We start from the raw sequence: 43911 nt of genomic DNA on the forward strand, positions 1-43911 counted from the left end.
CCTGATTTTGATGACCGTCTCATGTTGAATGCGGCTGGCTTATGGAACTTCTATTTAGATTTTGCTTGCAATGGACAGAAAAAGTAAAATCACCTCTGTGCTTTGCTTTTATTTCCCAACAAGTCTAATATGTACATTTCTCCAACGATTTTGGCGATCTTGATAGATATCTTGAACGATCGCGACTGAAAAAATCATCAGTAAAGCTGAAGCTATGCCGTAGTAGTAATGGGAAAAGAACCACTCGCTATCTTTGCGATAAATCTCTGGTTGCGAGCCAATCACAATCAGTCCCATACCTGCTAGGGTAGCAAAGATTCCACGCCCTAATTTCTTCGTAGCGCGATAGAGAAATACCATTGAAGCTATTGTGCCGAGAAACAATAGGGCAACTATGGCAACTCGAAATGGTTCTTTAGTTAGACTATCGTGAGCGATCATCTTTGAGACCATTGGAAACCCCATACCTAGAAGTGCTACTCCCACAACCGCACCCGTCAACCAGTATCCGATGGCAAGATGTTCTGAACCAACGGTCGGAGGAATTTTGCTCTTGACTCCACTTGCCGATTGCAACCGTCGCTGACGAGCTAACCAAGAACGATTGAGCGCAATACCAATTAATGGAAATACGATCGCGATCGCGATCGTCGGATGTAACAAAGCAAAAAAATATTTTAGTTCCATGGTAGGAGGCAATTAAATTTCCAGCTCAAACTGTAATACCAATTCCCAAAATGGCGTTGCCATTTTGGGAATCTCAAAACCTTACTGGGTTTGGTGTTTAATTTACGAAAGTATTGTCACACTTTCGTGAATTGGTATAACATCCTAACGGATTTCATTTTGTCATACGCAAAATGAAACCCGTTATAAGTTTAAATAAAATTATTTAACTGCGTTATTTAACTGCGCTGGGATCGAAATTAAGGATCAAGCTTTATTAATCAGCATTGAATACTGCGCGATCGCGTCCTTGTTTTTTCGCCAAATATAATCCTTTATCCGCCGACTCGATGAGAATTTTGGCAGATAATTTCTTGGTAGGCTGGATTGTCGATATACCAATGCTGACCGTAACGCGATCGCTGATAAACGAAGCTTCGTGCTTGATACTTAAACTTGAGACGGTATGACAGACCTTCTCAGCAATAAAGGCTGCTCCTTCCTTGAGGGTATTGGGTAAAATTACCGCAAATTCCTCACCGCCATATCGGGCTGCTAAGTCTGCTGGACGACGAATACAGGATTCGATCGCCTTGGCAACGGCGCGTAAACAGTCATCTCCCGCAGGATGTCCGTAGCGATCATTATAACGCTTAAAAAAATCGACATCACATATAAGTAACGACATCGGTAGCCCTTCTCTAGCTAAACGCTGCCATTCTACTTCTAGTTTTTGATCGAAGGTACGTCGATTAGCAATTTGAGTTAACCCATCAATAGTTACTTCGCGGGCAAGTGACAAAGCACGTTCGTAGAGCAGTGCTTCGATCGTGTCACTATGGCGGGTAGTAGTATCAAGGATGATTTCTAGATCGTTTTTCTCACTGGAAAGGCGATCTAATAGCAATCTTAGAGCCGTCTCCGTCCTTTGGCGATCGATAATTTCTGTTTGCAGACGGTGATTTGCCTCCGATAATTGTTCTTCTTGGATGGTTTTACTAACTAAGCGATCCCTTAGAATAATGTTTTGCGCTTTTAATTCTTGGATTTCCTGCTTTAGACTCGCAACTGTAGCCAAGAAAAGTCCTTCAGTACTGACTAAGTCACTTTTTTCTGTTTCCATACTTTTCTTACGATTAGCTGTAGCAATTTTAAAACGGCTTCAAGAAATTGCCAAATTTACGACAATATTCACATTAGCTACGAAATAAACGAGAGTATTGAGTCTCATGGTTAGCACAGGCGAGGCTTGCCCCCCATCCACACCATTCTAATTCATTATCCAAACGATGTAGCGATAATTGGGAGCTGTTCAACATATCCCCACTAAGCTGAAATATAACTTGCTGTCCCGTAGTCTGACCAAATGGAACGGAACGGACTGCGGCGCTAACTAAATTGGATAGCCAGCTATAAATATAGCCCAAGCTCGTATTGTCAGAATCGATATCCAGACTGGCGGCGACAATGCCAAAGGCGATCGCATAGTTACAACCCTTTCCCTGTGGATTATCTTTGGTTGTAGGGAGCAAGGTGTGGATAGATGTGTATATTGGATTTTGGCGATCGGTAAGCTGCCACCATAATTTCATGAGGGACTGTCCCATCTGCCAACTCGCCAACCTGACTTCTTCGGCTTCTCTCGTTGCCGATAGCCAGTCATTCCAGTAGATTAATGTGGATATGTTATGAGATTTAATGGCTTGGTGGGCGCGAAGAGCGATCGCCGTTTCGTTGGGAATAAATCCAAATTGCAATTCCCTTCTCAGCCAATTGCAAAGATCGGACTCTGTTTGAATAATCTTTTGACTACAAAGATATTCGAGTCCTTCCGAATAGCTGTAAGCCCCAACTGGCAAAGCAGGGCTAGTGATTTGTAGTAATCGTAGTAATTGCAGCGATGCGGGATTAATGATCATGGTGATGATGGTAAGCGCCAGACTCAGGTTGAAAAGGCTGATTTTCTTTGGCTATAGTTAATCCCATTTGGATCACCATATCTTCTAAAACTGGATCGGGAGATAGGCGTAGGTATGTTTCGGTAATTTCTAGAGCAATGTGGCGATTACCTAAATGATAGGCTGCTCTTAAAAACTCAAGAGGGTGATGCGCCGTAACCGTAATGACAGGTTCGGGCTTTGCCATGACATAGACAATCGCCCGATCGTTCTCGTCAGCAAGGATATCTCCTTCTCTCAGAACTGTCCCTCTCTGAAGTTGTAAATTAATCTCTTCTCCTTCCAATGTTGTAAATCGGTGACGGCTACGAGTTCTATCCTCAGCAATGAGCGCAAGGGTTAAAAGAGATTCGCGATTCACCAATTTCTTGGCTTCATGGGATAGACGTTTAGTAATAATATGCATAAACTAATTGCAGGGAGGGATCAACAGTATTAATTATTAATAATGCCAAGCAGGTAAACGTAGTTAATAATTATTTGCGAGTAATTATTTGCGAGTAATTATTTGCGAGTAACTTTTTTGATTTTTGCATTCCTCGCGATGCTAAGTAGCTAGGCATAAGTAAACTTAAAACCTAGAAGAGCATACCGCCCACTGCGCGGGCGGTATGCTCTCTGGTTTTGGTTTTTAATTATGCCTAGCTACCTATAAGCTTACACCAAACCTGTAAAGATAAAGATACTATGGTTATTGCTATTCATTGCTTCGTAAGGATAAATCTCTATGTCTCCATTTCGGGTTGGTGTTGCGGGACCTGTCGGCTCTGGGAAAACTGCTCTGGTTGATTCTCTCTGTAAATCAATGCGATCGCATTTCCAAATTGCCGTAGTCACAAACGATATTTACACCCAAGAAGATGCTCAGTTTCTCGTCCGCAGCCAAGCCCTAGACCGCGATCGCATTATGGGAGTAGAGACAGGTGGTTGTCCCCATACAGCCATTCGCGAAGATGCCTCCATGAATCTTGCGGCGATCGAGCAATTAGAACTTCGCTTTGAAGATCTCGATTTAATCTTTGTCGAGAGTGGTGGAGACAATCTTGCCTCCACCTTTAGTCCCGAACTCGTGGATTTAACCCTTTACGTAATCGATGTAGCCGCAGGGGATAAAATCCCCCGTAAAGGAGGACCAGGGATTACTAAATCTGATTTATTAGTAATTAACAAAATCGATCTCGCTCCGTACGTTGGAGCTGATCTCGCGATTATGGAAAGGGATACTCTAAAAATGCGAGGAGATAAACCCTTTGTATTCAGCAATCTCAAGACTCAAGTTGGGTTGACGGAAATCGTCGGATTTATTGTAAATCGAATGTAATTTAGCTTTAATTTACTTAGCTTTGAGGGATTGACAGCTAGTTACTCCAACCAGATTGAATCACCACAGCGAATCGTTCCTGTTTGTATTACTGACATCCGAATACCTGCGATCGTTTTGTTTTGTTTGGTGGTCGTCCGCAAGATATTTAAGTCATTGGGAAGATCGCCTTGTGCTAATGTCGTTACTACACAACGAGGGCAGGCAGTATCAATACTCAAGCAAACGCGATCGCCAATTAGCAATTTACCGCCGACCCAATCATCTTCCACAAAAGCAGGTTCAGAAGATGGGGGCTCGATCAAAATATTGGGGCGAAATCGGCAGGGATTGAATTTCCCCTCAGGATAAAGGGTTTGCAGCTTATCTAGAGTTGCAGTCGTAATGGCATGGATTGGACAGGAATCAAAAAAAGTGCCTGAGGGCATAAACAATTGGGTAATAGTTTCCCGATTTAAGGCTCCTTCAATATCTGGCCAATATTGATCCAAACTGGGAGATTCGGGAACAACCGAAAGTAATTTTACGTCACGCCCCACAGCTTGAGAGAGAATGCTGTCAATATCACGATCATCGCTGGTCGCCGAACTACCATCAGGCAAAGTAATTGTGACCCTCGCCATCGCTTCTTGACTGTTTTGAGCAGTCATTTCCCCTAATTCGGCATGAAAGCCTAAAAGTTTTGCCCATTTCTTCGGGTTCTTCGCACTGGCAATGCGGCTAGTTTCACGATCCCACAAGGCAAATGAGCGATCGCCCAAAATGCCTGTAGGGATAACTTCTACTGTCTCAAGTTGTTCGCCTAGCATTGACTTAACAGGATAACGCCAAAGAGAAGTAACTACACCAACTAATGTCCGAGCCATAATTTCCCTTCCTTCTCAATTAGCCCATAGATATTCCGAACAGTCAAACAAGTTAAAAATACTAATTCATACCAAGTTAAGAAATGGCTATGCCATTTCTTAACTTGAAAACTTTTATACCAATTCCCAAAATGGCAACGCCATTTTGGGAATCTCAAACCCTTAGTGTTGTCACACTTTCGTGAATTGGTGTTAGGAATTAGCTAGAGAGAGAGTACTGCCCGCTACGTGGGCGTTACTCTCTCCTTTAGCTATTATTAAATGGCAAGATACTGATGGACTAGATCGTCGCTCAGATCGGCAGTTGCTCCATTGGCGACAACTGCACCTTTTTCCATAATGAAAAATTTCTGAGCGAGTTGTCGTGCAAAGTCTACTTTCTGCTCGACTACAATGAGGGTGATACCCTTTTCGCGATTAATCCTCTTTAAAGTATCCTCAATTTCCTGAACAATCGAAGGCTGAATTCCTTCCGTTGGCTCGTCAAGAAGCATAATCTTGGGATTGCTCATCAGACCGCGTGCGATCGCTAATTGCTGTTGTTGTCCACCGCTCAATAAACCGCCCTGCCGAGTGAGATGTTGCTTGAGCATTGGGAAAAACTCAAAGATCTCATCGGGAATCTTACGATACTTCTTTTGTCCAGCGGACATGCCAAGTTTGAGATTATCTAAAACCGATAGGTAGGGAATAATTTCTCTCCCTTGGGGAATGTAGGAAATACCATAGCGGGCGCGTTTAAACGTTGGCACTTTGGTAATGTTATCCGCGTCAAAAACGATATTTCCAGACATTACTTTATTCAGTCCGATGACACTACGAAGCAGTGTCGTCTTTCCCACACCATTACGCCCGAGCAGACAAGCGATATCACCTTGCTCGATCTGCATATTCACTCCAAACAACACAGGGGTTTGTCCGTAAGAAACCGTCACATCAGTTAGTTCAAGCAGCATCGATTTGTTCGCGTCCTAAATATACTTCAATTACTTTGGGATTTGATTGCACTTCACTGACCGATCCTTCAGTCAATTTTTCTCCTTGATGGAGTACCACAATGCGCTGAGCAATCTGCTTGACAAATTCCATGTCATGCTCGATAACCACGACAGAATGATTCTGAGAAATCGTTTTAATGATTTCTCCAGTCAAATGTGTTTCATCTGGGGTCATTCCCGCAGTGGGCTCATCTAGTAGTACTACGGAAGGATCCTGTGCAATGACCATCCCAATTTCTACCCACTGTTTCTGTCCGTGGGAAAGCGAGGACACCTTTGAATATCCCTTTTCCAAAAGCCCAACGCGATCGAGAACGGTGATGATTTTATCTCTCTTCGCTGCGGTTAATTTGGACCTGATCGAAGAAAAGACTCCATGGGATCCTTTTAAAGCTAATAAGATATTGTCAAATACGGTTAACTCATTGTAGACATTAGGATTTTGAAATTTACGTCCGATGCCCATCCTTGCTACTTCAAAAGCACTCCGATTCGTAATATCTTTACCGTGATAAAATACATGTCCCGAAGCTACTGGAGACTTACCAACGATGGCATCGAGTAAGGTGCTTTTTCCAGCCCCATTCGGCCCGATGATCGTCACAATTTCATTTTCACCGACATCTAAGTTGACTCCCTTTAAAGCTTTGAATCCCGAAAAAACTACCTTTAGGTCTTTTATTGATAAAATTGCTCCTTCAGTGTGGGTAACTGGAGCGGAATCAATTGATGCGGATGTGGTTGTGTTCATATGAACTCTTTTTAATTATTAAATTAATGATTAAGTGTACGCAATCGCAATATTGTTTATGCTTTCGATCTACAGCCATGCAGCGAGACATACTTAAGATCCTACCTTCAAAAAACTCAAAATCTAGCTCGATCTCTCTAACTGATTGTTTTTCTTACCAAGGAGTTTTTGGGGAATCAAGCTCATTAGACCATCGGGAAGAAATAAAACAACAACCATCAAAATTACGCCGACAATCAATTGCCAATCTTGAGTAATTCGATCTACGGAGTTTTGAATTTGTCCCAATAAAATTGCCGCAATGATTGGACCAAAAAGTGTACCTCGACCACCGACAGCTACCCAAATTACGACTTGAGTTCCAAAGGCAACATTGAGATAGACAGGGGAAATAAAGTTATTTAAGGGGACAAACAATCCGCCAGCGATACCAGCAATTGCTGCGGAAAGTGTCCAGATAAATATCTTGAAACTAGCAACATCATAGCCGAGGAAAGAAATTCTCTTTTCGTTCTCTTTAATCGATCGCAGAATCAATCCAAAGTTAGATTGGGTTAACCACCAACTAGCTGCCATAACTAAAGTGGCGAATAGGAGAATGATAAAATATAACCCGATAGGCGGGACTTCTGCCCCAAAAAGTATGAGTTTAGAGACATCCGTAATGCCATTGGTTCCCCCCGTATAGGCTTGTTGACTAACAAAGAAGGTCGTCAATGCTGAGGAGATCGCTAGGGTGATTACGGTGATATAAACACCACTCACTTTAGAACGAAAAATGAACGAGCCGATCGCGTAGGCAAATCCAGCAGGAATAACTACAGTGGCAATGACAGCGATCGGGAAATACTGCAATGGTGCAATGAACCAAGGCAATTCCTTTAATCCATTCCAGACCATGAAGTCAGGAAGCGTACCGCCATAGTTGTTAGCTGTGGCAGATAGATTTAACTTCAGGTAATATGCCATTGCATATCCGCCTAAAGTAAAAAATACGCCATGGGCAAAACTGAGGATTCCTGTAAATCCCCAGATTAGGTCTAAAGAAACACCTAGAGTTCCAAACAGTAACAACTTTGCCATCAAGTTAGTTTGGAAAGTGCCAGCCACAAAGGGAAAAATCACAAAAATTAGCAAGACTATGGCACTAGTAATGAGCCATCTTTTGGGAACAAAATTTGCTTGTCGTATGCGACCTACTACTTCAGCCATCTCTAAGCCTCCATTGAAATTTTGAAAATTGACGCTATATTTACGGAAATATGTACTGAAATATTTGCTGAAATAAACATCAAGCTTTTATTAGAAGTGTCGCAGATGATGATTGTAATAAAAACCTAATAATTATTCAGACAATTTAGCTACGCTTTTGAACTGTAAATAAACCTTCGGGGCGGTAGCGAATCAAGATAATTACCGCTGCTAAAACAATTACCCTTGCAGTCGGGTCGTTAATTAGATAGGCGATCGCAGCGTTGGACTCACCGATTAGAACTGCCCCAGCTAAGACCCCAACTAGCTTATCAACACCACCAGTAACTACCGTCATCCAAGCGTCAACTAGATAATCCTGTCCCATCGGTGGAGCAACGCTCTTAAGCGATGAAATAACCGTGCCTGCAATTCCTGCTAGCCCGCAACCATAGGCAAAGGTGATCATATCCACAAGACTTGTATTTACACCGAGGCACTTCGCCATATCTCGGTTCTGGGTCACAGCTCTAACTTCTCGTCCCAGAGTCGTACCGTAAAGTAAGAAAGCGGTCATTCCGAGGAGGAATAAAGCCATAAAGATAATGAACAAGCGATAGTAGGAAATCTCGATCGCCTGTCCTCCGATTTGAAATGGAGTCCAGTTACCACGAATGTAGGGAGGAGCTTTAACATACTTCAATTGGGCGGTGAAGATGAGCTTGATGACCCCTTGCAGGACGATACTTAACCCCCAAGTCGCCAGCAATGTCTCTACGGCTCGCCCGTAAAGTCGTCGGACAATAGTTAACTCGATAATTGCACCGACAAACGCCGTAAACAAAAAAGAGAAGGGAATTGTCATCAACAAGTCCATTTTGAAATTACTTTGCAATACGAACGTTGTATAGGCTCCCAACATGATGAATTCACCATGGGCAAGGTTAATGATGCGCATTACCCCAAAGGTGATGGCTAGTCCTAACCCCGTCAATAGCAAAATCCCGATAATACCGACTCCATTTAAAAGTTGATTGGTGACAGCGATCGGATCGATCGATTTTGCGGGTGGGGTTGATTGCGCTAAGTGAATCAGCGAGGATAGTACATTAAATGAAAAAACGTTCATGGGATTCTTAAATTAGAGCTTAGAGTAGTATCGTTCGCTATTTTTCGCGATTGCAAGTTGACTTATTAAGTCAATAATCTCTGACCCCTTGCGAAGTCAGAGATTATTGACTCAAGTTAGAAATCTAGGCTTCTTTCAGAAATTCAGCTGGAATATCTTTCTTCGTCTCAACGTTCGGGCTGCTGCGATCATCGGGAGTTTTATGGACACAAAGACGACCCTTGTAGAGTGCTTGGCTCCAAGGAATTGGCTTAACAGCAGCCTTGGTGGAAAATACGATTTCTGCCTGACCATCAGACTTCCACTTGCCAATTCTGGAATAGAGGTAGGTGTGATAGTTGTCGGGGTCAGATTTTACCGTGCCCTGAGGAGCCTTGAAGACCTGCCCTCTGGTAGCTTCGCGGAGGTTAGCAGTATTAAATTCTTTCCCTTCCTTAGCCAGCTTTTCCATTGCTTGAGCCATGAAGAAGGTTTGGATATAGGCTGCTTCCATAACTCCATTGGTAACGCGATCCTTACCGAACTTAGCCTTGAACTGCTCTACGAATGCCTTGTTCTCAGGAGTGTCAACGGTTTGGAAGTAGTTGAAGCTACTGTAATGACCTTCAGCAAATTCTGGTCCCATGGCTTGAATTTCTTCTTCTGTGGTAGGGAAAGCCATGATCGGAATGTCTTTGGAGGTGATCCCAGCATCCTTGAGCTGCTTATAGAATGCAGGGATACTGTCTCCTACCAGATTGCTCAAGATGAAGTTTGGTTTGGCTTGCTTGATCTTGTTGATGATCGTGATAAATTCGGTTGTACCAAGCGCCGCATATTCATCTCCTACAACTTCACCGCCACCATTGACTAGCTCAGCTTTAGCGATCCGATTGCTTTCTTTCGGATAAATGTAATCAGATCCGATGAAGAAACCTTTCTTTCCAAAATTCTTGATACAGTATGGAATTGAATCGGTAATTTGTTGGTTAGGTGCTGCACCAGTGTAGAAAACATTGGAGCTACATTCGTTTCCTTCATAATAGACAGGGTAGTAAAGAATGCTGTTCTTTTCTTCAAAGACTGGTAACACTGACTTGCGGCTCGCAGATGTATAACAGCCGAGAACGCATACCACCTTGTCCTCATCAATCAAACGCTTGGACATTTGGTTGTACAAATCCCAGTTGGAGTCGGGGTTTACCACAACCTTTTCGATCATTTGACCGTTAATTCCTTTCTTACCAGCCCAAGGACCAGTACCCTCATTGATTTGGTCGATCGCAAGGAAGGTGGCATCCTGTAATGATTTTTCAACAATGGCGATTGTACCTGTAGTGGAGTACATGACACCAACCTTGATGCCTTTTTTACCATCCGCCGCAGGCGATGCTGAAGAAGTAGCACCACTTGATGAGGTGGTAGTAGTCTTCGTGGTATCACCACCGCCTTGACCACAGGCAACCATAATACTGCTAGCAGCGGCAAAAGATCCGTACTTAATAAAGCGGCGGCGCGTGAGCCCACCTTCGTTTGAGCTATTCAATTTCATTGCCTGAAACTCTCCTTAATTGTTTTAAAACTCACACCAAACAATAGCTGACTGCTAAATTAATGTCCGACCATCCAAGGACGACTGCCTGAGTGATACTGGACATTTGATGTTTTTGGCTCTCGATCAACCTTGACCATCTTTGGTTCTGAACTTACTGCTTTTGCCACCTGAGATCTTGAAAGAGTCATAGGTGGAGAAAAGACTCGCCTTCCTTGCTCATTACATTCTGGGCAGTGAGCAGGAGAACTCGATTCAGCCATTGAACGCCATACATCAAACACACCACATTCTTCGCAGCGAAATTCATAAAGAGGCATATTTCTTTTCTAAACTGGAAGAATATTTTTGTCAAATATGGCAGTGGGAATAGCGATCGTACAGCAGGCATTGGGAATGTCTACGATACCGCTCACCCTTCCTTCTATGGGTGCACAACTAAGCAACATGTAGGCTTGCTCACCTGTATAACCGAACTTCTTGAGATATTCGATCGCATTCAAGCAAGCCTGACGGTAGGCAATATGTACATCCATAAAGTACTGCTTACCCGTGTATTCATCGACGGAAATTCCTTCAAACACGAGGAATTCTGAATAACGGGGCTCTACTGGACCGGGCTTAAAGATAGGATTAACCATTCCATACTTCTCTACACCACCCTTGATGATATCAACGTGGATATCAATAAAGCCAGCCATTTCAATAGCGCCGCAGAAAGATATTTCACCGTCTCCTTGAGAGAAGTGAAGATCGCCCATCGATAGCTTTGCACCTTCTATATAAACGGGGAAATAGATCCGAGTTCCTCTAGATAGGTTTTTAATATCGCAGTTACCGCCATGTTCGCGTGGTGGAATTGTCCTTGCTGCCTCGGCTGCTACGCGCTCGTACTCGGACTGAGGTAACGTTCCTAAAATGGCATTGGTGGGATTAGGGAGTGCGGCTAAAACGGATACGCCATCAATGTTTACTCCAGCTCCATAGGTACGGCGATCTGGCTGGGTAGCCATTAGTTCAGTTTCCCGCTTGTTCCATTTTGCCAGAAGCTCATGGGAGGGAGCGCAACCAATTAGTCCAGGATGGGTAATTCCTGCAAATTTTACGCCAGGAATATGTCGTGAGGTTGCATAGATTCCTTGAAAATCCCAGATCGCCTTAGAAGCTTCGGGATAATGATCGGTTAAAAATCCGCCACCATTTTTTTTGTCAAAGATACCTGTAAAGCCCCATTCATCGCCTTGAAGAGCGCCGATATCAACGAGATCTACTACTAGAATATCTCCAGGTTCTGCTCCATTTACCCAAATTGGACCACTCAGAACGTGAGGAATAGTCAAATCTACATCACGAACATCATCGGGACTATCATCATTTTTAATTTGACCATCAGTCCAATCCTTACATTCAATGCGAAATACGTCACCAGGATTAACTGAAGCTATGGCTGGAATGTCTGGATGCCAACGGTTGTGTCCGGGTAACTCTTGTTGACTCATGGGCTTAGTGAGATCAACTTTGAATAGCGTCTTAGGCATAAAATCTTTCTAAATCTGTAAAAGAACAAGAAAAGCTGAACTCTATAGAAAGCTACATACACTAATGGGTGTATGTAATCGGAACTTAACCAAATTTCAACGTTCTTAACAAATACTGCGTTACTTTTTCTTTCCATTCTGTCATGGTTTATACCAAACACGATACGCTTACACTTAGCTGAACAATTTATGAATGAAGTCGTGTAGCTATCGCCAAATGTACTAGGACATAAACCCCAAGAATTGACTGGCGGCGCTTCGCGCCGCCAGTCAATTCTTGGGGTTTGATTTGTCCTAATTCAAGTGACTGTAGCTATATAAGACCTGTAAGAATGCTGGGATATTCACATTGCGAGCTGAATAAACTGTATAAATTGATGCATATAGTGATTTAATTTGTTGGCTAGATGAATTGTCAAATGATTAATAGATGACTGTATGCATAAGCCATGGACTGGAAACTTAGAACTAAAGTTTAGTAAGAGAGATTTATCAACTCAGTTGATCTACAATTATGCTTTAGCTCCGTGGAAAATACAGCGATCGCTTTATCCAGAAGGAGAGGAAGTTTGCCATTGTGTTCTATTGCATACCGCAGGTGGTTTAGTGGGTGGCGATCGCCTATCTGCCAAAATCCATCTTCAACCCCATACCCAAGCCCTGATCACGACTGCCGCTGCTAGTAAGGTCTATCGCAGTTCTGGTGCGGAATCTTGGCAAAATATCCATATTCACATTGATGAAGGCGCAAATTTGGAATGGTTCCCTCAAGAGACGATCGCCTTTGCAGAGTCAAAGTATCGACAAACTACGCGAATTGAGTTAGCGCCAGATGCAACTATTACTATGTGGGAAATCGTTAGGTTCGGAAGGACGGCGCGGGGTGAAAAATTTCTCGATGGTCATTGGCGATCGCATACTGAGGTATGGCGAGACCAAAGCCCTTTGTGGATTGATCGACAATACCTGCATGGAAATCCTGAAATGTTAGATAGCCCGAATGGATTAAATGCCCATGCGATCGCCGCCAGTTTCATTTTTGTAGGAGCAACGGTAGAACCCGAACTGATCGACCGTATTCGCGCTACTTGGGAACAGGGAAATTATCAAGGGAAATCGAGCGTTACGCGATCGCTTGCAGGTTTAGTTTGTCGCTATTGTGGTGACTCCTCTGGCGATGCGCGTAAATGGTTTCAGCAAATTTGGCAGCTTTTGCGTGTATCCTATAGAAATAGAAAGATATGCGTACCGAGAGTTTGGTGAGCTTTTAATTTTGGCTTTGCCAAAACTAAAAGCTAAGTAAATGCGTACCTAGAGGTTGGTAGATATTCATGCAACTTACGCCCCAAGAAAAAGATAAACTATTGATTTTTACGGCTGCATTATTAGCTGAGCGTCGTAAAGCTAAAGGTTTGAAGTTAAATTATCCCGAAGCGATCGCGTTTATTACTGCGGAGATTTTGGAAGGAGCAAGGGAAGGTCGCACGGTTGCCGAGCTAATGTCCTACGGGGCGACTTTGCTAGGTCGTGATGATGTGATGGAAGGCATCCCCGAAATGATTCATGATGTGCAAGTAGAAGCAACTTTTCCCGATGGTACAAAATTAGTTACCGTACATAATCCTATTCGCTAATTTAGCTATGGAGGTTTTAGATGATTGCGATCGCTACACCCCAAAAACAACAAAGGCTGGCAGATGGGAAACCTAAATTAACCTTTGACCAGTTTTTAAAAATGTGTCCAGAATATGGACATTTTGAATTGATTGATGGCGAGATAGTTGAGATTTGTGAAATGACATTTACACGCAATCACGATGATGTTGGTGAATTCATTGATAGACGCTTGTATCGAGAGGTAGAACGTTTATCTCTTAACTATGTGGTCAAAAGAGCAATTCCTATTAGAACTATTGATCAACAGGGAAATGAACGGGGACGTATACCTGATGTAAGTGTAATCGATTCAACTATTTGGCGATCTAATCGTGGTGACTATAGGGGTTTACGCGAAACAATTCCATTAGCTGTTGAAGTCATTTCTACAAATTGGGATGATGATTATATTGATAAATTTGAAGAATATGAAGGGATCGGGATTCCTGAATATTGGATTGTGGATTATTTAGCGATCGCTAGTCGTGAGTTTTTAGGTAATCCTAAAGTCCCCACGGTGTTTGTTAATTTGCTAGATGAAAATGGTAAATATCAAACAACTAGATTTTCAGGAGATGACAAAATTATTTCGCGGACTTTTCCTGAACTAGATTTAACTGCTGCTCAAATTCTCAACATCTAGGATGTAGCGCGAAACGCTACACCCTCATTAAGTAACAATGGAGATGAATCTATGATTGTTGGTGAAATCATTACTCAAGAAGGTGATATCGAATTGAACGCTGGGCGAGAAGTGATTACGCTCAAGGTTGCAAATTCAGGCGATCGCCCCATCCAAGTTGGTTCACACTATCACTTTTATGAAACCAATCGCGCATTGATCTTTGATCGCGATCGCGCCAAAGGTACGCACCTTGATATCCCTGCGGGTACTTCCATCCGCTTTGAGCCGGGGGATGAGAAGGAAGTGCATCTCGTTCCCTATGTGGGTACTCGCGAGATTTATGGATTTAATGCGCTAGTAGAAGGCAAATTGGAGAATTAAACGAATGAGTTATAGAATGTCCCGTCGCGCCTATGCAGAAACCTATGGCGCAACCGTTGGCGATAGGGTTCGCTTAGCCGATACAGAATTGTTTATTGAAGTAGAACGCGACTACACCACCTATGGGGATGAAGTCAAATTTGGTGGCGGCAAAGTAATCCGCGATGGGATGGGACAGTCGCCGATTACCAATGCCAATGGAGCAGTGGATGTGGCGATTACCAATGCCCTGATTCTCGATTGGTGGGGTGTGGTCAAAGCCGATGTGGGGATTAAAGACGGCAGGATTGTGGCGATCGGTAAAGCGGGAAATCCTTACATTCAAGATAACGTCAATATCATTATCGGTGCGGGTACGGAAATCATCGCAGGAGAAGGACGCATTCTCACCGCAGGGGGCATTGATACCCATATTCATTTTATCTGTCCGCAACAGATCGAAGTGGCGATCGCTTCTGGTATTACCACCATGATCGGCGGTGGCACGGGACCAGCCGTTGGCACAAATGCTACCACTTGTACCCCAGGTCCTTGGAATATGTACCGTATGTTGCAAGCTGCCGATGCCTTCCCGATGAATTTAGGATTTCTCGGCAAAGGCAATAGCAGCAAGCCTGAAGGCTTGGTCGAGCAGGTGGAAGCAGGAGCGATCGGACTCAAACTCCATGAGGATTGGGGAACGACTCCTGCGACGATCGATACTTGTTTAGGTGTTGCCGATGAATATGACGTACAGGTTGCTATCCACACAGACACACTCAACGAAGCAGGATTTGTAGAAGATACGATCGCCGCTTTTAAGAATCGCGTGATCCATACCTATCACACCGAAGGCGCAGGTGGCGGTCACGCTCCCGACATCATCAAAATTTGTGGTGAAGCGAACGTTCTTCCTTCTTCCACAAATCCTACTCGTCCCTATACCTTAAATACGTTAGACGAACACCTCGATATGCTGATGGTCTGTCACCATCTCGATCCTAGCATTCCCGAAGATGTATCTTTTGCCGAATCAAGAATCCGCCGTGAAACGATCGCTGCCGAGGATATTCTTCACGATATCGGCGCGTTTAGTATGATTTCCTCTGACTCGCAAGCGATGGGTAGAGTTGGCGAAGTGATTATCAGAACTTGGCAAACCGCTCACAAAATGAAAGTGCAGCGAGGCGTTCTTACCAATCCAGAAATCACTAGAGCCGATAACTTCCGCGCTCAGCGCTATGTGGCAAAGTACACAATTAATCCTGCGATCGCCCACGGTATCTCCGAATATGTCGGTTCCATTGAAGTGGGCAAAATCGCCGATCTAGTGCTGTGGCATCCTGCATTTTTTGGGGTAAAACCCGAAATGGTACTCAAGGGAGGCTTTATCGCATGGTCGCAGATGGGCGATGCCAATGCGAGTATTCCCACGCCGCAACCAGTCTATATGCGTCCAATGTTTGGCAGCTATGGCGGTGCGATCGCGCCAACATCCTTTACTTTTGTTTCTCAAGCTGCTATGGAACGAGGTATTCCTAGTCAATTAGGTTTGAAGAAGCAGGTACTAACAGTTAAAGGAACCCGTAATATTAGCAAACGCGACTTAAAGCTCAATGATGCTTTGCCAGTGATGGAAGTAGATCCAGAGACCTATGAAGTTCGTGCTGATGGCGAATTATTAACCTGTGAGCCTGCGTCAGTATTGCCGATGGCTCAGCGATATTTCTTGTTTTAAGTAGCTAGGCATAAGTAAACTTAAAACCTAGAAGAGCATATCGCCCGCGTAGCGGGCGGTATGCTCTCTGGTTTTGTTTTTAATTATGCCGAACTACTTAGAACTTCTAATACCAATTTCCAAAAGTGTGGCTACACTTTTGGAAATTAAAAACCAAACCCAGTAAGGGTTATACCAAATCACAAAATGGCGTAGCCATTTTGTGATTTGGTGTAACCCTATAAAAAAGGAACCGATTTTTTGTAGCGCAGCTAAGCCACGCTACAAAAAATCGGTTCCTTTTTAAATTGCAGAATCCTTACAATCCTAATGCAGCTAAAATGTCACTGGCATGGGTGGATGTATTGATTGCAGTATCGACAAGAATTATTTTTCCTTCGGGGCTAATCACATAGGTGACACGCTTGGCATAACCACCACCATCAACATCATAAGCTTGGATCAACGCTTTGTTGATATCCGCCAATAATGGGAAATTGAGGTCGTATTTAGCAGTGAAGGCTTGATGGGCAGCTTCATCATCAGCACTGACTCCTAGAACCACCACATCTTTACCTTCGTATTGAGATTTGGCATCGCGGAAGCTACAGGCTTCTTTTGTACAACCGGGAGTATCGTCTTTAGGATAGAAGTACAATACTACGGTTTTTCCAGCAAAATCAGATAAAGATACTGTATTGCCGTTGGTATCTTGGGCGGTAAACGCTGGGGCATCTGTACCTACTGCTAGAGGCATAATTAACCTTTTGATATTTGTGGATAATGTTGGGATTTTAGCACAGCTAAAATTTTAGACAGTGTTAAGTAGTTCGGCATAATTAAAAAACAAAACCAGAAGAGCATACCGCCCGCGCAGCGGGCGGTATGCTCTTCTAGGTTTTAAGTTTACTTATGCCTAGCTACTTAGGTGATGTTTACGCAATTAACTGTTTCGCTGCTTCGATTTGAATTCTGACTTGGTCAAATCCAGTCCCACCATAACTATTCCGAACCTTGACCACCTGCGCGGGCGCGATCGCATCAACAATATCTGCCTCAAACTGGGGATGGAAGGTTTTCCAACGCTCAACGGATAGATCCTTTAGCAAGATTCCTTCACTGGTGCAGGTTTTGACCAACTTCCCAACCAATTGATAGGCTTCGCGGAAAGGCACTCCCTTAGAAGCCAGATAATCGGCAACATCGGTAGCATTAGAGAAATCCTCCGCAACAGCTTCGGCAAGGCGTTTGGGTTGAAATTCAATACCTTCTTCAACGAGAATCGTCATTGCTTCCAAACAAGCCCGAACGGTTACGACGGCATCAAAAATTCCTTCCTTATCCTCCTGCATATCTTTGTTATAGGCTAGAGGCAAGCCCTTGATAATTGTCAGTAAGCCTTGGAGATGTCCGAATACGCGCCCAGTTTTGCCGCGAACTAGTTCGGGTACGTCGGGATTTTTCTTTTGGGGCATAATGCTGGAACCCGTACTAACGCGATCGCTAAGCTTCACGAAACTAAATTCCTGCGATGACCAAAGAATGACTTCTTCAGAAAGGCGGCTCAAATGCACCATAATCAGGCTGGCGGCGCAAAGAAACTCTACCGCAAAATCGCGATCGGATACGCCATCAAGGCTATTACGAGCAACGGAACCAAAATCCAATAGCTCGGCTGTGTAATGGCGATCGATGGGGTGGGGCGTACCCGCCAAAGCCCCTGAACCAAGGGGGGAAACATTGACCCTTTGATAAATCTCATCTAGTCTCGTCCAGTCACGCTGAGCCATCTCGAAATATGCTAAAAGATGATGGGCGAGGCTAATGGGCTGGGCGCGTTGTAAATGGGTGTAACCAGGAATAAAAGTCTCGACATTTTGCTCGGCTTTATTGACAAGGGTTTGCTGCCAAGTTCTCAGGTCAGTCTGAATTTTGCGGATCTGGTCGCGCAAATATAACCTTACATCGGTGGCAACTTGGTCGTTGCGCGATCGCGCAGTATGCACCTTTTTACCCACATCTCCAATCAGATCAGTGAGGCGACGTTCCACGGCAAAATGAACATCCTCGGCATCAATTCCGGGATTAAAATCCCCTGCTCGATATTCTTGGCGGATCTGTTCTAGCCCGTTAACAAGCATCTCTCCTTCTTCAGCACTGATAATTCCTACTTTCGCCAACATGCGCGAATGCGCCTGCGATCCCGTAATGTCATATTCAATTAAATTAATATCAAAACTGATACTGGCATTAAATCTAGCGATCGCTGGATGCAGCGCGGTCTCGAATCGCTGACTCCAAGGTTGGGTGGCTGTTGGCTGGCTCATACAAAAAAACTGTAGTACTTGAAAGTTTAGTTTACTTTTTGACAAGAGGTTTTGCGCCTTTTTGTCATAAGTTCATTATTTAACCGCTTTCCCATCGCCTTTTTCGTACAGCACGGACAATGCTAAGTAGCTAATAAGAGAATGGTGGCGCTTCGCGCCACCATTCTCTTATTGGGCGACAGATAGCTATGAAAGTAATCTTTACAAAATTTTTCTACATCTAGTGTCTGCTATGATGCTAAGTGGTAATTTAAACGCTAGATTTGTTTATGGTGGCTCAAATTAAAACGACTCAGATCGAGACGCAGCAAACAAAAAATAATCATGATCGCCCCAATCAGACTAAGACTAACTCAACAGATTCTAACTCGCTCAAGGGCTCATCGATTGTGACTCCCCTTAAAGGTAATATTCAAGTCTTCATCGCGCCCCACCGCAATCTTTATGCTGACATCATCGCTCAAGCTTTGAGGGTAGCAGGTCAGGGCACTCAAGTATTACTCGTGCAACTTTTTCAAACGGGGATTAATCAAGGGTTGAATAATCCTCGTCGGCTAGTTGAAAATTTTGAGTGGATGCGTTGTGATGCTCAGCGCGACTTGTCTCAGCATGAGATCGTATTGACTGATGCCGAAAAAGTCGCAGTGCTAGACCTATGGGACTATGCCAAAGTAGCCATTAAGTCCTCGCCTATGGGTTTGGTCGTAATCGATGAGGTGGATTTGCTAGTTGAGCGATCGCTGATTTCTGAAGAGGAACTGTTGCATGTACTGGAAACGCGATCGCCGAAGGTCAATATTATCTTGACAGGGCGATCGATGCCATCAAGTATTTCTGACTACGCCGATCAAGTTACCCATCGCCGCAATTAGTTCAGGGGCAAGCTATATCCTCAAGATCCGAGCTTAAATGCTTCCAGAAATAGTCCGTAGGTGATGCCGAGCTTGAGTGAGTTTAACATCTCCGAAGTTAGGGGTCTGGGCGCTATAGTACCATCGCTGCGAGTTAATCGCTTTTGACTGTAGACAAAACGGTTGGTCAATTCTACAAAGAAAACCGTAATTGCTGCCGCAAGAATATCTAACTCAGATTTTGCGCCCGTGGAGGTAGAGATTACTGAGGCTAAAAAAAATCCTAGCAATAAACTTATCGCTATCAACGATGTTCGTCGCCAAGGATTACTCGACCACTGAGATAATCGTCTAATGTTGATATTCACAATCTGACTAAGACGAGTATTTTGCATGGGCTTTTTTAACTAATGTGAGTGGGAAGTCCCTCACCCTATCCGTTTACAGGATGGGTGACGGGATGAAAACGAACCAGAAAATAAATTGAGCGCTAGCGAATCCATGATAAAATAAGCATATCTTGACCACTAACTCCCAAAGTAAAAACCAAACTAAAGGGACGTGTTGCAAGGAAAATATAGGTCTTAGGAACTAGGACTTCTGCCTGTGGAGGGACGATAAGACTCGCTATATTTCGATATAGAAAGCTCATCCTAGTGAATCAGGAAGCCAGTGCTGTATGCGGAGCATCAGCGTCTGGTAGTTCACTCTTTGTAATTAAAGCAATAATTAGAATATAGCAATCCGAAATCATTTATAGCTGCCGCCAGTTTTGTCCTCATGCAGGAAGTTTAAGCATCTCTCAACTCATTTATACCAATTCCCAAAATGGCGTTGCCATTTTGGGAATCTCAAAACCTTACTGGGTTTGGTGTTTAATTCACAAAAGTGTGACAACACTTTTGTGAATTGGTATTACAGTAGTTTTCGATTGAAAGAACCATAAGAAAATTTTTGAAAGTGTTGCTTCGCAACACTTTCAAAAATTTTCTTGGTTTTGCTTTGAGCGCAAAGCGCTGTAGGATCGCTATAGCTCTATGAGTAATTTTCAATCAGCAATTTGAATTTAATGTCAAAAAAAGTTTTTATTACGGGTGCGAGTGGTTGCGTCGGTCATTATCTGATCGAGATGCTTCTAGAAAAAACTGATTACGACCTATATCTGTTAGTCCGCGATCGCCGCAAATTGCAAATTGATGTAAGCGATCGCCCCAATGTGCATATTATCGAAGACTCGATGCAGAATATTGGTAATTACAAAGCCCTGCTTCGTACGATGGAGTTTGTCGTCAGTACGGCCGCAGGTTGGGGCGGAGAAGAAGCCTTTGTGGTTAACCGCGATAAAACAATTGAGCTTTTTTCGTCACTCGATCCACAGGTGTGTGAACGGGCGATTTATTTCTCTACCGCCAGTATTCTTGATTCCCACAATCAGATCATTCCTGAAGCTGGCGAACTTGGGACAAATTATATTGCATCTAAACATGCCTGCTTGGAAACCTTAGAAAATTCTGTTATTCGCGATCGCCTCATTACCGTATTTCCCACGCTCGTTTTTGGCGGTGCAGAGAATAAGCCCTACTCCCATCTTTCCAAGGGGCTCAAGGATATTCTGAAATATGTGCCCTATGCCAGATTCTTAAAAACCGATGGCAGTTTCCACTTTGTCCATGCGATCGATATTGCTCAAATTGTCACTTACTTACTTACTGCGCCATCCGTGCCCCTAGCTCCTGCCCGATTAGTATTGGGAATGCAACGCCTCACGGCTCAGGATTTAATCGTTCAGTTCTGCGAATATTTAAATTTAAAAGTTGGTTGGCAATTTGAACTAACACCGTTTCTCGTGGATGCAGTTATCAAACTATTCCGTATCGAAGTTGCCGAATGGGATCGTTTTTGTATCGCTCAACGCCACTTTACCTACGATGTGGTTTCTCCTGAAACCTTTGGCATGGTTTCTCAATATCCGCGTCTCGCCAATTTGTTGGCAGAGGTCAAATAAAAAACAAAAATGAGTGGCGGCGCAAAGCGCCGCCACTCATCTAGCTATCTCTTAGAAACCATTTAAGAATTGGATAGATCCCCCCCAGCCCCCCTTAAAAAGGGGGGAGAATTAAATTCTTCCCCCTTTTTAAGGGGGATTGAGGGGGATCTCTTAGAGTTTTTGACCGCAGAAAGTAATTCTTAAATGGTTTCTTAAGTTTCTATAGCAGTCCCAAACCATTTTAGTAAGCCTCATGTTCCTGTATCCTTAATTATTAACTTTTTAACAAACTTGTAAACCAAGCGATCGCTATGCCTCAAGCGTATGTACTAGGACTGGGACAGTCGGGAATTTCTGCTGCAAAACTACTCAAAGCTGATGGTTGGCAGGTGACAGTTAGTGATAGTAATAACAGTCCTAGCCTAGAACAAAGGAAACAAGCTTTAGAATCAGAAGGAATTGCCGTTGAGCTTGGTGCTTTCCCCAACATTGCTCGATTAATCGAAGCGGGGCAAAATATCGATCTTGTGACAGTCAGCCCAGGAGTGCCTTGGGATCGTCCAGAAATTGAACAAGCAAGATCCCTAGGGCTTGATACCATTGGCGAAATCGAACTAGCATGGCGCTATCTCAAACATATTCCTTGGGTGGGCATTACAGGAACCAATGGCAAAACTACGGTCACATCATTAACGGCGGCAATTTTTCAGGCTGCGGGACTAAAGGCGATCGCCTGTGGGAATATTGGCTTTCCTGCTTGCGAAATTGCCTTGCAAGTATTACAAAACCAACTTAAACCCGATTGGATTATTGCGGAATTAAGTAGTTATCAGATTGAGTCTACCCAAACCGTATTGCCAGAAATTGGGATCTGGACTACCTTCACGCCCGATCACCTGAACCGTCACTATACTCTTGAAGCCTATCGGAATATCAAGGCAAGTTTGATCGATCGCTCAGCCCATATCGTTCTCAATGGCAACGATCCTAATCTATGTAAATTTGGGGCAGCTATGTGGCCAAAAGCCCTCTGGACTGGGGTTGACAATCAAGTTGTGGAAGCCCATACGGATGGTATTTGTATCAATGATGGGTGGGTCAAGTTTCGCGGAGAAGCCATTTTTCCGATTTCCCATTGGCAACTTTTGGGCAGGCATAATCGCCAAAACCTATTAATGTCAGTGGCGGCGGCGAAGTTGGCAGGAATCAGTTCCGAGCATATTGATTTTGCGATATCCCAATTTAAAGGTGTCCCCCATCGGCTGGAACATATCCGTTTGTATGAGGGAATTGCCTTTATTAATGACAGTAAAGCGACCAATTATGATGCTGCCGAAGTGGGCTTAAAAGCGGTAAAACCACCTGTGGTTTTGATTGCTGGCGGTCAACCCAAGCAGGGAGATGCAGATGCATGGCTAGAGCAAATTCGTCAAAGGGCGATCGCGGTTTTATTAATTGGAGAGGCTGCTCCATTATTTGCCGAAATGCTCAACGATGCAGGATTCAAAAACTATGAGATCGTGGAAACCCTAGAACGCGCAGTCAAACAGGCCGCCAAAATTGCCCATAGCCGCGCCCATAATCACCCTAGCCAGCCTCTGCCAACTGTGCTATTCTCGCCTGCATGTGCGAGCTTCGATCAGTTTGCTAACTTCGAGCAACGTGGCGATCGCTTCCGCCAACTCTGTCTAGATCTCGACTAAAAACGCCCATGACCCCATCTTTCCTCCCTAGAGATCTCGCAACTATCAATCTCTTCAAACGGCGCACCGTGCTGATCTGGATAATTTTAGCGGTGGCGATGCTGGGACTAGTGGTACGTCTAGTATATTTACAGGTCGTTACTTCGTCAGATTTGTTGGAAAAGGCAAGAAGGCAGCAAATGTTTACTTTGCGACCCTTTATCCCGCGACGGACGATCACCGATCGCAAAGGTGCAGTTTTAGCCTTGGATCGTCCTGTTTATACCCTTTTTGCCTATCCCCATTTATACAAAGAAAAGCCCGAAGAGATCGCTGCCAAACTTGCCCCGATTCTCAAGCGCCCAGCCGATAAACTGCTGAGCGTTCTCACCCGCGATACTACTTCCATTCAAGTGGAGTATTGGCTCTCGGAAGAAAGTTCCGATCGCATCTATAACCTGCGACTGGACGGTTTAGAACTCATTCAGCAACGCCATCGTCTCTATCCCCAACAGGATCTTGCTTCGGAAATCCTCGGCTATGTAAATGTCGATCACCGAGGACAGGCGGGCATCGAACTCAGCCAAGAAAAACTATTAGAACGTACGGATCAAGCGCCATCGGTCGCGCAGCAGGACGGCAATGGCAAATTTATTCCCAATCGCATTCCTGCGGGCATGATCAATAGCGATCGCACCAGCTTGCAAATGACGATCGATTCGCGGATCCAGCGCACAGCAAGACAGATCCTCAAACAACAGATGGTCAAGTTTAGTGCCAAGCGTGGAGCCGTGATCGTTATGGATGTGAGGGATGGCGGTTTACTTACCTTGGTAACCGAGCCCACCTACGACCCGAACCGCTATTATGAGGCGGATGTTAAACTCTTCAAAAATTGGGCGGTTTCCGATCTTTACGAACCTGGTTCGACCTTTAAGCCGCTTAATGTTGCGATCGCCATTGAATCGGGAGCGATTCAGCCCGATACGGTATTTAATGACGAGGGGGCGCTTACCATAGGTGGCTGGCCAGTGGCAAACTTTGACTACGAGCAAGTGGGTGCTGTTGGTCCTTTAAGTATCAGTCAAATCCTCCAGCGATCGAGCAATGTGGGGATGGTGCATATCATCCAGCGGATGAAACCATCGGTCTATTATGGTTGGTTAGAGCGCATTGGTTTAGGCGATATTTCAGGCATTGACTTGCCTTCCGAAACCCCCAGCACGCTCAAACCGCAAGAACAATTCATCGAATATGTAATTGAACCCGCGACGGCAGCCTTTGGGCAAGGTTTTTCCCTAACTCCAATTCAAATGGTGCAACTGCATGGGATTTTAGCCAGTGGCGGTAAGTTGCTCACGCCCCATGTGGTAAAGGGGTTAATTAACGAAGAAGGTGAAGAATACTATCAGCCTAAGTTACCGACTCCTCGCCAAGTTATTTCCCCAGCAACTACACAACGGGTTTTGGAAATGATGACGGATGTCGTAGAAAAAGGTACAGGTTTACCCGCACGCATTCCTGGCTACCGTCTGGCTGGTAAAACGGGAACTGCTCAAAAAGCATCTTCTACGGGTGGCGGCTATGCCAATGCCAAGATTACCAGCTTTGTCGGGATTTTCCCATCAAAAGAACCACGCTACGTCGTCATCGCTGTAATTGATGAACCCGTGGGTTCTGATGCCTTTGGTTCGACGGTAGCGGCTCCAATTGTCAAAACGGTGATCGAAGATATTATCGTTAGTGAAGGAATTCCTCCTAGCCATCCCGAGGAAGTTATTTCTAAAATTCCTACGATTCCCGATCCTCAGCCTTCTGTTTCTCCATCGCCTTCAGCATCGCCCACACAAGATGCGATACCTACCCCTAATACCACCCCCAACGCAACCCCAAGTCCTGAGCCCAAACCATCCCGCGATCGCCCTTAGAGCAACCCCGCAAAAAGGATGAGAGGCGGCGCTTCGCGCCACCACTCATCCTTTTTGCGGGTTGATATCGCAATCAATTCTGTGGATTAAGATTTGTTAAAATTTTGTTAAAATCAAGGGGTGATTTTAAACATTTAGGCAATAGCTGAATAATTGTTATGGCAAAGGTTGAGATTTATACATGGCGGATGTGTCCTTTTTGCATCAGAGCAAAGCATTTACTCGATAAGAAGGGGGTCAAGTACACCGAATATGTGATCGATGGCGATGAAACTGCGCGATCGGCGATGGTTAAAAGAGGTTCCGATGGTAAACGTTCTGTGCCACAAATTTTTATTAACGATCTCCATATTGGCGGTTGTGATGCTATTCATGATTTAGATTCTCAAGGTAAGCTCGATGCTTTGCTTGCTTAAGTTGGCAGATTAATGGAACTTACCCAAACCCCAAAGATGAGTAGCGGTGCTCCGCACCGCTACTCATCTTTGGGGTTTTATAGCTGCCACCAATTGTACTAGGACATAATACCAAATCACAAAATGGCATAGCCATTTTGTGATTTTAAAACCCTTACTGGGTTTGGTTTTCAATTCCCAAAAGTGTGGCTACACTTTTGGGAATTGGTATAAACCCCAAGAATTGACTGGCGGCGCGAAGCGCCGCCAGTCAATTCTTGGGGTTTGATTTGTCCTAAGTCAAGCGAATGTAGCAATCTACGAGAATATTAGCAATCATAGAGCTTAGCTTACCGATGAAGCAGGTGAGAGGTGTTTGTCTATAGTTGTACTGAATTCTTCGTAGGATTTAACGCCAATGATGGTATCCACTAATTCCCCTTCCTTAAAGAACATAACCGCAGGGATACTCCTCAACCCGAATTGTTTGGCTATGGACTTATTCGCATCAATATCAAGTTTCATAACTTTGGCGCGATCGCCATAGTTCTCAGCCAATCGATCGATCAAAGGAGAAATTACTTTACAGGGTCCACACCAAGCCGCAGTACAGTCCACCACGAGTAGGGCTGTATTGACACGTAAGGTTTCAAATTCGGTTGCATCTTGAATGAAAATAGCTGCGCTCATAATTTATTAATTTTTATTATTTTGGGTAGTGGTCTTGGTGATATTTTTTTAGTCTAAGGTGTTATGGAGCCTATTAGAACATCAACCCCAAAAGAGGGAGCGCGGCAACCCTCTTTTGGGGTTGATCTCCTGATATAGTTGATGGCAGCTAGGCATAAGAGAATTTAAGAGAAGTTATGGAATTTAATTATTGTTTCATAAAATTGTTTCATATTGTTTCATAAAGTGGTGATTGCCATAATTACAGCGTTCCATCGCAGTGTTTAATTGATTCGTTATAGATTGATTCATGGGCTTTAGCAGAAGCAAATAAATCAACCAAGGGATGGGGATAGTCAACCCCCAATCGAACTTTAAACCGTTGCTGCTCAATGGGTAAAAGCTGCCAAGGTCGATGAACCTTAGCGGCGGGAATTGCTTCTAGTTCAGGCAACCAATATTTGACATAGGTTCCTTGCGGATCGTAATCCTGCGATTGTTTGTGGATATTAAAGAACCTAAAGCCCCGCGCATCGTTCCCAATACCAGCAGTATAATTCCAATTGCCCCAGTTATTACAGGGATCGTAATCGATTAAGCGCGATTCAAACCATTCCGCGCCCATCCGCCAATCAATGCCAAGATTTTTAGTCAGAAAACTTGCCACATTTTGGCGACCGCGATTGGACATAAACCCCGTCGCCGCAAGTTCCCGCATATTTGCATCTACCAGTGGGAAACCCGTCTTTCCTGTTTGCCAAAGCTGAAATATCCGCCAATTCTGTTGCCAAGGTAGATCTATTCCCCTTAAGCCTTTACGCCCAAATAATTTATTGCCATATTTTGCCGTGACAAAATGGAAATAGTCTCGCCATAGGAGTTCAAAAATTAACCAGTAAGTCGAGTCATTAGCAAGGCGATCGCTTTCATACTTTTTGATTTGAGCGTAGATATAGCGCGGACTCAAACAGCCTAGGGCAAGCCAAGGCGAGAATTTAGAAGAATCGTCGGCTTCGAGCATTCCATTGCGAGTTTGTTTGTAAACTTGGAGGCGATCGCTACCCCAAAAGTAGTGATTGAGACGCTCGATCGCCGCAGTTTCCCCACCGCAAAACTGAAACTTCGCCTGCGCACATGGTAAAAATTCTTCAAGTCCCAACTTGGTGAGATGAGGAATTTCACCGATGTCAATGCTTTGAGGTAATGCGGGAAGGTGATCGACTAAAGGAAAAGGTTCTCGAATGATGAGATTGGCTTCAACCTGTTTACGAAAATGGGTAAATAGTTCAGGAAGATGCGCGATCGCAAAGGGGAGATCATCGTAATGGATCAGCGTTTTGCCCCAGAAGCCTTTAAAATCCACATTCTGCTTCGTAAAAATAGAATGTAATCGTCGTTCTAGGGATGTCTCCTCAGTCGCAATTTCGCGCTGATAGTAAATAGAAGTGATACCTAATTGTTGTGCTAGTTCGGGTAATACTAGTTCGGGTTTACCGATACGAACGATTAAATCGGAATTAAGCGATCGCAAATTTGCCCGTAAATCAATCACACTTTCAATGAGAAATTTGGCGCGAAATGCTCCCGTTTTCTCGAAACCAAAGGAAGTCTTCCCGAAGTGGTATGGATCGAAGCAATAAAAAGGAAATACCTCGGCATTCATCCGCTTAAAGGCTTCAGCGGCAAGGCTAAGGATTTCGCAATCATGCAATCTCAGGTCGTTCCGAAACCAAATTAAAATTTTTTGACAATGCATATTTCATTAATTAAAGGTAATACCAAATCACAAAATGGCGTAGCCATTTTGTGATTTTAAAACCCTTACTGGGTTTGGTTTTCAATTCCCAAAAGTGTAGCTACACTTTTGGGAATTGGTATAAAACCCCAAAAAGCTGTGGCGCGGTGTGCGCCACAGCTTTTGGCTTTACAATCACCTTTCTACGATTTGAAATTGGCGATTTAGTAAGTTCATACTTGCCGAGATAGTCAGGCTGATCGCTAAATATACAGCCATAATAATTAAAATGACATTGACAGGTCTTCCTGTTTGGTTGATCGTCGTCGATGCAATTCGATAAATATCGGTATAACCGATCGCGATCGCCAAACTAGAATTTTTAGCAATATTCACATATTGGCTAGTCAGGGATGGAATAATTACGCGTAGAGCCTGCGGCAAAATGATTTTTCGCATCGTCTGGAAGGCATTCATGCCTAGAGCTTTTGCCGCTTCCGATTGTCCTTTAGGCACAGAAAGAATGCCGCCACGCACAATTTCGGCAATGAAGGCGCTAGAAAACATGGTCAAGCCTAGCACGAGGGCGCAAAACTCCGAACTTAAGGTCATCTTCAAAGCTGCGATCGTGATGCCATCTTTTGCCAGAGTGGCAAAGCCGAGGGAGATGCGATCGCTACTGGAGGGAAGCGTCAAAAAGATCGCCGAGTACCAGAAAAATAGTTGTAATAATAGCGGCGTGTTGCGGAGAATTTCGACATAAACCCGCGCCAATTGTTTTAACAACCAGTTATTCGATAGCCTTGAAATACCGACGGTAACCCCAACGACTGAGGCGGAAATGATGCTCACCGCGATCGCCTTTAGCGAATTGAGCAGCCCGACTTGCAACGCGGTAGTATAACTATCTGAGGCTTTATAGGGGAAGGGTGAATCGGCAATATCAAAGGAAGCGGGATCGCTAAGAAAGTCAAAGCTGATGGCAAGCCCAGAGCTACGCATATTTCTGGCTAGGGTATTCCATGCCAAAATGCTGCAAGTAATAATAATTGCTAAAAAAAGTAATTGGAAAATCGTTCGCCAACTCCCAAAAAAATTCCAGAATTTTGTTTGGGAATTATTTGGGGAATGATTGGGTAGATTGTTCTGTAAGTTGTTTGAGAACTTTCCCTTACTTGCAGACATTGCTTGAATTGCTCACAATATGGATCGAATTTAAGTTTAGTATATAACAATCCTAAGTAATTCGTGAGTAGTCCCGTCTCCCTATGTCCAATTTATCTGCTGAAGGGGTGATCAAAATAGCTGTAGTTGGTGATGTGCATGATTTATGGCAACCCTTAGAAGATCGCTTAGCTCTTCAGTCACTGGATATTGATTTAGTTCTATTTGTCGGTGACTTTGGTAATGAGTCAGTAGAACTCGTGCGAACGATCGCTCACCTCGATCTTCCTAAAGCAGTGATTTTGGGTAATCATGATGCTTGGTTTACGGCTTCAAACAATCACAAAAAGCAATGTCCCTACGATCGCACCAAAGAAGATCGTGTCCAGCAACAGTTAGACATTTTAGGCAACATCCATGTCGGTTATAGCTGGCTTGATTTTCCCCAATTAAATCTTTCGGTAGTGGGTTCTCGCCCCTTCAGTTGGGGAGGTTCGCAATGGAAGAAAGAAACCTTTTATCGCGATCGCTTTAATATCAAAAACTTTATCGATTCAACCCAGCGTATCGTTGATGCGGTTGCTAGGACAGCCTGTGAAAATATAATTTTCTTAGGACATAATGGACCTTCTGGATTGGGCAGTGAGGAATATTCTATCTGTGGCAAGGATTGGAAACCCATTGGTAAGGACTATGGCGATCCCGACTTTGCCGATGCAATTGCCAGATCCTATCAAATGGATAAGAAAGTCCCCCTAGTTACCTTTGGGCATATGCATCACCATTTACGCCTCAATTCCCATCGCACCCGTGAGGCGATCGCCACAAACGACATGGGAACGATTTTCTTAAATGCCGCCTGTACACCACGCATCATCCACCGTCATGATGGCTATTACCGCAATTTCTCGATTGTAACGTTAAAGTCTGGGCGGATTTGCCAGATATCTCTCATATGGTTAAATTCGCAGCATCAAGTAATTAGTGAGAATATTTTATTCAGTAGCTAAGCTAGAAGAACGTTCCACCCGCGTAGCGGGCGGGACGCTCTCTGGTTTTGGTTTTACTTATGCTGAACTACTTACTCCCTTCCCGCTATAAAATTAGACATTAAAAACCAAGAATTAGCGTTGCGGCGCTTCGCGCCGCAACGTCTAATTTTTCACTGGGAAGGGAGTAAAAGTTGAACTTATGAAACCATAAAGTTTGCAGGATCTTGATCGCGGCGATGTCTGATTGGAATAGGTGGGCTTTGACGATCACCTGATAGAGAGGCCGTTTTTTCAAGAGCTTCCCGCAAACGCTTAGCAGCATAGATGGACATATCGCGGGGCACACTAATGCGATCGCGCAGATATCGCAAAGCAAGATCGCTATCGGGAGGTGGCATACATAGGCGATCGCCTGCCATATCGTTCATCATATTGGTTAACGCACAGCGTAAAGCGCGATCGCATAATTGATCATCCGCAGGATTGACCTTAATGATATTAGCGCGGTGCTTGATCACACGCTGGAGAGCTTCCTGCCGCGAGTTAGCAGGTTCGGGATAATTCACATCGGGTAGATCGAACCAAGACCCATAGTTTACTTTCGTTTGATTGATTCGCGCCTGTGGTTCTCCGTTCTCATAACATCCTCCCATCTGGGGTGGGAGATCATGTACGTGGGTATGGAAGTCACTTTGGGTTCCGCGATAGGTTGGACGACTTTCCATTGCATCAAACCAATCGGACATACGGGGATTCTCTTCGCGCATGGAGTAACCTTTGTAGTAATAGAGGCTGGCATTCATGCGCTCCACATAGGGTGTAAAAATTACATCCGCCGTACCAAAATTATCTAAAAAGTAGGGACTAGGCGTATTTCCTAAGGCTTCCTCTACCTTTGTCATGACTTCGCCAAACTGATGGCGATGACGTTGTTCTTGCTGTGCTGACATAACAGGACGACAAAGCCATTCACACCAAGCCCTAAATAATATCCTTTCTAATCTTCTAAGGGGAATTACTTGGGAATCATTCATTCCCTTGCCAAGAGTACCAAAGACTTTTTCTAACGCTATCAAAATATCGTCGCTTTCGGTAACGATTTTTCCATCTAAAGCGATCGCAGGTAGCATTCCCGATGGCACAATTTTTTTGTACCAAAGTTCCTTTTCGCCGTAGCAAAACATCGTTACTTTTTCAATGCGATAGGGAATTTGCTTTTCTTCTAACCATAGCCAAATCTTCTGGCAATAGGGACACCATGCATGATTATCCCGATATAAAGTAACCCTGACATCAGCCTCGGTATGTCCAAATAATCGCAATCTTGCTTGTGAATTAGTAGAACCATTAACTGTATCTATTTGGAAATCTGCAAAAGATTCTAGTTCTGTCCAGCTTAAAGGGTCGATAGTCATAGAAACTGAGTTATTAGCCAAGCAATTGCCTAAAAATTATAACATTCCCCGTTCTCGTACTTTATGCTGAATTAATAATTAAATTGATCGATTATAATCATTGATTAAGTAAGTGGGCATAATTAAAACCTTTGGCACACGCGCAGCGTGCGCCGCAAATTTTAGATCTGGATTTTAATTATATTATTTTTAGCTATTATTTTTAGTTAGTTTGAAGATCGAAGGGATTAGGGAACAGAAGCCCTCGCCAAAAACTTTAAAAATTGCAGTTATATATGTAGTTATATAGGCGTTTATCGCTTATCTATTGCAGATTATAAAATATTTAAATTGGAGATATGGCAATTCTAAATAGTTTGTGGAAATGCCCCCAAAAAGGGTAGCACTTCCACAAATCCAAAAATCTACAAATGGTTTAGGACTGCTATATTTAAATTGGAGCAATTGTGTATATTAAATATGTAGATTAAATGTGTGGATTAAATGTGTGGATTAAAGTAGATTAAATATATAGCTAAATATAGCTAAATTATATAGCTAAATCAGCAAGGGATTTTAATTATGATACTAGTTACAGTTGGCACTGAGCAGTATCCATTTAATTCGTTAATGGACTGGATTGGTTTGTTGATGCGAGAGGGGATTCTTAACGAAGAGGTATTTATCCAATATGGAGCATCTACGGATTTACCTGACAATGTAAGGATTGGTAAGTTAATTCCTGAAGCACAATTTAAGAGGCTCATAGAACAGTCGAGTGCTGTAATTGCCCATTGTGGGGAGGGTAGTGCCCTATTGTTAGAAGAATTTGACAAACCCTATATTCTGGTTCCCCGCACCGCCAAATTTCATGAGCATGTTGATGATCATCAATTGGAAATGGCTGAGGATTTGGAAAATCAGGGGGTGGCGATCGCTCGATCGCCTGCCGATTTAGCTAAGTTTTTAAAATTAATTACTATTCCCCATAACTCCCTTACTTTTACTGAAGATCGCGATTTATGTGAATATTTAAGCGATCGCTATTCCAGTGAAAACTATGACCAAATTATGTTGGTTTGCTCTTCAGGTGGACATTTTAAAGGGATGCGAGGCTTGAGCCAATATTGGCATAAATTTAGCAAAAGAAGTTGGATCACCTTTAAAACAGGTACTACCCAAACCGAGCTTAAAAATGAAAAGGCTTTTTGGGCCTATAGTCCCACCAATCGCAACCTACTTAACTTAGTGCGGAATTTACTATTAGCAATCAAGGTATTGCAGGAGGAACGACCATCGCTAATCGTCTCAACGGGGGCAGGGGTTGCCGTCCCTTTTTTGATCGTCGCCAAGTATCTCTGTAAAAGCAAAATAATTTTTGTTGAATCAAAGACTCGCATTCGCGATCTCAGTCTTTCCGCAAAATTGTTGCGATCTTGGAAAGTCCTCGATTTGCTGATCGTTCGCGCTAAAGAAATCGCCGATCTCTATCCCGAATCAGTATATATTCCCACGGGTAACGAGCAAGAACCCAGTAAATTTGGGTTGAGAGATGTCCAAATCACTAACTTTAATGACACGGTTTTAATAAGTACTCCTCCCAATATTCTCAGTACTGAATCAAGAAAATTAAAAGAAGACTTTACGCAACTATGCCAAGAGGGAGAAAATTTTCGGAAAATAATTCTGGATATGTCTAAAACCGAATTTATTGATAGTTCGGGATTGGGGGCTTTGATCTCCTGTTTAAATGTGCTGCGGCAGAGCGATCTGCAATTGGGTAAACCCGAACCCACTGAATTAGTCCTGTGGAGCGTGAATCCGCAAGTATTATCACTTCTGAAGATGACCAAAATGGATAGGGTCTTCTCCATTGAAGCATCCGCCCGCACTAATCGATTAGCAAATAGCAATCATCAGCGATCGCTAGATCGCCCCCATCGCATTTCCATATTTCTATATCGGCTCTACCAATCCCTGATTGACCTTCCCATCCTATGTGCGATCGCCTATGGGATGTACTTTTTCTATCCTGCGATCGAGCTTGATCCCGCCTTACCCTTACATCCCTCCGTTCGCAGCTTCCCCAAACGGTTGATCGATATCTTGGGCGCGTTGGTTGGCTTGAGCATCACCGCTCTGATCTTCATCCCCATTGCGATCGCGATCAAACTTGAGAGTCGGGGATCGGTTCTTTTTAAGCAGAGTCGTGCGGGAATTATGAGCAAACCCTTTGGGATTTGGAAATTTCGCTCAATGGTCAAAAATGCCGAAATGCTGAAGCAAAAGGTCGTCAATGAGATTGCCGATTCCACCGATGGAAAATCCGACAGCGATAGTGGTAAGTTTTTTAAAAATAGTAACGATCCCCGCATTACCAAAGTGGGGAAATTATTAAGGAAAACTAGTTTAGATGAGTTTCCTCAATTTTGGAATATTCTCGTCGGAGACATGAGTCTAATCGGCACGAGACCGCCTACTTTTGCTGAGATCGGCTTGTATGAAATAGAAAATGAGTACACGGATGAAAAACTAACCGAATGGAGTCGCCTAGATGTCCGTCCTGGATTGAGTGGTTTATGGCAAGTCAGCGGTCGTTCCACCGTGAGAAGTTTTGAAGAGGTAATCGGCTTTGATTTAACCTACAAACAAAATTGGAGCCTAAAATACGATCTCTGGCTAATTTGGCAAACCGTAGCCGTCTTGTTGAAGCGCAACAATGGAGCAGTTTAAGTATCTAAGCTGTCGCTGTACCCCCAAGAATTGACTGGCGGCGCGAAGCGCCGCCAGTCAATTCTTGGGATTTATGTCCTAAGCTATAAGTACTTATACCAAATTACAAAATGGCTACGCCATTTTGTAATTTTAAAACCCTTACTGGGTTTGGTTTTCAATCCCCAAAAGTGTAGTCACACTTTTGGGAATTGGTATTAGGTTACAAAAGATGAGTGATAGCGCTTCGCGCCACCACTCATCTTTTAGGAATTAAGAGATAGTTTCCGAATAAACTTCGATCGCTGGGTTTTCGTCATGATCTTTCTCTTTTTCAATATGTTTGCTCTGAGTGCCGATGCCGATCATGACTAAGCCCGGCCAGAATAAATAGGCTAAAATCTCTAAATTCTCGCCAAAGGTGTAAAAGAATAGCACCATCACCATACATAATCCGACCTTGGCAGGAATACTCCTCTGGGATAGATAAAGCATATGGATAAACTCACAGCCAAGAGGAATTGCAAGGGATAAGTAACCTACTATTCCCTTAACATACAACAGTCCAAACCAACTATGATGGGAGCCAATAGGCATAAACTCCACCATATGTGGACCTTTGACAACAACGCCATGCCCCCAGATGGGAGCTTCTTTTTCCCAGCGATATAGAGCAATTCTTCCCAAAGCAGCCCGTACTCGTGAAGAATCCTTTCTTGCCGCTGTAAACATGGCGGAAAAATTTTGGATTGCCTCAGAGATCTGATTGGTGCTAATACTGATCAAGAAACTGGCAAATCCACTAGCAATCAGGGTCGGGGGGCGACTAAGTTTTGACAAGTATAGACTCATCAACCACACCGCAGGTAGGCAAATTAAGGCTAAGCGGGAGGCCGAAATTTGGCAGATGACAACGCATCCAGCAATTCCTAACCAACGTAACTTGCGGTCTTTTTCTTGAATAACCATAAAAAAATAGATGTTTGCCACAAAGCCTGCGGCAGGAGCCCAAGGAGTATATAGCCGCCATCTTGGCTTACCTTCGCCAGGATCGATTTCATAGAGCATTACCTCAAAGAAAGCGTCACTTGGCCCCCCGACTGCCCTGAGCGGCGAAACATATAGCTTTTGAGGCAGGTGTAGATAAAAAGCAAGCACTAAGGGAATAGATACTAATAGACTAGTCCGACATACAAGCGCCGAAGCGCGGTACATTAACTCTGGTCGAATTTTTAAACATCCAACCAGAGGATAGAGGGCCAGTAAAGCCCAGCCCTTTGCCCAACCAATCGTGGATTTGATGATTTCCCCTAGCCCTAAATAATTATTCAGATGTCCGATTACTAGGGCAACTTCCATCATGAGCATCCCCCCAATCCATACCCAAATTGACCAAGGAATTTCAATTTTGTCCTCTTGGGGAGTCTGCTCGTCCTGTTTCCATAACTCACGACAGAGATGAAAAAATAAAATCCAAGCAACTGCGGCTCCAACGATATACAATCCACCGATCACATAAAACCAATAGGTCCAGATAATCGCAAACCAGACAATGCGTTCGGCAAAATTTTGTGGTTGGATATTCTCTCTTTTCATTAAGTCACTTCCACTAAATAATTTCCACTAAATAACTTCTACTAAATAACTTCTACAGGCTTGGATTTACCTAGACCTACCTTTTGTTTGATTTCTTTGCGCCACCACAGCATCACCAGTCCAGTGGTGACCAGAACTGAACCAATGCCTGTTCCTAAAAATACAACTGTGGGTTGGGGAGAAGATTTCTTATCTGGAAGTGAAGGCTTAGACAAAACCTGAATTAGGGGATAGGCGGTAAAAATATCGGATTTTGCTAAATTTATTTTTGCGAGAGTTGAGGCAAATACAGCCTCAGCAATCTGGACTTCTCGTTGTAAGTTATCAAATACGACCTGCTTTTGCACTAGGGACTGTAATCGATCTTCTAGTTGAAAAATTTGTTCCTCTAGGGCTTGATTTTGGGCGATCGCGCCCTGCCGATCGGAATCTAAGGCGATCAAATCGCGGAACAAATTTTCCCTACTAGAACCAGAGCTATCACCCAAAACTAGATGGTCGATATAACTGGGTTTGACTTCTTTTCGCAGTAGTTCGCCCGCCCTAGAAATCATGGCGGTTTGCGCCGATTTCTGACGGGCTGCTTCTTTGACCACGAGGGGATGATTAATATCCCACTTCGCTAGTAGGACTGTTAAGGAGGTATTTGCCTCGCTATAGTCCTTAGCATTTTGGAGAAATTGGCGATCGGCATGGAGAATGAAGGCATCGCTAACTTCAGGAACCGTTAACCCTAAACTATCCGACAACTGCTGAAAACGCGAAGATATGAGTTCTTTCTGGGCTGAGAGTTCTGCTTTTTGTTTGCGCAGTATCTCAATGTTTGTAGAAAGTTCGCCAACTTGATTGGATGAGCTTAAACCCGAACTTGCTTTATATGCCGAGAGCCTTTTTTGCGCAATTTGTAATTTTTCCCTAGCTTCCTTGAGGGTAACATCATTGTTCTCTCCCCGTTTGTCGATTTCTTCGGCGCGTAACATATTTAATCTTGATTGCAATGCATTGATAATTGCCGTAGCGTTATCTCTGGCTTCTTCAGGAGTTCTCGCTCCGATTTCCATTTCCATAATCGAGGTGTTATCGACTAATTTTACTTTGGGTTTTCCTAATTTACTAATCGGTATTTTTTGACTGGTCGCGGCAATCTCTAAAAGGCTCTCATCGGTCAAGATAAATTGATAATTTGCCCTAGGATCCATACTCGTGCCGCCAAAAGGCGAACTGCTGGAGGCTGAAGTCTGTCCGAGATCCGCCAAGTTAACATTTACCCCCAAACCATTGCCAGGCATAATCATTGCCCATTTACTGATATACACTGGTGGGGTCTTTTTGAGATAGGAAATTGCCGCCCCCCAAAGTAATACATTGGCAACTACGCCCAAAATAATATACCGAGAATATCTCAGAAAGTTATTCTTACCTAGTTTAGCCAGATTGGGTAAACCAGAGGTGATGCTCTCGGTCATTTCTTTGTACCTCCAAAAACGCCCAAGAGCAGATTAAAGGGATTGATTACATCGGAAATAGTCGAGAATACATCACGTATATCAGTAGTGGTGGAGTCGTAGCAGGCCACGGTATCTTCTGGCATCAAAAACGGATTGTCATTATCATTTTTGGAATCTCGCATAATCTGTTCTATCGCCCGATCCCATGATTGTGTTTCCCCCGTAACCCGATCGACGCGCACCAGTAACGCATGGCGATCGTGGGCGGTGACAACGCCTCCTGCGCAGTTTGCCGAAACTACTGCCTGAGAAAATCTCGCTCCGTAGGGGAAGGAAGAGCCATCGGATTTAATTGCCGAACTTGCATTACTAGTTGCGGTTCGGGTCAAATTAGACATGAATACTCTAATTCCAGGGGGTGTAATTTGGGAAGGTCGTACGTATTGATTTTGGGGCTTATCTAGCCTAGAAACGATGATTTGATCGCCTGCAATTAAGGGAACATCCTCTACAGGATCGCCTGTGAAGATGCCTGTAAAATCAATCTTGCGTTCTTTTCCGTTACGAATTAAGCGGATTTCTTGAATATTGGCATTTGGCATTACGCCTCCTGCACCCCGCAAAGCTGCCGTCAGATACCTTTCAGGTGGGTAGTCACCTGAGGATACGGTTTGCTGTTGCGATCGATCTTCAGCCGATCGCGAGTTGATGATGATTCTTCCTGGCTGAAACGTTTCCCCCGAAACGGTTACCTGCACTGCCGACCATTGTAAGATACTGACATTGACCTGTAGAAACTGGCGTTGAAAATATCTTTGGGCGATGAGAGAGTCGTATATTTTTTTTTGGACTTCGCTAATTTCTAGTCCTTTAACAGACATCGGTGAGAGAAAAGGAACTTGGATGTTTCCGTCAAGGTTAACTTCAAAGACCCCACTAAACAGCTCTCCTTCTGGAATTAATACACGGATGCGATCGCCTGGAGAAAGAGGTATGGCAGTTACGCTTTTTGCCATACTGAGAGACATAGCAATCGATAAAAGGGCTATAGAAATTATTTTTTGGGAATAGATAACTAGCCTCATATCAAAACTTACTAGATTAATATCGCTGAGTATAACAGAAATTGAGTATTGACTGGATAGCTGACTAATTAGCCAAAAATCAAAAAATACTGTTAAAATTATTAGCTAAATAGGGGGCGAGTAAAGGCAAAAATTTTATGATCCATAAATTTTATAATCTATAAAAACCAAGGTAAACCTATGGGGTTTCATATTAAGTAGCTAGGCATAATAAAAAACAAAACCAGAGAGTATACCGCCCGCTGCGCGGGCGGTATACTCTCTGGTTTTTAAGTTTACTTAGATCTATCTACTTATGATGATAGTCCACAGGCGTAAATATTAGATTGCGAATAAGATTGTGCAGCTTTAAGGCTTCAATTTGTTGAAGTTGCGATAATTGAAGTCTTGATAATTGTGCTGGCTTAGTTAAAACATATTTGCTCGTATTAGTAACTTCCCGTAAAAATGTTTTAAAGGTTCGATATTTAGAATATATTTAGATAGAACTACAGCGTGCTAAATGTTTTTAGAAATTTTTAGCTATCGAAATCATGAAACCTCAAATATTGCATTTACTAAGTGATCGTAATGTTGGCGGGGTAATGGCTTGTACCAATAGCCTGATTAATTCCCATCTATCTAAAAAATTTGATTTTTTACTTCTAACCCCTGATGAGGCTTTATCAAAAATATCGGTTTTAAAGCCAGATTTAATGATCTTTCACGACCCGCCAGCTTGGAAGATTTTACCATTACTGTTGCGGTTGAGATTTTACGGTAAGGTTATTATTCATGATCACCATTATTCTCAAGATTTTGAATCGAATAATGTAAAGACTAGATGGCGATTTCGATTGGTTTTAACCATAGCATATCGGATTGCTACCCATGTTGTTGCTGTATCCTCTGCTCAGGGGCAATGGATGCGAGATTGCCAATTTATAACATCTAATAATTTGTCGGTAATTCAGCAATGTCGGGTTCTAGAAGATTTTTTAGACTTGCCAATTAAGCCATTTAGCACAAGATTAGTTTTAGGGGTATATGGTAGGTTTTCCCAGCAAAAGGGAATAGATATTTTTATTAAATCCATGCAGGATCTGCCCGATCTTGATGTAGATATATTGATCGGTGGCTATGGTGAAAATCAAGAGCTTTTGTATCAATTAGCCAATGGCGATCGCCGCATTCAATTTGTTGGTAAATTAGCAGATGTTCCGAAGTTTTTGGCTAACTGTGATGTTGTCATTATTCCCTCACGATGGGAACCTTGGGGCAATGTCTGTGTCGAAGCCAAGGCTGCTGGTAAGCCCGTGATTGTCACCAATGTGGATGGGTTGCCAGAACAAATAAAAGATTGTGGTTTAATTGCCGAACCTAGTCCTGAGTCTCTGAGGGAGGCGATCGCTAAAGTCGTGCATATTTATGGTACTTCACCCCAAACTCTGATCGATTGGGGTAATAGGGGTAGAGCAGATGTACAAGATGCTTGGAACAAATATTTAGCTGAATGGGATCAGTTGTCCGAACGGTTAATCGAAAAATCATAGGTTCGCACTATATACTTGAAATTCATGAAACCCAGCATTTTGCATATTCTAATCGATCGCAATGTCGGTGGCGTTACCTCTTCGGTTAATGGCTTGTTGCGATCGCCACTTTCGGAAAAGTTTGATTTTCTGCTCCTCAATCTTCAAGAAGCTTTTTCCTATCTATTTCAGCCAAGATCTCAATCAAGCTCTCCATCAAGCTCTCAATCAAGGCGCAAATCCAAAGTAGACCTCATTATTTTTCACGATGCCTGCTCTTGGAAATTGCTTATTATTTTGTTAATCCTCAGGCTAAGAGGTAATTTATACATTCAAGAACACCATTATTCAGAAGCCTCTGAAAGCCTTAACGTTCCCTCTAAATCAAGGTTTCGACTTATGTTGAAGCTAGCCTATGGTATCGCGAATCGAGTAATTGCCGTTTCCTATGCCCAGAGAGATTGGATGCTCAAATACAAACTGATTGCACCTCACAAGTTAACGGTAATTCAACAATGTCGAGAGTTAGAAGACTTTCTAGATGCGCGGATAAAGCCCCTAGATCCAAAACTTACCTTGGGCTATTTTGGGCGCTTTTCTGAGCAGAAGGGAGTCGATCTTCTATTAAAGGCAATGCGAGATCTCCAAGATCTTGACCTGAATCTGTTAATTGGAGGTTATGGGGAAAATGAACCGCTTTTGCGTCAATTAGCCGATGGAGATACTCGAATTCAATTCTGTGGCAAGTTAGCTAATGTGCCTAAATTCTTAGAACTCTGTGATGTAATTATCATTCCCTCACGATGGGAACCTTGGGGCAATGTCTGTCTTGAAGCAAAATCCGCAGGAAAGCCCGTAATTGTCACAAGGGTCGATGGACTGGTGGAACAGGTCGAAGATTGCGGCTTGGTGGTGGGGGCAAATGTAGAGGAGATTAAAGCGGCGATCGCCAACATCGTCCATATCCATCAAACTTCACCGCAAACCCTGATCGATTGGGGAAATAATGGCAGAGAATCGGTACGCGGTGCTTGGAAAAAATATCTATCAGAGTGGGAAGAACTATTGTGGCTATCGAAAACCTCATCAAGATAATTAAAACCAAATTAGCTGATCGCTTTCTCCGCAATCTCGGTTGGCTGGGACTGTCGCAGATCTTCATTCGCGTATCTCGACTCGCGGCGACCGTTGTTTTGGCGAGATTATTAACTAAAGAAGACTATGGGCTTGCCGCATTGGTACTAACTACCAATGAATTTGTGAATGTATTTACGCAAAATGGGATCTGGGCAAAGCTGGTGCAAGCCGATGCTGCTGATTTACCGAAACTTTGCCAAACCTCCTATTGGCTGAACTGGATTGTCTGTGGATTAGTATTTTTAGGGCAATGTATTGCGGCTTTCCCCGTGAGTTGGTTTTACCACGATCCGCGCATTGTTCTGCCTATTTGCGTGATGGCTACGGTGTATCTGATCATTCCGATCGCTTTGGTGCAAGCCTCTCTCTCCAATCGCGAGAATCGCCTGCATGTTTCGGCGATCGCGAATGGCGTTCAAGTTTCTGTCGATAATATCCTCACGATCATTCTTGCTTTTTTTGGCTTTGGGATGTGGGCGATCGTACTACCCAAGGTCTTAGTGGCTCCCGTCTGGGTAATCGTCCATTACCGCAGCAATCCTTGGCGACCCACGAGCGAATTTACGCTCGACAGGTGGCAAGAGATTGTGCGCTTTGGGCGCAGTGTTCTTGGCGTGAAGGTTATGCATACTTTAATCAATAATCTCGACTACGTGATTGCGGGTAGATTCTTAGGAGTAGAAGCGTTAGGTTTATATTATTTTGCTTTCAATGCAGGGCTGGGCATCAGTATGAGTGCGATCAATGCCCTTGATACGGCGCTATTCCCCCATCTCTGTGATGCTCGTAATCAGCCAAGGGAATTCAAAGCAAGATATTTCCAAACCTTTACGAGGGTTGCTTGGATTATCTTCCCTTTAGTGATTTTACAGTCTGGACTCGCGCCCTTTTATGTACCAATTATCTTTGGACAAAAGTGGATACCCGCAATCCCACTATTAGTTCTAATCTGTCTATCCGCAGTGCCGCGCCCCTTTGCCAATGTGGCTTCTAATGGGCTTTGGGCGATCGATAAACCTGATTGGGATTTCATTTGGAATATTCTATTTACAGGTGCTTTTGCGATCGCGCTACTAGTTGGAGTGAATTGGGGCGTATTAGGCGTAGCTGTAGCTGTTTTCTTGACCCATAGTATTGCTTCCCCTGCTTATACGGTTTGGGTATCTTCCTATATTTCTAAGGTAATGAATAAGGAGATAATTGAAATAGAAGCAAAAGAGGCTAAAAGCATCTGAAAATAATTGAATTTGGCGTTAATAGAGACGCGTTTTGAGATTAAACTATTTTAAATTAATACAAGCGATCGCTTTTTAGTAATAATTAAGGCGATCGCTGGTTGCTTTTCATACTGGTAAAGGCGATCGCTTAAGTCTCAAGATTTATATTAGCGATCGCTTTTTAGTGATAATTAAGGCGATCGCTTGTTGCTTTTCATACTGGTAAAGGCGATCGCTTAAGTCTCAAGATTTATATTGGCGATCGCTTTTTAGTGATAATTAAGGTGATCGCATATTGGTTGTCATGCCCGTAAATGCTAATATCATTGTTTAACCCACATTCCGCTCGTAATGGAAGCCTAAAAATATTTAAAACTAGACAATGATGGTTTCAGTGATTTTTGGAAAAATTAATGACATTAATTCCTATTAGTGCATCACTATTTAAAGTATTAAGATAGTGATATTTTTGCTGGCAAAGCTCAAAACACTTACTGTATAAGGATTTGTTTTCTAAATACTTTTTTCAGTAAAATAAGAGCGGAATGTGGGTTTAACCACTCTTTGTCTGTAAATTTTCCCCAATCAATATTTTTATCGATCTATTATTAATTAGTCTTCCACTTGTACTACTTCAATAATGGCGCGTTACGCTAAAGCTAACGCACACTACTTGCTCTAGCAAATTTGAGGCGTAATTATGATAATTGAGATGAACGAATGGTTGAGGAGAGAGTCGGCAGTAGATTCAATCTTGCGAGCAATAGAAAGAAATGATATTCCTACTATAGAAGCACTACTGGAGTCGTACGGTATTTCCCCTGATGAAGTTACTGATGAATATACCCTTCTTGGATATGCAGCAGAGAAAGGAGGGAAAGAAGTCACAAGATTCATTCTGGGAAAAGGTGCTGATATTAATCCTCTCTCTGATAATCCTGATGTATTGACTCCTCTCATGTCTGCTGTGCAAGGAGGTAACTTTGAAATTGTCAGAATGTTTATCGAAGCGGGGGCAGATACGAATGAGATTAGAGATGCTGGACGCTATCCTCTATTGATTGCTGCGGAATGGGGAAGAGAAGATTTATTTGATTATCTATTGCCATTTACAACATCAGGACTGATAGAAGAAGCTACAAACACTCTGAGAGCGTGTTTGAGAAGTTAAGCGAGACGTTTGAGGAGGATCTGAATCATGCCGACATAGAAAAAAGCCTCAGAAGTTTCAGGTAAAAGTTCGTACTCTCTTGTCAAACGCCGAAAGCGAGAAAACCAAGCAAAAGTACGTTCAACCACCCAGCGCTTTTGTTGGACAACAAAGCCTTTTTGCCCCACAGGAGGAACGACAACCTGCAAACACCAGTAAAAAGTATGCAGAATCGCCAGAATGAAAGCTTTACCACTATAACCACGATCCACCCAAATCGTTGATAGACGGGGGAAACGGTCACGAATTTGGTTGATTTTTTCTAAAAGCATGGTTGCCCCCTTGCGATCATCAAGATTAGCCGCAGTAACTACTACTATCAATAGCAAACCCAATGTGTCCACAAGAATATGTCGTTTTCTCCCATTGACGAACTTGTTGCCATCAATACCAACTGCTTCTGGTGATGCTAATCGGCTAGCAATTTTAGTTGATTGAGAGCGTGTTTGAGAAGTTTTTGGCAATAAAAAAAGGTGAAAAAAAGCTCCCAAAGGTATAGTCTGTCAATATACAAAAACAAAGACAGCCTTATGGAAGCAACAAAGAAATCATACCCCACAGACT

At 43.4% G+C, this 43911-nt stretch carries 40 protein-coding genes; 17 read left to right on the forward strand and 23 right to left on the reverse strand.

Going from position 1 to position 43911, the window contains the following annotated elements:
* Nucleotides 1–108: 108 nt before the first annotated feature.
* The 4 genes from PseudUWO310_RS15440 to ureE form a co-directional block, all read right to left on the reverse strand.
* Entirely contained in the window at nucleotides 109–687 is a 579-nt protein-coding gene (locus PseudUWO310_RS15440; protein ID WP_223805686.1) for a DUF4079 domain-containing protein, read from the reverse strand.
* A 256-nt stretch (nucleotides 688–943) separates the two neighbouring features.
* Nucleotides 944–1789 carry a diguanylate cyclase gene (locus PseudUWO310_RS15445; protein WP_142602798.1) on the reverse strand — a complete coding sequence of 282 codons (846 nt, stop codon included), beginning with the start codon at nucleotides 1787–1789 and terminating at the stop codon, nucleotides 944–946.
* A 73-nt stretch (nucleotides 1790–1862) separates the two neighbouring features.
* Complete coding sequence (locus PseudUWO310_RS15450; RefSeq protein ID WP_142602800.1) at nucleotides 1863–2585, reverse strand: urease accessory protein UreF; 723 nt, start codon at nucleotides 2583–2585, stop codon at nucleotides 1863–1865.
* Nucleotides 2575–3030 (reverse strand): urease accessory protein UreE, encoded by a 456-nt coding sequence (ureE, locus tag PseudUWO310_RS15455; RefSeq protein WP_142602802.1) that lies wholly within the window; start codon nucleotides 3028–3030, stop codon nucleotides 2575–2577. The genes PseudUWO310_RS15450 and ureE overlap by 11 nt, the downstream gene beginning before the upstream one ends.
* 321 nt (nucleotides 3031–3351) lie before the next feature.
* Between ureE and ureG the strand changes: the two genes are divergently transcribed.
* Nucleotides 3352–3945: an urease accessory protein UreG gene (gene ureG, locus PseudUWO310_RS15460; RefSeq protein ID WP_055075261.1), complete on the forward strand. Its 594-nt coding sequence runs from the start codon at nucleotides 3352–3354 to the stop codon at nucleotides 3943–3945.
* A 41-nt stretch (nucleotides 3946–3986) separates the two neighbouring features.
* On the opposite strand, the gene PseudUWO310_RS15465 is transcribed toward ureG, so the two are convergent.
* The 8 genes from PseudUWO310_RS15465 to fmdA all read right to left on the reverse strand — a co-directional run bounded on the left by PseudUWO310_RS15465 (nucleotide 3987) and on the right by fmdA (nucleotide 11949).
* Nucleotides 3987–4811, reverse strand: a complete 825-nt coding sequence (locus PseudUWO310_RS15465) for an MOSC domain-containing protein (RefSeq protein WP_142602805.1) — start codon at nucleotides 4809–4811, stop codon at nucleotides 3987–3989.
* A 257-nt stretch (nucleotides 4812–5068) separates the two neighbouring features.
* On the reverse strand, nucleotides 5069–5767 hold the full coding sequence (gene urtE, locus PseudUWO310_RS15470) for an urea ABC transporter ATP-binding subunit UrtE (RefSeq protein WP_072143578.1): 699 nt from the start codon (nucleotides 5765–5767) through the stop codon (nucleotides 5069–5071).
* Nucleotides 5757–6560: an urea ABC transporter ATP-binding protein UrtD gene (gene urtD, locus PseudUWO310_RS15475; protein WP_055075259.1), complete on the reverse strand. Its 804-nt coding sequence runs from the start codon at nucleotides 6558–6560 to the stop codon at nucleotides 5757–5759. The genes urtE and urtD overlap by 11 nt, the downstream gene beginning before the upstream one ends.
* Before the next feature lie 123 nt (nucleotides 6561–6683).
* Complete coding sequence (urtC, locus tag PseudUWO310_RS15480) at nucleotides 6684–7772, reverse strand: urea ABC transporter permease subunit UrtC (protein WP_055075258.1); 1089 nt, start codon at nucleotides 7770–7772, stop codon at nucleotides 6684–6686.
* A 145-nt stretch (nucleotides 7773–7917) separates the two neighbouring features.
* Complete coding sequence (urtB, locus tag PseudUWO310_RS15485; protein WP_009625781.1) at nucleotides 7918–8880, reverse strand: urea ABC transporter permease subunit UrtB; 963 nt, start codon at nucleotides 8878–8880, stop codon at nucleotides 7918–7920.
* 124 nt (nucleotides 8881–9004) lie between these two features.
* On the reverse strand, nucleotides 9005–10411 hold the full coding sequence (locus PseudUWO310_RS15490; RefSeq protein WP_142602808.1) for an ABC transporter substrate-binding protein: 1407 nt from the start codon (nucleotides 10409–10411) through the stop codon (nucleotides 9005–9007).
* 59 nt (nucleotides 10412–10470) lie between these two features.
* Nucleotides 10471–10731 carry an FmdB family zinc ribbon protein gene (locus tag PseudUWO310_RS15495; RefSeq protein ID WP_009625783.1) on the reverse strand — a complete coding sequence of 87 codons (261 nt, stop codon included), beginning with the start codon at nucleotides 10729–10731 and terminating at the stop codon, nucleotides 10471–10473.
* Nucleotides 10732–10740: 9 nt separating this feature from the next.
* Nucleotides 10741–11949 (reverse strand): formamidase, encoded by a 1209-nt coding sequence (fmdA, locus tag PseudUWO310_RS15500; RefSeq protein ID WP_009625784.1) that lies wholly within the window; start codon nucleotides 11947–11949, stop codon nucleotides 10741–10743.
* A gap of 438 nt (nucleotides 11950–12387) precedes the next feature.
* Here fmdA and PseudUWO310_RS15505 point away from each other — a divergent pair, with 438 nt between their 5' ends.
* From PseudUWO310_RS15505 to ureC, 5 genes are all read left to right on the forward strand, one after another.
* Nucleotides 12388–13212 carry an urease accessory protein UreD gene (locus tag PseudUWO310_RS15505; RefSeq protein ID WP_142602810.1) on the forward strand — a complete coding sequence of 275 codons (825 nt, stop codon included), beginning with the start codon at nucleotides 12388–12390 and terminating at the stop codon, nucleotides 13210–13212.
* A 68-nt stretch (nucleotides 13213–13280) separates the two neighbouring features.
* A complete protein-coding gene (ureA, locus tag PseudUWO310_RS15510; RefSeq protein WP_055075254.1) occupies nucleotides 13281–13583 on the forward strand; it encodes an urease subunit gamma in 303 nt (100 codons plus the stop codon).
* Between the two features lie 20 nt (nucleotides 13584–13603).
* Nucleotides 13604–14248 (forward strand): Uma2 family endonuclease, encoded by a 645-nt coding sequence (locus tag PseudUWO310_RS15515; RefSeq protein ID WP_142602813.1) that lies wholly within the window; start codon nucleotides 13604–13606, stop codon nucleotides 14246–14248.
* A 51-nt stretch (nucleotides 14249–14299) separates the two neighbouring features.
* Nucleotides 14300–14611, forward strand: coding sequence for an urease subunit beta (locus tag PseudUWO310_RS15520; RefSeq protein ID WP_142602815.1), 312 nt, complete (start codon nucleotides 14300–14302; stop codon nucleotides 14609–14611).
* A gap of 4 nt (nucleotides 14612–14615) precedes the next feature.
* A complete protein-coding gene (gene ureC, locus PseudUWO310_RS15525; RefSeq protein WP_142602817.1) occupies nucleotides 14616–16328 on the forward strand; it encodes an urease subunit alpha in 1713 nt (570 codons plus the stop codon).
* 298 nt (nucleotides 16329–16626) lie between these two features.
* Here ureC and PseudUWO310_RS15530 read toward each other — a convergent pair whose 3' ends face one another.
* Both PseudUWO310_RS15530 and argH read right to left on the reverse strand, forming a co-directional pair.
* Nucleotides 16627–17064, reverse strand: coding sequence for a peroxiredoxin (locus tag PseudUWO310_RS15530; protein WP_142602819.1), 438 nt, complete (start codon nucleotides 17062–17064; stop codon nucleotides 16627–16629).
* A gap of 178 nt (nucleotides 17065–17242) precedes the next feature.
* Complete coding sequence (gene argH, locus PseudUWO310_RS15535) at nucleotides 17243–18634, reverse strand: argininosuccinate lyase (protein ID WP_142602821.1); 1392 nt, start codon at nucleotides 18632–18634, stop codon at nucleotides 17243–17245.
* 269 nt (nucleotides 18635–18903) lie between these two features.
* On the opposite strand from argH, the gene PseudUWO310_RS15540 reads away from it, so the two are divergent.
* On the forward strand, nucleotides 18904–19506 hold the full coding sequence (locus tag PseudUWO310_RS15540; RefSeq protein ID WP_142602824.1) for a cob(I)yrinic acid a,c-diamide adenosyltransferase: 603 nt from the start codon (nucleotides 18904–18906) through the stop codon (nucleotides 19504–19506).
* A gap of 20 nt (nucleotides 19507–19526) precedes the next feature.
* Here PseudUWO310_RS15540 and PseudUWO310_RS15545 read toward each other — a convergent pair whose 3' ends face one another.
* Nucleotides 19527–19880 carry a DUF565 domain-containing protein gene (locus tag PseudUWO310_RS15545; RefSeq protein ID WP_142602826.1) on the reverse strand — a complete coding sequence of 118 codons (354 nt, stop codon included), beginning with the start codon at nucleotides 19878–19880 and terminating at the stop codon, nucleotides 19527–19529.
* 674 nt (nucleotides 19881–20554) lie between these two features.
* Here PseudUWO310_RS15545 and PseudUWO310_RS15550 point away from each other — a divergent pair.
* The 4 genes from PseudUWO310_RS15550 (at nucleotide 20555) to grxC (ending at nucleotide 25498) form a co-directional block, all read left to right on the forward strand.
* Entirely contained in the window at nucleotides 20555–21490 is a 936-nt protein-coding gene (locus PseudUWO310_RS15550; protein WP_142602828.1) for an NAD-dependent epimerase/dehydratase family protein, read from the forward strand.
* Between the two features lie 293 nt (nucleotides 21491–21783).
* Nucleotides 21784–23175, forward strand: coding sequence for a UDP-N-acetylmuramoyl-L-alanine--D-glutamate ligase (murD, locus tag PseudUWO310_RS15555; RefSeq protein ID WP_142602830.1), 1392 nt, complete (start codon nucleotides 21784–21786; stop codon nucleotides 23173–23175).
* Nucleotides 23176–23183: 8 nt separating this feature from the next.
* Complete coding sequence (locus PseudUWO310_RS15560; protein ID WP_142602832.1) at nucleotides 23184–25082, forward strand: peptidoglycan D,D-transpeptidase FtsI family protein; 1899 nt, start codon at nucleotides 23184–23186, stop codon at nucleotides 25080–25082.
* A 158-nt stretch (nucleotides 25083–25240) separates the two neighbouring features.
* The gene (grxC, locus tag PseudUWO310_RS15565) at nucleotides 25241–25498 is read left to right on the forward strand and encodes a glutaredoxin 3 (protein WP_009626108.1); all 258 of its coding nucleotides are present in this window, start codon (nucleotides 25241–25243) and stop codon (nucleotides 25496–25498) included.
* Nucleotides 25499–25822: 324 nt separating this feature from the next.
* Here the strand turns inward: grxC and trxA are convergent, their stop codons facing one another.
* The 3 genes from trxA to PseudUWO310_RS15580 form a co-directional block, all read right to left on the reverse strand.
* Nucleotides 25823–26167 (reverse strand): thioredoxin, encoded by a 345-nt coding sequence (trxA, locus tag PseudUWO310_RS15570; RefSeq protein ID WP_142602834.1) that lies wholly within the window; start codon nucleotides 26165–26167, stop codon nucleotides 25823–25825.
* A gap of 241 nt (nucleotides 26168–26408) precedes the next feature.
* Nucleotides 26409–27902 (reverse strand): DASH family cryptochrome, encoded by a 1494-nt coding sequence (locus tag PseudUWO310_RS15575; protein WP_142602837.1) that lies wholly within the window; start codon nucleotides 27900–27902, stop codon nucleotides 26409–26411.
* A gap of 174 nt (nucleotides 27903–28076) precedes the next feature.
* Nucleotides 28077–29066, reverse strand: a complete 990-nt coding sequence (locus PseudUWO310_RS15580; RefSeq protein ID WP_142602839.1) for an amino acid ABC transporter permease — start codon at nucleotides 29064–29066, stop codon at nucleotides 28077–28079.
* 83 nt (nucleotides 29067–29149) lie between these two features.
* Between PseudUWO310_RS15580 and PseudUWO310_RS15585 the strand changes: the two genes are divergently transcribed.
* Nucleotides 29150–30055: a TIGR04168 family protein gene (locus tag PseudUWO310_RS15585; RefSeq protein ID WP_142602841.1), complete on the forward strand. Its 906-nt coding sequence runs from the start codon at nucleotides 29150–29152 to the stop codon at nucleotides 30053–30055.
* Between the two features lie 179 nt (nucleotides 30056–30234).
* Here PseudUWO310_RS15585 and PseudUWO310_RS15590 read toward each other — a convergent pair whose 3' ends face one another.
* The gene (locus PseudUWO310_RS15590; RefSeq protein WP_190316044.1) at nucleotides 30235–31452 is read right to left on the reverse strand and encodes a glutathione S-transferase family protein; all 1218 of its coding nucleotides are present in this window, start codon (nucleotides 31450–31452) and stop codon (nucleotides 30235–30237) included.
* A gap of 561 nt (nucleotides 31453–32013) precedes the next feature.
* Between PseudUWO310_RS15590 and PseudUWO310_RS15595 the strand changes: the two genes are divergently transcribed.
* A complete protein-coding gene (locus PseudUWO310_RS15595; RefSeq protein ID WP_142602843.1) occupies nucleotides 32014–34164 on the forward strand; it encodes a sugar transferase in 2151 nt (716 codons plus the stop codon).
* 252 nt (nucleotides 34165–34416) lie between these two features.
* Here the strand turns inward: PseudUWO310_RS15595 and PseudUWO310_RS15600 are convergent, their stop codons facing one another.
* The 3 genes from PseudUWO310_RS15600 to PseudUWO310_RS15610 are packed head-to-tail and all read right to left on the reverse strand — an operon-like array spanning nucleotide 34417 to nucleotide 38215.
* Nucleotides 34417–35739, reverse strand: coding sequence for an O-antigen ligase domain-containing protein (locus PseudUWO310_RS15600; protein WP_142602845.1), 1323 nt, complete (start codon nucleotides 35737–35739; stop codon nucleotides 34417–34419).
* A gap of 41 nt (nucleotides 35740–35780) precedes the next feature.
* Nucleotides 35781–37205 (reverse strand): GumC family protein, encoded by a 1425-nt coding sequence (locus PseudUWO310_RS15605; RefSeq protein WP_142602847.1) that lies wholly within the window; start codon nucleotides 37203–37205, stop codon nucleotides 35781–35783.
* Nucleotides 37202–38215 carry a polysaccharide biosynthesis/export family protein gene (locus PseudUWO310_RS15610; RefSeq protein ID WP_142602861.1) on the reverse strand — a complete coding sequence of 338 codons (1014 nt, stop codon included), beginning with the start codon at nucleotides 38213–38215 and terminating at the stop codon, nucleotides 37202–37204. Before PseudUWO310_RS15610 ends, PseudUWO310_RS15605 begins: the two co-directional genes overlap by 4 nt.
* A 590-nt stretch (nucleotides 38216–38805) precedes the next feature.
* On the opposite strand from PseudUWO310_RS15610, the gene PseudUWO310_RS15615 reads away from it, so the two are divergent.
* The 4 genes from PseudUWO310_RS15615 (at nucleotide 38806) to PseudUWO310_RS15630 (ending at nucleotide 43308) form a co-directional block, all read left to right on the forward strand.
* Nucleotides 38806–39804 carry a glycosyltransferase family 4 protein gene (locus tag PseudUWO310_RS15615; RefSeq protein ID WP_142602849.1) on the forward strand — a complete coding sequence of 333 codons (999 nt, stop codon included), beginning with the start codon at nucleotides 38806–38808 and terminating at the stop codon, nucleotides 39802–39804.
* Nucleotides 39805–39828: 24 nt separating this feature from the next.
* Nucleotides 39829–40878 (forward strand): glycosyltransferase family 4 protein, encoded by a 1050-nt coding sequence (locus PseudUWO310_RS15620; RefSeq protein WP_142602851.1) that lies wholly within the window; start codon nucleotides 39829–39831, stop codon nucleotides 40876–40878.
* Nucleotides 40851–42155 (forward strand): lipopolysaccharide biosynthesis protein, encoded by a 1305-nt coding sequence (locus tag PseudUWO310_RS15625; RefSeq protein WP_142602853.1) that lies wholly within the window; start codon nucleotides 40851–40853, stop codon nucleotides 42153–42155. The genes PseudUWO310_RS15620 and PseudUWO310_RS15625 overlap by 28 nt, the downstream gene beginning before the upstream one ends.
* A gap of 694 nt (nucleotides 42156–42849) precedes the next feature.
* A complete protein-coding gene (locus tag PseudUWO310_RS15630) occupies nucleotides 42850–43308 on the forward strand; it encodes an ankyrin repeat domain-containing protein (RefSeq protein ID WP_223805687.1) in 459 nt (152 codons plus the stop codon).
* Here the strand turns inward: PseudUWO310_RS15630 and PseudUWO310_RS15635 are convergent.
* Entirely contained in the window at nucleotides 43305–43811 is a 507-nt protein-coding gene (locus tag PseudUWO310_RS15635; RefSeq protein WP_190316046.1) for a transposase, read from the reverse strand. The two genes, PseudUWO310_RS15630 and PseudUWO310_RS15635, sit on opposite strands and share 4 nt — an antisense overlap.
* Nucleotides 43812–43911: the final 100 nt, after the last annotated feature.

This window comes from Pseudanabaena sp. UWO310 (assembly GCF_006861605.1).
GTDB lineage: Bacteria > Cyanobacteriota > Cyanobacteriia > Pseudanabaenales > Pseudanabaenaceae > Pseudanabaena.

What these genes read in the sequence shown, in the direction of transcription:
- argH (WP_142602821.1), bottom strand. Translation starts at nt 18,634, where the DNA reads ATGAGCCAGCCAACAGCCACCCAACCTTGGAGTCAGCGATTCGAGACC.
- PseudUWO310_RS15440 (WP_223805686.1), bottom strand. Translation starts at nt 687, where the DNA reads ATGGAACTAAAATATTTTTTTGCTTTGTTACATCCGACGATCGCGATC.
- PseudUWO310_RS15580 (WP_142602839.1), bottom strand. Translation starts at nt 29,066, where the DNA reads ATGTCTGCAAGTAAGGGAAAGTTCTCAAACAACTTACAGAACAATCTA.
- PseudUWO310_RS15560 (WP_142602832.1), top strand. Translation starts at nt 23,184, where the DNA reads ATGACCCCATCTTTCCTCCCTAGAGATCTCGCAACTATCAATCTCTTC.
- PseudUWO310_RS15515 (WP_142602813.1), top strand. Translation starts at nt 13,604, where the DNA reads ATGATTGCGATCGCTACACCCCAAAAACAACAAAGGCTGGCAGATGGG.
- PseudUWO310_RS15550 (WP_142602828.1), top strand. Translation starts at nt 20,555, where the DNA reads ATGTCAAAAAAAGTTTTTATTACGGGTGCGAGTGGTTGCGTCGGTCAT.
- PseudUWO310_RS15590 (WP_190316044.1), bottom strand. Translation starts at nt 31,452, where the DNA reads ATGACTATCGACCCTTTAAGCTGGACAGAACTAGAATCTTTTGCAGAT.
- PseudUWO310_RS15540 (WP_142602824.1), top strand. Translation starts at nt 18,904, where the DNA reads ATGGTGGCTCAAATTAAAACGACTCAGATCGAGACGCAGCAAACAAAA.
- ureG (WP_055075261.1), top strand. Translation starts at nt 3,352, where the DNA reads ATGTCTCCATTTCGGGTTGGTGTTGCGGGACCTGTCGGCTCTGGGAAA.
- fmdA (WP_009625784.1), bottom strand. Translation starts at nt 11,949, where the DNA reads ATGCCTAAGACGCTATTCAAAGTTGATCTCACTAAGCCCATGAGTCAA.
- grxC (WP_009626108.1), top strand. Translation starts at nt 25,241, where the DNA reads ATGGCAAAGGTTGAGATTTATACATGGCGGATGTGTCCTTTTTGCATC.
- PseudUWO310_RS15600 (WP_142602845.1), bottom strand. Translation starts at nt 35,739, where the DNA reads ATGAAAAGAGAGAATATCCAACCACAAAATTTTGCCGAACGCATTGTC.
- PseudUWO310_RS15595 (WP_142602843.1), top strand. Translation starts at nt 32,014, where the DNA reads ATGATACTAGTTACAGTTGGCACTGAGCAGTATCCATTTAATTCGTTA.
- PseudUWO310_RS15610 (WP_142602861.1), bottom strand. Translation starts at nt 38,215, where the DNA reads ATGTCTCTCAGTATGGCAAAAAGCGTAACTGCCATACCTCTTTCTCCA.
- PseudUWO310_RS15615 (WP_142602849.1), top strand. Translation starts at nt 38,806, where the DNA reads ATGAAACCTCAAATATTGCATTTACTAAGTGATCGTAATGTTGGCGGG.
- PseudUWO310_RS15605 (WP_142602847.1), bottom strand. Translation starts at nt 37,205, where the DNA reads ATGACCGAGAGCATCACCTCTGGTTTACCCAATCTGGCTAAACTAGGT.
- ureE (WP_142602802.1), bottom strand. Translation starts at nt 3,030, where the DNA reads ATGCATATTATTACTAAACGTCTATCCCATGAAGCCAAGAAATTGGTG.
- PseudUWO310_RS15585 (WP_142602841.1), top strand. Translation starts at nt 29,150, where the DNA reads ATGTCCAATTTATCTGCTGAAGGGGTGATCAAAATAGCTGTAGTTGGT.
- PseudUWO310_RS15490 (WP_142602808.1), bottom strand. Translation starts at nt 10,411, where the DNA reads ATGAAATTGAATAGCTCAAACGAAGGTGGGCTCACGCGCCGCCGCTTT.
- trxA (WP_142602834.1), bottom strand. Translation starts at nt 26,167, where the DNA reads ATGAGCGCAGCTATTTTCATTCAAGATGCAACCGAATTTGAAACCTTA.
- PseudUWO310_RS15520 (WP_142602815.1), top strand. Translation starts at nt 14,300, where the DNA reads ATGATTGTTGGTGAAATCATTACTCAAGAAGGTGATATCGAATTGAAC.
- murD (WP_142602830.1), top strand. Translation starts at nt 21,784, where the DNA reads ATGCCTCAAGCGTATGTACTAGGACTGGGACAGTCGGGAATTTCTGCT.
- urtB (WP_009625781.1), bottom strand. Translation starts at nt 8,880, where the DNA reads ATGAACGTTTTTTCATTTAATGTACTATCCTCGCTGATTCACTTAGCG.
- PseudUWO310_RS15630 (WP_223805687.1), top strand. Translation starts at nt 42,850, where the DNA reads ATGAACGAATGGTTGAGGAGAGAGTCGGCAGTAGATTCAATCTTGCGA.
- PseudUWO310_RS15575 (WP_142602837.1), bottom strand. Translation starts at nt 27,902, where the DNA reads ATGCATTGTCAAAAAATTTTAATTTGGTTTCGGAACGACCTGAGATTG.
- urtE (WP_072143578.1), bottom strand. Translation starts at nt 5,767, where the DNA reads ATGCTGCTTGAACTAACTGATGTGACGGTTTCTTACGGACAAACCCCT.
- ureA (WP_055075254.1), top strand. Translation starts at nt 13,281, where the DNA reads ATGCAACTTACGCCCCAAGAAAAAGATAAACTATTGATTTTTACGGCT.
- PseudUWO310_RS15505 (WP_142602810.1), top strand. Translation starts at nt 12,388, where the DNA reads ATGCATAAGCCATGGACTGGAAACTTAGAACTAAAGTTTAGTAAGAGA.
- PseudUWO310_RS15465 (WP_142602805.1), bottom strand. Translation starts at nt 4,811, where the DNA reads ATGGCTCGGACATTAGTTGGTGTAGTTACTTCTCTTTGGCGTTATCCT.
- PseudUWO310_RS15545 (WP_142602826.1), bottom strand. Translation starts at nt 19,880, where the DNA reads ATGCAAAATACTCGTCTTAGTCAGATTGTGAATATCAACATTAGACGA.
- PseudUWO310_RS15495 (WP_009625783.1), bottom strand. Translation starts at nt 10,731, where the DNA reads ATGCCTCTTTATGAATTTCGCTGCGAAGAATGTGGTGTGTTTGATGTA.
- ureC (WP_142602817.1), top strand. Translation starts at nt 14,616, where the DNA reads ATGAGTTATAGAATGTCCCGTCGCGCCTATGCAGAAACCTATGGCGCA.
- PseudUWO310_RS15530 (WP_142602819.1), bottom strand. Translation starts at nt 17,064, where the DNA reads ATGCCTCTAGCAGTAGGTACAGATGCCCCAGCGTTTACCGCCCAAGAT.
- PseudUWO310_RS15620 (WP_142602851.1), top strand. Translation starts at nt 39,829, where the DNA reads ATGAAACCCAGCATTTTGCATATTCTAATCGATCGCAATGTCGGTGGC.
- PseudUWO310_RS15450 (WP_142602800.1), bottom strand. Translation starts at nt 2,585, where the DNA reads ATGATCATTAATCCCGCATCGCTGCAATTACTACGATTACTACAAATC.
- PseudUWO310_RS15445 (WP_142602798.1), bottom strand. Translation starts at nt 1,789, where the DNA reads ATGGAAACAGAAAAAAGTGACTTAGTCAGTACTGAAGGACTTTTCTTG.
- urtD (WP_055075259.1), bottom strand. Translation starts at nt 6,560, where the DNA reads ATGAACACAACCACATCCGCATCAATTGATTCCGCTCCAGTTACCCAC.
- urtC (WP_055075258.1), bottom strand. Translation starts at nt 7,772, where the DNA reads ATGGCTGAAGTAGTAGGTCGCATACGACAAGCAAATTTTGTTCCCAAA.